At 58.7% G+C, this 47,684-nt stretch carries 39 protein-coding genes, 1 other RNA gene and 1 pseudogene; 19 read left to right on the top strand and 22 right to left on the bottom strand.

Features of this window, described 5'->3' with window-relative positions; translation table 11 throughout:
* From ABJ99_RS27310 to ABJ99_RS16750, 5 genes are all read left to right on the top strand, one after another.
* On the top strand, nucleotides 1-900 hold a 900-nt coding region (locus tag ABJ99_RS27310), incomplete at its 5' end, for a cryptochrome/photolyase family protein (protein WP_459426207.1).
* A complete protein-coding gene (locus ABJ99_RS27305; RefSeq protein ID WP_074800116.1) occupies nucleotides 897-1,040 on the top strand; it encodes a DUF2256 domain-containing protein in 144 nt (47 codons plus the stop codon). The genes ABJ99_RS27310 and ABJ99_RS27305, both read left to right, overlap by 4 nt.
* A 146-nt stretch (nucleotides 1,041-1,186) precedes the next feature.
* Entirely contained in the window at nucleotides 1,187-1,615 is a 429-nt protein-coding gene (locus tag ABJ99_RS16760) for a DUF2231 domain-containing protein (protein WP_054086762.1), read from the top strand.
* Nucleotides 1,612-2,904, top strand: coding sequence for a PQQ-dependent sugar dehydrogenase (locus ABJ99_RS16755; protein ID WP_054086761.1), 1,293 nt, complete (start codon nucleotides 1,612-1,614; stop codon nucleotides 2,902-2,904). The genes ABJ99_RS16760 and ABJ99_RS16755 overlap by 4 nt, the downstream gene beginning before the upstream one ends.
* Before the next feature lie 213 nt (nucleotides 2,905-3,117).
* Nucleotides 3,118-4,317, top strand: coding sequence for an MFS transporter (locus ABJ99_RS16750; protein WP_054086760.1), 1,200 nt, complete (start codon nucleotides 3,118-3,120; stop codon nucleotides 4,315-4,317).
* A 13-nt stretch (nucleotides 4,318-4,330) separates the two neighbouring features.
* Here the strand turns inward: ABJ99_RS16750 and ABJ99_RS16745 are convergent, their stop codons facing one another.
* Both ABJ99_RS16745 and ABJ99_RS16740 read right to left on the bottom strand, forming a co-directional pair.
* Nucleotides 4,331-5,971 carry a methyl-accepting chemotaxis protein gene (locus ABJ99_RS16745; protein ID WP_054086759.1) on the bottom strand — a complete coding sequence of 547 codons (1,641 nt, stop codon included), beginning with the start codon at nucleotides 5,969-5,971 and terminating at the stop codon, nucleotides 4,331-4,333.
* A gap of 240 nt (nucleotides 5,972-6,211) precedes the next feature.
* A complete protein-coding gene (locus ABJ99_RS16740) occupies nucleotides 6,212-6,730 on the bottom strand; it encodes a GNAT family N-acetyltransferase (protein ID WP_054086779.1) in 519 nt (172 codons plus the stop codon).
* Nucleotides 6,731-7,003: 273 nt separating this feature from the next.
* Between ABJ99_RS16740 and ABJ99_RS29925 the strand changes: the two are divergent.
* Nucleotides 7,004-8,026, top strand: a pseudogene (locus ABJ99_RS29925) (methyl-accepting chemotaxis protein); the annotation flags it as partial.
* A 33-nt stretch (nucleotides 8,027-8,059) separates the two neighbouring features.
* Complete coding sequence (locus ABJ99_RS29920; RefSeq protein WP_375232667.1) at nucleotides 8,060-8,932, top strand: methyl-accepting chemotaxis protein; 873 nt, start codon at nucleotides 8,060-8,062, stop codon at nucleotides 8,930-8,932.
* A 118-nt stretch (nucleotides 8,933-9,050) separates the two neighbouring features.
* Here the strand turns inward: ABJ99_RS29920 and ABJ99_RS27300 are convergent, their stop codons facing one another.
* Nucleotides 9,051-9,320, bottom strand: coding sequence for a hypothetical protein (locus ABJ99_RS27300; RefSeq protein WP_080378187.1), 270 nt, complete (start codon nucleotides 9,318-9,320; stop codon nucleotides 9,051-9,053).
* Nucleotides 9,321-10,332: 1,012 nt separating this feature from the next.
* Nucleotides 10,333-11,262, bottom strand: a complete 930-nt coding sequence (locus ABJ99_RS16730; RefSeq protein WP_054086757.1) for a DMT family transporter — start codon at nucleotides 11,260-11,262, stop codon at nucleotides 10,333-10,335.
* Nucleotides 11,263-11,336: 74 nt separating this feature from the next.
* Between ABJ99_RS16730 and ABJ99_RS16725 the strand changes: the two genes are divergently transcribed.
* Complete coding sequence (locus ABJ99_RS16725) at nucleotides 11,337-12,191, top strand: LysR family transcriptional regulator (RefSeq protein WP_054086756.1); 855 nt, start codon at nucleotides 11,337-11,339, stop codon at nucleotides 12,189-12,191.
* Nucleotides 12,192-12,297: 106 nt separating this feature from the next.
* Here the strand turns inward: ABJ99_RS16725 and ABJ99_RS16720 are convergent, their stop codons facing one another.
* From ABJ99_RS16720 to ABJ99_RS16690, 7 genes are all read right to left on the bottom strand, one after another.
* Nucleotides 12,298-13,524 carry an MFS transporter gene (locus ABJ99_RS16720; protein ID WP_054086755.1) on the bottom strand — a complete coding sequence of 409 codons (1,227 nt, stop codon included), beginning with the start codon at nucleotides 13,522-13,524 and terminating at the stop codon, nucleotides 12,298-12,300.
* A gap of 48 nt (nucleotides 13,525-13,572) precedes the next feature.
* Nucleotides 13,573-13,959, bottom strand: a complete 387-nt coding sequence (locus ABJ99_RS27295; RefSeq protein WP_080378186.1) for an ectoine synthase — start codon at nucleotides 13,957-13,959, stop codon at nucleotides 13,573-13,575.
* Nucleotides 13,960-13,992: 33 nt separating this feature from the next.
* Nucleotides 13,993-15,174, bottom strand: coding sequence for an acyl-CoA dehydrogenase family protein (locus tag ABJ99_RS16710; RefSeq protein ID WP_054086754.1), 1,182 nt, complete (start codon nucleotides 15,172-15,174; stop codon nucleotides 13,993-13,995).
* The gene (locus ABJ99_RS16705) at nucleotides 15,167-16,198 is read right to left on the bottom strand and encodes a hypothetical protein (protein WP_054086753.1); all 1,032 of its coding nucleotides are present in this window, start codon (nucleotides 16,196-16,198) and stop codon (nucleotides 15,167-15,169) included. The genes ABJ99_RS16710 and ABJ99_RS16705 overlap by 8 nt, the downstream gene beginning before the upstream one ends.
* 16 nt (nucleotides 16,199-16,214) lie before the next feature.
* A complete protein-coding gene (locus tag ABJ99_RS16700) occupies nucleotides 16,215-17,756 on the bottom strand; it encodes a class I adenylate-forming enzyme family protein (RefSeq protein ID WP_080378185.1) in 1,542 nt (513 codons plus the stop codon).
* A 2-nt stretch (nucleotides 17,757-17,758) separates the two neighbouring features.
* Nucleotides 17,759-18,469, bottom strand: coding sequence for a class I SAM-dependent methyltransferase (locus ABJ99_RS16695; RefSeq protein WP_054086752.1), 711 nt, complete (start codon nucleotides 18,467-18,469; stop codon nucleotides 17,759-17,761).
* Nucleotides 18,470-19,002: 533 nt separating this feature from the next.
* Entirely contained in the window at nucleotides 19,003-20,019 is a 1,017-nt protein-coding gene (locus ABJ99_RS16690; RefSeq protein WP_054086751.1) for a 1-aminocyclopropane-1-carboxylate deaminase, read from the bottom strand.
* A gap of 185 nt (nucleotides 20,020-20,204) precedes the next feature.
* On the opposite strand from ABJ99_RS16690, the gene ABJ99_RS16685 reads away from it, so the two are divergent.
* A complete protein-coding gene (locus ABJ99_RS16685; protein WP_054086750.1) occupies nucleotides 20,205-20,711 on the top strand; it encodes an Lrp/AsnC family transcriptional regulator in 507 nt (168 codons plus the stop codon).
* Nucleotides 20,712-20,858: 147 nt separating this feature from the next.
* Nucleotides 20,859-21,767, top strand: a complete 909-nt coding sequence (locus tag ABJ99_RS16680) for a DUF808 domain-containing protein (RefSeq protein WP_054086749.1) — start codon at nucleotides 20,859-20,861, stop codon at nucleotides 21,765-21,767.
* A 126-nt stretch (nucleotides 21,768-21,893) separates the two neighbouring features.
* Here ABJ99_RS16680 and ABJ99_RS16675 read toward each other — a convergent pair whose 3' ends face one another.
* From ABJ99_RS16675 to puuE, 6 genes are all read right to left on the bottom strand, one after another.
* Nucleotides 21,894-22,679, bottom strand: a complete 786-nt coding sequence (locus ABJ99_RS16675) for an outer membrane protein OmpK (RefSeq protein WP_054086748.1) — start codon at nucleotides 22,677-22,679, stop codon at nucleotides 21,894-21,896.
* A gap of 365 nt (nucleotides 22,680-23,044) precedes the next feature.
* Entirely contained in the window at nucleotides 23,045-24,322 is a 1,278-nt protein-coding gene (locus tag ABJ99_RS16670) for a urate hydroxylase PuuD (protein ID WP_054086747.1), read from the bottom strand.
* A gap of 4 nt (nucleotides 24,323-24,326) precedes the next feature.
* Nucleotides 24,327-24,839 (bottom strand): ureidoglycolate lyase, encoded by a 513-nt coding sequence (locus tag ABJ99_RS16665; RefSeq protein ID WP_054086746.1) that lies wholly within the window; start codon nucleotides 24,837-24,839, stop codon nucleotides 24,327-24,329.
* Between the two features lie 244 nt (nucleotides 24,840-25,083).
* A complete protein-coding gene (gene alc / locus ABJ99_RS16660) occupies nucleotides 25,084-26,079 on the bottom strand; it encodes an allantoicase (protein WP_054086745.1) in 996 nt (331 codons plus the stop codon).
* Complete coding sequence (gene uraD / locus ABJ99_RS16655; RefSeq protein ID WP_054086744.1) at nucleotides 26,076-26,636, bottom strand: 2-oxo-4-hydroxy-4-carboxy-5-ureidoimidazoline decarboxylase; 561 nt, start codon at nucleotides 26,634-26,636, stop codon at nucleotides 26,076-26,078. The genes alc and uraD overlap by 4 nt, the downstream gene beginning before the upstream one ends.
* Nucleotides 26,633-27,562: an allantoinase PuuE gene (gene puuE, locus ABJ99_RS16650; protein WP_054086743.1), complete on the bottom strand. Its 930-nt coding sequence runs from the start codon at nucleotides 27,560-27,562 to the stop codon at nucleotides 26,633-26,635. Before puuE ends, uraD begins: the two co-directional genes overlap by 4 nt.
* A 368-nt stretch (nucleotides 27,563-27,930) precedes the next feature.
* On the opposite strand from puuE, the gene uraH reads away from it, so the two are divergent.
* Nucleotides 27,931-28,284: a hydroxyisourate hydrolase gene (gene uraH / locus ABJ99_RS16645; RefSeq protein ID WP_054086742.1), complete on the top strand. Its 354-nt coding sequence runs from the start codon at nucleotides 27,931-27,933 to the stop codon at nucleotides 28,282-28,284.
* A gap of 124 nt (nucleotides 28,285-28,408) precedes the next feature.
* On the top strand, nucleotides 28,409-29,158 hold the full coding sequence (locus ABJ99_RS16640) for a GntR family transcriptional regulator (protein WP_054086741.1): 750 nt from the start codon (nucleotides 28,409-28,411) through the stop codon (nucleotides 29,156-29,158).
* Nucleotides 29,159-29,460: 302 nt separating this feature from the next.
* On the opposite strand, the gene guaD is transcribed toward ABJ99_RS16640, so the two are convergent.
* From guaD to xdhA, 4 genes are read right to left on the bottom strand one after another with little or no spacing between them, the layout of a single operon-like run.
* On the bottom strand, nucleotides 29,461-30,774 hold the full coding sequence (gene guaD, locus ABJ99_RS16635; RefSeq protein WP_054086777.1) for a guanine deaminase: 1,314 nt from the start codon (nucleotides 30,772-30,774) through the stop codon (nucleotides 29,461-29,463).
* Between the two features lie 26 nt (nucleotides 30,775-30,800).
* Nucleotides 30,801-31,640 (bottom strand): xanthine dehydrogenase accessory protein XdhC, encoded by an 840-nt coding sequence (xdhC, locus tag ABJ99_RS16630; protein WP_054086740.1) that lies wholly within the window; start codon nucleotides 31,638-31,640, stop codon nucleotides 30,801-30,803.
* Entirely contained in the window at nucleotides 31,637-34,177 is a 2,541-nt protein-coding gene (gene xdhB / locus ABJ99_RS16625; protein WP_054086739.1) for a xanthine dehydrogenase molybdopterin binding subunit, read from the bottom strand. Before xdhB ends, xdhC begins: the two co-directional genes overlap by 4 nt.
* Entirely contained in the window at nucleotides 34,170-35,624 is a 1,455-nt protein-coding gene (gene xdhA, locus ABJ99_RS16620; RefSeq protein ID WP_054086738.1) for a xanthine dehydrogenase small subunit, read from the bottom strand. Before xdhA ends, xdhB begins: the two co-directional genes overlap by 8 nt.
* Nucleotides 35,625-35,900: 276 nt before the next feature.
* On the opposite strand from xdhA, the gene ABJ99_RS16615 reads away from it, so the two are divergent.
* The 5 genes from ABJ99_RS16615 (at nucleotide 35,901) to ABJ99_RS16595 (ending at nucleotide 45,283) form a co-directional block, all read left to right on the top strand.
* A complete protein-coding gene (locus ABJ99_RS16615; protein ID WP_054086737.1) occupies nucleotides 35,901-36,560 on the top strand; it encodes a GntR family transcriptional regulator in 660 nt (219 codons plus the stop codon).
* A gap of 4 nt (nucleotides 36,561-36,564) precedes the next feature.
* Nucleotides 36,565-40,053 carry a chromosome segregation protein SMC gene (smc, locus tag ABJ99_RS16610; RefSeq protein ID WP_054086736.1) on the top strand — a complete coding sequence of 1,163 codons (3,489 nt, stop codon included), beginning with the start codon at nucleotides 36,565-36,567 and terminating at the stop codon, nucleotides 40,051-40,053.
* A 251-nt stretch (nucleotides 40,054-40,304) separates the two neighbouring features.
* Nucleotides 40,305-41,171 (top strand): cell division protein ZipA, encoded by an 867-nt coding sequence (zipA, locus tag ABJ99_RS16605; protein WP_007251146.1) that lies wholly within the window; start codon nucleotides 40,305-40,307, stop codon nucleotides 41,169-41,171.
* Nucleotides 41,172-41,302: 131 nt separating this feature from the next.
* Nucleotides 41,303-43,666, top strand: a complete 2,364-nt coding sequence (ligA, locus tag ABJ99_RS16600) for an NAD-dependent DNA ligase LigA (protein ID WP_054086735.1) — start codon at nucleotides 41,303-41,305, stop codon at nucleotides 43,664-43,666.
* Between the two features lie 450 nt (nucleotides 43,667-44,116).
* Nucleotides 44,117-45,283: a zinc-binding metallopeptidase family protein gene (locus tag ABJ99_RS16595; RefSeq protein ID WP_054086776.1), complete on the top strand. Its 1,167-nt coding sequence runs from the start codon at nucleotides 44,117-44,119 to the stop codon at nucleotides 45,281-45,283.
* Here ABJ99_RS16595 and ABJ99_RS16590 read toward each other — a convergent pair.
* The gene (locus ABJ99_RS16590) at nucleotides 45,277-45,822 is read right to left on the bottom strand and encodes a GNAT family N-acetyltransferase (protein WP_054086734.1); all 546 of its coding nucleotides are present in this window, start codon (nucleotides 45,820-45,822) and stop codon (nucleotides 45,277-45,279) included. The genes ABJ99_RS16595 and ABJ99_RS16590 overlap by 7 nt on opposite strands.
* Nucleotides 45,823-46,047: 225 nt before the next feature.
* Between ABJ99_RS16590 and ffs the strand changes: the two genes are divergently transcribed.
* Nucleotides 46,048-46,144: signal recognition particle sRNA small type (ffs, locus tag ABJ99_RS27285), an RNA gene on the top strand.
* A gap of 245 nt (nucleotides 46,145-46,389) precedes the next feature.
* On the top strand, nucleotides 46,390-47,514 hold the full coding sequence (locus tag ABJ99_RS16585; protein ID WP_054086733.1) for a mechanosensitive ion channel family protein: 1,125 nt from the start codon (nucleotides 46,390-46,392) through the stop codon (nucleotides 47,512-47,514).
* Nucleotides 47,515-47,684 lie beyond the last annotated feature (170 nt).

Genomic DNA, 47,684 nt, shown 5'->3' with positions numbered 1-47,684 from the left:
CGCTTCGCCAGCCATTACGGTTCGCTGGAGGCCTTCGACTATCCGGTCACACACGTCGACGCTCAGGCGTTGTGGGAATACTTCCTGGATTTTGGACTGGCAGGCTTCGGCGATTATCAGGACGCCATGGCCACTGATGAGCCCTTTCTGTTTCATGCGCGGATCAGTGCCGCGCTGAACATCGGTCTGTTGGACCTGCGCCAGATTTGCAGCGATGTCGAGTCTGCGTACTGGTCGGGCAGGGTAGCGCTGAATGCCGCCGAAGGTTTTATCCGCCAGTTGATTGGCTGGCGCGAGTATGTGCGCGGCGTTTACTGGCTGAAGATGCCCGATTATGCGAGCGGTAATCTGTTCGGCAACAGTCGACCGCTCCCGGAGTTTTACTGGACCGGCGAAACGAAGATGAACTGTATGAGCCAGGCGATTGGCCAGAGCCTGAAACATGCCTATGCCCACCACATTCAGCGCCTGATGGTGACTGGAAACTTTGCCTTGCTCGCCGGCATCGTGCCGGAGCAGATCTGCGAGTGGTATCTGGCGATCTATATGGACGCCTTCGACTGGGTCGAGTTGCCCAACACGCTGGGCATGGTCATGCACGCCGACGGTGGTTATCTGGGCTCCAAGCCTTATTGTGCCAGCGGCCAGTACATCAAGCGCATGTCTGATTATTGCCGTGGCTGTGCGTACAAAGTGACTGAAAGCACGACCGACGATGCCTGTCCGTTCAACGCGCTGTACTGGCATTTCCTGATGCGCCATGGTGACCTTTTGCGTCGCAATCAGCGCATGGCGATTATCTATAAAAATCTCGACCGTATGGCTGAGCCCAAGCAACAGGCATTGTGGGCGCGGGGCGAGCATTTGCTGGTCAGACTGGATGCCGGAGAGGCGCTTTGAAAAAGAGTGAGCTGCCGGTCAAAACCTGCGTGGTGTGCGGGCTGCCGTTCACCTGGCGCAAGAAGTGGGCGCGTTGCTGGGACGAGGTTCGCTACTGCTCGGAACGGTGCCGTCGGAACAAGTCGTCGGTCAGCCCGTAACGCTTTCAAAATATTTCGAAATGAAAAGCGCTGAACTATCGGTTCAGCAACATGATCCTTCCTTATGCGCAGTCTGCGTGACCCCGACAGGCCAGTGCATCCGCACTGAGCATCGATCCAGGGTCGCCGAACGATAAGGAGCTGTCATGACCGTTACCACCCATCCCGTCTATCGCTGCACGCCGGGTCCGCTACACGCGACTTTGCTGGCAGGCACTGTCCCGTTGTTTCTCGGCGGATTGCTGAGTGATATCGCTTACTACCAGACCTTTCAGATTCAATGGAGCAACTTTGCGGCCTGGTTGATTGCCGGAGGCCTGTTGTTCTGCGGGCTGGCGCTGCTGTTCGCGTTGGCAAATCTGATCCGGGCCACTCACAAGGCTGGGCGTCCCGTGGCGTACTTCCTGCTGTTGCTGGTGACCTTTTTGCTGGGGCTGGTCAACGCGTTCGAACACGCCAAAGATGCCTGGGCGGTTATGCCGTCGGGCCTGATTCTGTCAGTCATCGTTACCGTTCTGGCCTGCGTTGCGACGTGGACCGGGCTGACCAGCCTGCGTTCCGGAGGTGCAGAATGAGACATATCCACGCATTGACTGCATTGAGCATGGCGCTGTTGTTGAGCGCATGTGGTGGCGAAGCAGACAGCACCCAGGCACGCGGCCCGGACCCTAAGCTGCCCGAGCCGCAACGTGGCCTGTTGCCCAGCATGAAAATCGCCGAGCCGGTTGCCTGGGGCGATCAGAAGCCGACTGTGCCTGAGGGTTTCAGCATTACGGCGATTGCCACCGATCTGAGTATTCCGCGTCAGTCCATCGTGCTGCCCAACGGCGACATCATCATTGCTGAAGGGCGCGGCGGCAGTGCTGCCAAGCTCAAACCCAAGGATGTGATCGCCAGTGTCATCAAGGCGCAGGGCAACACCAAAGTCAAAGGCGGCAATCGCCTGACGCTGTTGCGTGACGCGGATGGTGACGGTAAGTATGAATTGAAGACCGTCTTTGCTGAAAACCTCAATGCACCTTATGGCCTGGCGTTTGCGAACGGCAAACTGTATGTCGCCAATCAGGATGCGCTGGTCAGCTTCGATTATCAGGACGGCCAGACCAAGGCGAGCGGTGAGCCTGTCAAGGTGACTGACCTGCCGTCGGCAATCAACCACCACTGGACCAAGGCGCTGACCGTCAGCCCTGATGGGCGCTTCCTGTACGTCGGCATCGGTTCGAACAGTAACGTGACCGAGCGCGGCATGGAGGTCGAGATCGATCGCGCGATGGTCTGGCAGATCGACGCTGCGTCGGGCGCTCACAAACCGTATGCGACCGGCCTGCGTAACCCGACTGCTCTGGCTATCCAGCCGGGCACCGGGCAGTTGTGGACGGTGGTCAACGAACGTGACGAACTGGGGCCTGACCTGGTTCCGGATTACCTGACCTCAGTGAAAGAGGGTGCCTTCTACGGTTGGCCTTACAGCTATTGGGGCCAGAACGTGGACCCCCGTGCCCAGCCGCAAAATCCGGCCAAAGTCGCGGCGGCAATCAAGCCTGATTACAGCCTTGGCTCACACGTCGCCGCGCTGGGCGTGTCGTTCTCCATTCCGGCCATGGGCGACAAGTTCGCAGACGGCGTCTTTGTCGGCGAGCACGGCAGCTGGAACCGCGACAATCCGGTCGGCTACAAGGTGATCTTCGTTCCGTTCGCCAATGGCCGCCCTGCGGGTGAGCCGGTGGACTTCGCGACAGGCTTCCGCGGCGCTGACGGCAAGACTCGCGGTCGGCCAGTGGGCGTTACGGTTGATCCGCGCGGTGCACTGATCATCGCCGACGACCTGGCTAATACGGTCTGGAGAGTGACCCGCAATAAATAACCGGGCTCACGTTGTTCTCGACTATCGTGCGACGCTCTGCGTCGCATGCCGGTCCGTGCGCTCTGCGTCCTCTTTTACGACGCAGAGCGTCGCGAGCTGCATTCCGCACGCTATACAGGGTGGATTCATTACCCGCTTACACGTTAGGGTTGTTCGCATCCATGCACTGGCCAAACCGGCCTGTTACCGAAGAACCTGAATTCTGGAACTGCTGTGAGTCGCTTTGAAACTGCTGCAAATCTCGAAACCCGGCCCGCTTCATGGTGGGCCGTCGGCAGCGTATCGCTCGGATCATTTGCCACCGTCACCACTGAATTTCTTCCCGTAGGGCTGCTGCCCGATATCGCTCGCGATCTTGAAACGACGGTCAGCCACGCTGGCCTGATGATGGCTGTTCCCGGGCTTCTCGCAGCGATTTCTGCGCCTGCCTGTATCGCCCTGTTCAGCCATGTCGACCGCAAACGCCTGCTGCTGGGCCTGTTGTCGATATTGCTGGCCTCCAACCTGATCGTGGTGTTATCGGAACAGTTCTGGCTAACCCTGGCTGGCAGGGTGCTGCTCGGCTTCGCGTTAGGAGGGTTCTGGACGATTGCCGGCTCGCTCGGGCCTCGATTGAGGCCGGGCAGGGAGGGCGTGAAGGCAACGGCTTATGTCCTCGCGGGCGTCTCGATTGGCACGGTTGCCGGCATTCCTGCCGGCACCTTTATCGGCGAGGCTTTTGGCTGGCGCGCCGCGTTCGAAACAGCGGCAGTCGTGACGGTGGTGGTGGGCATGCTGATCACAACGCTGCTGCCTGCGCTGCCGGGCGAGCGCTCTGCCGGTCTAAACCAGATGCTTTCGCTGGCAGGCGAGCAAAAGATCCGCCGCATGTTCGCTGCCGCATTACTGATCTATGTCGGACACTTCGCGGCCTACACCTACCTAGCCCCCTTCGTGCAGGACGCCGCAAACATAAAAGGTCAGGCGTTGGGATTGTTGCTGTTTGCCTTCGGCCTCGCAGCGGTTGCGGGCAATCTGGCAGGCGGTGCGCTGGCGGCCAGAAATGCGCCGTCCTCGGTTTTGATCATGACCTTGCTGATGCTGGGGTCATTGACTGCATTGCTGCTGTTCGTCGCTATTCCCTGGCTGCTCTGGCCCGTCATTCTGGTTTGGGGTTTTGCCTTCGGGATGATTCCGATCACCACGCAAATATGGTGTTTCGACGCCTCGAGCGGACGTGTGGAGGGGGTTCAGGCGCTGCTGGTCTGTGTGGTGAACCTGTCGATTGGCGGCGGTGCCTTCATCGGTGGGCTGGTGTCCGAAGGTGCAGGCTTCAGCGCAGCGATAGTGACCGGCGCGGTGTGTGCCGCGTTGTCTGTGGCGACGGTGGGCATGGCACTGCGCAGGTCAAAGCGGGTCACCTGCGCAGGTTGAGAGAGTCCAGCCATCAGCCCGCTTTGAAGAACGCCACTTTCTGCGTCAGGCGGTCCGCAAGCTGCGCCAGGTCTTCGCTGGCCGTTGCTACTTGCTGAGAGCCACTGGCCGATTTGAGTGTCGAGTCATGAATACTGTTGATATTCATCGCCACCTCTTCGGCCACCGAGCTTTGCTGGATTGAGGCGCTGGCGATCTGCGCATTCATGTGGTTGATCGCGCCGACCTCCTTGCTGATTTTCGACAGAGCGCTCTGCGCATTACGCGTCTGCGCCACGGCCTTGTTGACCAGTTCGCAACTGTCACGCATGTTCTGCGCAGCGGTCTCCGTGCCACCCTGCAGCGTACTGATCATCGCCTGAATTTCCTGCGTCGACTGCTGGGTGCGGGTTGCCAGGGAGCGCACTTCATCAGCCACCACGGCAAAGCCCCGGCCATGCTCTCCCGCGCGCGCAGCTTCGATGGCGGCGTTGAGGGCGAGCAGGTTGGTCTGCGAAGCAATCGAGTTGATCACTTCGATGACCGTCTCGATCTGCTCGCCATGCCTGGACACCTGTTCCACGGTATTGGTCGTCTCGACCAGCGTCGCAGCCAGTTGTTCGATGGCGGCGGTCGTGCCTTCCACCAGACTGTTGCCGGTTTCCACCTCGGTGTCGGCCAGACGCGCCGCATCTGCTGCCTGGGCCGCGTAGCCGGAGACTTCATTGACCGTGGCGGCCATTTGACTGATGGCGGTCGCGACCTGTTCTGCTTCGCGGGTCTGCACCATGACCTGCGCATTGTTGGTCGAGGACGCCGCTGACAGCACGGTCGATGACTGGCTGACTTCCAGCGCTGCCATTCGCACCTGGGTGATCGTCTCGGAAAGACGACCCAGCGCGGTTTTCAGCACTCCCATCACACTGTCAGGGTGCTGCGTTGAGATACTCTGCTGCAGATCACCATCGGCCAGACGCCTGATGGCCTGTGCAACGTCGAACGGTTCTGCCCCCAGCGTTTTTTTGACAAAGCGGATGATGAACACCGACAACACGATACTCAGCAGCACGGCAAATGCAGTGGCCAGCAGCATCAGGCCACGGAACTGGCTGGCGGTTGTCTGCACATCATCGAGCTGCGCCCTGATCGCAGCTTCTTCATGGTCAATGAGCGCGTTGACCCGTTTCAGCCACTCGCTGTAATCACCGGACACCTGACGCAGTAACAACGCCTGAGCGCCGTCAATGTCACCCGCGCGACGCAGAGCAATCACGCTTTTGGTGGACGCCAGCGTCTGTTGCTCGATTTCCTTGATGCTGCGCAACAACTGACGCTCTTCGCCCGTCACGCCGGGCTTGGTGAACAGCTGGTCCATTGGCACGGCCGAGTCGACGTAGTCTTTTTCAAGCCGCGTCATTTCTGCCAAGTGGACAGCCAGATCCTGATCATTGTTGACCAGCACCGCATCACGCAAGGCAATCGCCCGATTGTGCACGCTGCCGCGAAAGTTGATCGCGTAGCGCTGCACCTTCGCGGCATTTTTTCCAACGTCCTCCAGCGTGCTGTCAATAAAACCCACGCGCTGAATACCTACGGCAGTGATCAAAATGAGTAGCGACACCACGGCAGCAAATCCCAAGCCAATACGAGTTGCCAGAGAAACCGGTTTTTTCATGAGATAGGCTCGTGAAGGAATAAGCAAGGGGCGCCAGGAACATGGCGTCAGACTAATAGCGCAAGGCCAGACAGTATGCTTGAGCGGCGAGCCTGCCAAATAGATATTTACACACCGTTGGATAGAGAGGCGTTATTGCAGCATTTTGTAGCCTGCACGACGGTGACTTGTTGCCGCAGAGGTGCGGAGATTGTTGAGACCTTCAGCACAGGCATTATGGACACCGGCCAGGCTGGCCATTCATTCCCGTAGACCTTTCCACATATACACCTTCGACACGAATCGATTACCTAAAGCCACTGCAAAGGGTTCGATGCCAAACGCGACAAATCCCATTCGCTCGTACAACGCCTGTGCCTCGGTATTACCCTCGGTCACAGTGAGCTGGACGATCAGCAGCCGGGGGCGGGATATGGCATGCGCCAGCACGCTGTTCATCAACCCAGATCCGATGCCTTTGTTCCTGTGCGTCCGTGGCACGTACATACCGAACACGGTGGCTTTGTGACTGACCTTTTTGCGGGTTTCAAACGACAATCCGGCCACCCCCCGCAGTTGACCATCTTCGACTGCGGCAAACACGACGTCGCTGGCTGTCGGGCTGCTGTCGAGCCTTTTCTCCCACCATGCGACAGGCAGCGCCTCACGCTCCGTCACTTCTGAAGTGAAGGCGTCAGGATGAATCGCGTAGGCTTCAAGCATCAGCGCGCGATAAGCGGTTGCATCGTTTGGGGTAAGTCGCCGGAACGTGAGGGTCATCGAAGTTGCGCTCGCCTGATTCAGAATCCGGATGTGCAGTCTGCCGACCGGTGTTTCGAGCTTCATCTTAGCGAGCGGCACACCACCGGTCATCTGAAACACAATGTTTCAGATCGGTTAAATAAATCTTAATGATGCCGCCATCGCCCCTGAATACGGGGTTCTGACAGCGCGCCACATTAGTTCCCCGGCCATTCAACTGAATATAACTATCAAGTTAACCCCCTCAGCGCCGATTTACGGGCATTCCGAAAAATCAGAGGCACACACGTCATGAGCGCAAAATGGTTGGATAACTTGAAGGTCAGCAAAAAGCTAGGGCTGGGCTTTGCCGCTATTTTGCTGGGTGTACTGACGGTCGCAGCCATCGGCTATTCCAGCACTAACCTGCTAATCGAGCGCATGGGCAAAAGCAGCAAGGTTGCCGAAATCAAGGCTGATGTGCTGAGTGCCCGTATCGCTGCCCAAGCCTACGCGACAGGCCCAAGCCCGGCTGGCGTGCAGACTTACGCGAACGCACTGGACACGCTGAACCGCAGCGTCGATGAGGGCCTGGGGCTGTTCGTGGTATCGAGCAACCTGGAAAAACTGCGTGCCATCAAGGAGCAGGTAGGGGGCCTGAAGCAGACCTTCGAACAGTTGGTCGCCATCAATCAGAAGGTCGATGACGCGCTGAAGCCAATCATCAAGGTCTCCGATGATGTCAGCGGGACCTTCGAGAACCTGTTGAACAAGACTATTGACGACACCCTGCGCGCGCCGGACGAAACCGGGATCAAGCAAGTCAAGATCGCTGGCGACCTGCGTAACGGCATGACCAATTTTCGCCTGGTGTTTCGACGCTACTTGAGTATCCCGTCTGCCGATAACCGTCAGGCCACGTATAACGCGGCGGACGCACTGATCGCCCAGGTCGCTGCCGCTCGCAGTGAGCTGCCCAGCCAGGCCAATGCCGCAGTGGATGCCGCGCTGAGCGCGCTCAAGCAGTACAAAATATTGATGACCTCGATCTCGGATATGCTGCAGCAAGCCGATCAGGTTCGTAACAGTCTGCAACAGCAATCCATCGCGACCGCAGCCCGTGCCGACGATCTGGCAGCCCAGCAGGTCATCAGTGCCAAAAAAGAACAGAACACCGCTGTCATGCAGCTGCTGAGTGTCGCGGTGGTCGTATTGCTGATCGGCATCTTCGCGGCGTTCCTGATTACCCGTCAGATCACCGTGCCCCTGAACGAAACGGTCATTGCGGCGCGGCGGATCGCCGATGGTGATCTGACCCAGGACACTCACACGACCCGTCAGGACGAACTCGGTCTGTTGCAGAACACCATGCAGCACATGACCGTTTCCCTGCGTGGCCTGATCGGCGGCATCGGCAACGGTGTGACGCAAATCGCCACCGCCGCCGAGGAGTTGTCTGCCGTCAGCGAACAGACCAGCGCCGGTGTCACCCTGCAAAAAAATGAAGTGGATCAAGTCGCGACGGCCATGAACCAGATGTCGTCCACGGTGCAGGAAGTGGCGCGCAACACCGAAGATGCCTCACGGGCCGCCAAGCAGGCCAGCGAACGCGCCGCCCACGGCAGCAGCGTGGTGCAGCACGCCACGCGGGAAATCGGCCAACTGGCCGGTGAAGTGAAACAACTGGGTGAGGCCATGCAACGCCTGACCGAAGACAGCGGCAAGATTGGCAGCGTGATCGACGTGATCAAAGCGGTCGCCGAACAGACTAACCTGCTTGCCCTCAATGCTGCCATCGAGGCCGCGCGTGCGGGTGAGCAGGGTCGCGGGTTTGCCGTAGTGGCCGACGAGGTGCGCTCGCTGGCCCAGCGCACCCAGAACTCCACCACTGAAATCGAAGCACTGATCCTGACCTTACAACAGGGCACGGGTGCCGCTTCGGGCCTGATGGACGCCAGCCTGCAACGCACCGAAGGCACCGTGATACTGGCTCGCCAGGCGGAACAGGCGCTGGTGGAAATCAATCAGTCGATCGGTACGATCGAGCAGATGAGCCAGCAGATCTCTGCCGCCGCCGAGCAGCAGAGTGCGGTGACCGACGAAATCAACCGTAGCGTGCTCAGCGTTCGCGACATTGCTGACCAGTCTGCCTCGGCAACCGAGCAGAGCGCAGCGTCGACGGTAGAACTGGCTCGTCTGGGCAGCAATCTGCAGAGCATGGTGGCGCGTTTCAGGATTTAAGAGGCGTTAGGGGAGGTGCGCTGTTCGTTGTGTGGCGTCACTCCAAAACGCATGGAAAATGGTGTGCCACATCGCAGGCGATGCACACCATTTTGGGGTTGTGTTTCTGTAGCAAAGATTATTCCGTTGCCTTGATCCACTTAGGCACATCTGAATCAGGTGGAAGGTGACGGTCTTCAGTGGCAGCGGCTTCTTTTGCTCTTGAGTACGCTGCTTTAGCTTTCAAACTGGACTGACTAGCTTGGTCATTGTTTCCTTTCTCCGAATGCGCACGCGCTTCGGCTTCGTGTTGAGTTGCCTCACGAGCGTGGTCTTCTGAGGTTTTTTCACATCCGGCTAAAGCAAGTATTGACAAGAGTGCGGCAGTAATGTCTAAGCGGTTTTTCAAAATGTAAGTCTCTTCTATAACTGAATTTATGCCATCCGTGCTGGCGAACGTTGATGAGTGGTACTTTTAAAGTATCGGGTTCCCACTCAATGCAGGGTTAAAGGTTTTAGATGAATTTTTTTTCACTAAGCGCGTCGGACCTTGTGCGATGGCTCACCATTCGTTTTCCCCCTAAAACGTCGCTGCCGTGACTGAAGGCTTATAGGCTTCCGCGGCAGATGACAGGGAGAGGACCGGCGTTCAGCAGGGTCACCATGACAGTGCACCCTGTGCTTCGCGAGGCCTGATTCGTCTCCTACAGCAACGCCGACCGGCATCAACGCATTCAAAATCAACATCGGGTCAGCACTTCGGGACGCGGCCGCAATCTGTCCAGGCTTCAGGAAAAATCTAATCGGTGCGTGGCACTGCATAGACGTTTTTTAGTCTCTCTTTGACGTCAGGAAAAAAGTTTACAACTCACCGTTTTTCACCTGCTTAGTTTAGCCAGGCGCTAAAGAGTGCTAATAAATGATGTCATGATAATTGACTGATCGGTAGCCTCTTGGCAAGCATTAGTGCGAAATTGTGTTTTTATTAACTTGGTATGATCGTACTAATAGTGTGCGGCGTCGGCCGCCGGCTATGATCTGAAGATGCAAAGTAGTAAGGGTTTTCTGACGGTTCGGTCAAATTAAATTCCGACTGGAGATCACAAGTAATAGGGCGCTAATTTCAGATTTTCGGTTGGCACCAGCTGACCGTGGATCAAGACTAGGCTGTGCAGTTACTAACGAATCATACGACGGCTGTTAGAGTAGCTTTCTTGGGAAAGCCGAGCGAAATCAGCTCGCGCTGCTGTGCCTTCTCCAGTCAGGCTTAGTCAGCAGGTTTGTAGCGTGCAGAAACGTAATCTTACGGGCGCAGAAGCGTGTTAACGGCCCGTCATCACGGGTTATCCAGATTGCGAGACGGTTGGCAGGCCATCTTCCGGAGCCTGGACGAATGAGCCTGTTGGCATTTGTCGAACGACTTATACGTGATTCCGAGCCTCTGCCCGCACAACCATCCACACCCCCAGGCCAGACACCGCCATGCCAAACGCGATTTGCCACGACAGCGGTTCGTCGAACATCGCCCAGGCCCAGAGCATGGTCACGGGAGGGCTGAGGTACAGAACGCTGGCGACCCGGGTGGCCGTCGCACGCCGCAGGCATGTCCAGTACAGCCCGTAACCCCCCAGCGTCGCCAACCCCACCGTCCACAACACGCTCAGGGCAAAGCCACTACTGGGAATGGGCGCCAGACTGCCCTGTGTCCCCTGAATAATGGCGAATGCGAAGCTTGAGACACAGCATTGCAGCCACAGATTGGGGAGCAGGGCCATCGGTGGCGATGCGCTGGAGCGTTTTTGCCACAACGTCGCAATTGCCAGTGAGAACATCCCCAGCAAGGGCAGGCCATAGGCCCATAAAGGCGCATCACCCCAGGCCAGTGCGCTGTGAGTGACCAGCACCACGCCGACCAGACCTACCAGCAGCCCCGCCCAGATTTTCCAGCTCAGTCGCTGCCCGAGAAATAACGCAGCCAGCAGCGCCATGCCCAGCGGCAGCAGATCGGCCAACAGTGCCGCGAGCCCTGCCGGTACGCCCAGCGCGATGCCTTGCGTGACGCCTGCCACGTAGCCGGTCATTGCCAGCAGACCAATGCCGGCGTTTTTGAGCAGCAGGACAGGTGCGATTGTTATCAGTTGTCGTGCCACGAAGGGCAGCAGAATCAAGGTGACCACCACACAGCGCCAGAACACCACTAGCAACGGCGGCGCATAGTCCAGAGAGAAACGTGCGCCGACGAAGCCGGAACTCCAGGTCAGCAGCAATGCCGCTTCGAGTAAGGGCAGAGGAATGGCCTGGTGCCAGGCAGGCCGCGATGAGTTCGGGGGTATCGACAGGTAATGATTCATCGACACACGCTAAGTGGTCGGCGTAATCTAATAAATCAAAATTATCTGCATCAGTTATTCAGGAATGCTGAAGTATGACGGCGATACTCGACATCGAACTGGTGCGCACCTTCCATGCAGTGGCGCGAATCGGCAAGTTTTCCGCAGCGGCCGAGCAGTTGCACAAAAGCGCGGCGGCGGTGAGCGTGCATATCCAGCGGCTTGAGGCCGTGGCAGGCGGGCGTCTGCTCAATCGCGATAATCAGGCCGTCTCCTTGACGGTGCTGGGCAAGCGACTGCTTTTGTCCACGTCCGAGTTGCTGTCCACCCATGACCGGGTGCTGGCCGACCTGCATGGCACCCACCTGGCGGGGCGCATCACGCTAGGCGTTCCGGACGAATACGCGGTGCATGTCATCCGCGACATCCTGCCGGTGTTCGCGGCGGCCTGGCCCAATGTCGTGCTGGAATTGAAAACCGCGCCCAGTTTCTCCCTGCGCGAGCAGGTACTGCGCGGCGAGCTGCAGGCAGCGGTCATCGCGCAGCCCAAAGGGCAACTGACGGCTGAAACAGTGTTTCTGGTCTCCACCAAGCCCGTCTGGGTAGGACCCGCCAACACCCTGCTGGCGTCGACAGACCCACTGCCGCTTGCCATGCATGCCGCGCAATGTCCCTATCGTAAAGCGATGGTGGAGACATTCAGACAGGATGGCCGCAAAACCCGCGTTGTACTGGAGAGCCCGTCCAGTCAGGCCGTCAAAGCCTGCGTGGAAGCGGGGCTGGCGATCAGTCTCATTGATCGAAGCGGAGTGACAGACGCCATGCAGGTCCTCAATGACCTGCCTGAAATAGCCGAGCACGAGATCGTCTTTTTGCGAGCGCCTGCGTCACAGACCGATGAGGCGGTGAGTCTGCTGGCGCAGGCGATGCAGAGGCATTTTCGGGTTTAGTAACAGAGCCGGTGCACGGTTTATAGCGTCGCGCTCTTGTGAGCGCGAGGCGCTACGTTCGCCCTGCTTTCAGTCCAAATCCAAAGAAGTTAATTCAGGCATCTTTTTATTTTCCGGCTTTTTGATCAGCCTCGAAAGTTGCGCTCGGGAACGGACTGCGAGCCTTTGCGAACCACCACATAGCAAATGCCCCAAGAATGGCAGTCAGCACGGCCAACATCAGGATTACATTCTGGGTGCCCAAGGGGGCAGCCAACAAAGCCACCAGTAAGCCTGCCAGAGGCTGGGACATGTTGTTCAGCAGCGTGATCACGCCTACGGTTTTGCCGAAGTCCTTGGGCGGTATCACCTGCTGCCGGATAGTGCGCATGTAGACATTGAACATTTTGTCAAAACCGACGATAAGCAGAAAACCCAGCACATAGCCGAGCAGATTCGGACTCAGAGCGCTGATGAATGCGCCGACTCCGATCATTGAATATCCGACACCCCCCAAGACCCGCAGAGGCAAAACAATCCGAGCGAGAAGAAACAGGATAGTGATTGTTGTTGCCGCTCCCGCCGCTTGCAGCGCTGCATAGTTATCCTTGCCGGCGCCGAACTGGCCGATGACCATGGCCGCAGAGGTAGCCAGAGTGACACCGACGATCAGGTTGACTCCTACCGCCAGCGTGATGATCTTTTTCAATTCCGCCAGGCTGCGGATATGCCTGAAAGCAATCCTTAACGGCTGCAGCCAGATGTCTTGATGCTGCTCGAACACTTCTAGCGTGATATGGCTAAGACGTTGCCACGCCAGCATGCTCAGGTCTGCCAGCAGGAACAACCCGGCGATCCAGAGCACAACCCAATGCCAGGCCCATACTTCGAGCATCACTGCCGCTACCAGAGGCCCGAGTACCAGTCCTGTCTGGTCGGCGATCTGAGAGTAGGACAAGGTTTTGGTGTAGCTGTAGTGCTGGAAGATATGCGGCATCAGCACCTCACGCGCCATGATGCCTTGCGTGGTCAGCACCCCGCACAGTGCCGACAGGATCACGAGCCAGCCAATGCCACCGAAGATTCCGTAGAATGTCATCGCCAGCACACAGAGCAATGCCCGATAGACCTGACTGATATGCAGAATCTTGATAGGCGAGTACTTGTCGCACAGGGCACCGCACAACGGGAACACAAGAAATCGCGGCAGCGATTCCACAAAAAAAGCGAGCCCTGCCCATGAAACGCTGTTGGTGGTCTGGAATACCACTAGCGGCACAATAAATAACAGGATCTGATCCGCCAGTCTCGATAGAAACAGCGAGATAAAAAAGGCGAGGTAATCCTTACGCATAGGGAACTCCTTTGAGTCAGCGACGTGTCATAGTGGTCAGAAAAAACATCAGTAAGCCGATCCCGAACTGTCATTGAGATTATGTCGCTCATCACCACGCAATGGCGGGTTGAAGACGCTGACCAGAATCAGGTCCTGCTCCTTGCCTCCGCGCAAGAAATGCCGATCGTGTTGATCGAGTACATAGACATCTCCAGGCCGGATCGGAAATACGTTGCCATGCATGTCTTCGACTTCACCTTCTCCCGCGATGCAATAGCAAGCCTCCAGATGGTTTCGGTAATGCAAGAGTGACTCTGTGCCCGCGCGAACAATGGTGTGGCACAGCGTAAAGCCCATAGCATCGTGTTCGGTGAGTAGACGGTGGCTGGTCCCGGCGCCCCATTCAACGAAGTAGGGGGTTTTCTCAACATCGGATTTGTTGCGAACGAACATGTGAAATCTCTCTGAAATGGCCGACTGGAAAAATCAGTTCTTTGGGGCATTGCCAGTGACGGGCCGCAGAATGGCGTCGCCGCTGGCCTGCATCGCTTCGCTCCAGGCCACGTCCCGGTGCGCGGCCATAGCCTGAATATCACGCCAGTGGCGCTGAAGCGGGTTGCTTGCCGCCAAGGACGACGCGCCGAGCCTTTCCACTAGACGGCGCACAGCCTGCACGCACTGTTCCGCCAGATAGGTGCGATCACGTTTGAGCCGCAATAGTTGCTGCGTGTCTAGAGCTTGACCGTTGACACCTGCCTCATGCAGCCTCGTGATTAACGAGTCGTACAAGAGCTCTGCGCTGTATAGCTGCGCGGCCGAGTGGGCGGCCTGTTCGGCGACTCGAGGATCATTTACCTGTAATGAACCGTCGAGAGCAGATACAAACGCCGCAAGGGCACCCTCAGCGCAACCCAGTATCGGGCCAATGATTGAGGTGGTGAGATAGGGCACCAGGGGCACTCTGTCGATGTAGTCGCCCGCCAGCGCAAGCGGGTTCTGCGCAAATACCTCATGCAGCGTGAAGACGCGATCATGGGGCACCAACAACCCGCGGGTCAGCACATCGTGAGAACCCGTTGCCGCCATGCCGCAGCTATCCCAACTCTCAAGCTTTTCAACTTCACTGGCGGCAATCAGCACCAGAAAACGTGGTGTGTGAGCAACTTCCGGGTGCGTAGGGCAAGGGGCGTTGAGCATCAACCAAGTAGCATCCTCGATGCCTGAACTGAAGCGCCATCGCCCGTCGACCCGTATACCTTCAGGTTCAAAGGACAGCAAGCTGTCGACACTGGTGGAGGCTGAAGCGAAGAGCTGCCGTGGGCCGTCGTTGTACAGTTGGTCTATGCAGGCAGGGGGGAGCCGTCGTGCAATTGAGCCGTGACCGCCCACGAGAGCCAGCATCCAGCCTGTTGACGCACACGCCCGAGCGGCAGTACGCGCGCTTTCTACCAATGTCGGCCAGTTACCGGTACGTGTGACCGGCGCAAGTGGCGACAGTAGATCCAGCCAGCCTTCGGCAAACAATTCGTTGAATGTGTCGCGGCTCAGCCGGCGATTTTTTTCAGCTGCTGCGGCCCGATCGTGCCACAGAGGCAGATGGTGAGCTGCCCGCTGACAGGGCGAAGACAGTTCGTTGAGCTGTATCGCTTGCTCAGCAGGATCAAGCATCTGCTAGCTCCTTGCCACCGCTTGGCGACGGTGCCATGGCGCCAAGACGTGCAGCTTCAAAGCAAAACTCCGCTGGCTGAACGACCCGGCCCATTAGATCCAGAAACTGCTCGACCTGCTCTGGGTCGTCCGAGGCAACGAATTCACAGAAGTTGCTGCTGCTCCAGAGAAGGTGCACGCTTTTAAAGCGCGCGGACAGGGCGCTCACCAGCTCTTCCAGTGTGACTTGACCGTCTTGCATTTGCTCGAGCATCTGTTGGCGTTTCCAGCGGATATCTTCTTCGCTGAAGTATCGGGTCTTGAACTCCTCATCTTTGATCTGTTCCCGCCGCAGATACTCATCTGGATCGGGGTGATTGAGCTTTTCCAGGAAAAACACCAGTCCGCCAGGCTTCAGAAACTGCTTGATATGGGAAATCTGCCCGGCTCGGTCACGGCTATAGAACTGGAATGCGGCCATCTCATAAATGAAGTCGAACCCCTCGCTGAATCGATCAAATTCAGGGGTATGCAACAGAGCGGGTGTCACCTTGAACACCGACTGCGGGAAGAACAGCGACAGCGCCGGGTCGGCATGCCGCTCAAAGGCTATTTGATTGGCCAGGTTCGGAGAGGAAGTAAAACTGCGGATCAGTCCGTGCGAATGGCCGGTAAGAGCACGGCCGTTGCTACCGTCAAAGGCGTCCACTTCGAACAGGCTAAAGGTTTGGCCGGTGTTACTGCTATTGGCCTGAGCCAGGCGGGTCAGAGCAACGCCAACTCTGGCGAGCTCCTCGAGGATGTAGGGCACGCTGGCCAGGAAATGGGAGAATAATGGTCCAGCACCTGCGATCAGGCGATCGTGGTAGTCGAGGACCTGCGGGTCTTGGATCTCGGACCGCAGGTGGCTGTCCAGAGACTGTAGAGGTACTTGACTCGCACCTGTGGCCAGACTGTGAAAGTGCCCTGCGAGTTTGAGCATCGCACTTTGTTGCAGGTCGCGGTCGAGGGTGGTGTCATCTATTGGCTGGAGTGACGTCTTCATGGCATAGCTCCTGCTATCAGATCAGTCCTTTGGCGGTAAACTTGCCAGAATCGGTTTTCGGGAGCGCCTCGAGAAATACGTACTGGGTCGGGACCATGTGCCAGTCCAGATGCTCCTTGCAGTGGTCGATCAGCATCTGTGCGCTCGTTTGCCGATGATCGATGTCAAGCACGATACAAGCCTTTGGCACATGCCCTGCAGATTCGTCAGCGACTGGCACCACCAGCACCTCGGCAACGGCTGGGTGCGAGGCCAGGCACTGCTCAATCTCCCGCGGGTTCACGTTCCAGATACTGCGCGCGAACACATCGTCCTTGCGGGCGACGTAGTAGAGATAGCCCTCGGCGTCCTGCTTGAACAGGTCGCCAGTGCGGTACAGCCGAGAATGACCAAAGGTATCTTGGACAAAGGCTTTGGCATTCGCTTCAGGCATGTTCCAGTACTCGAGCATCAGGCAGTCGCTGGTCACCAGCAGCTCTCCAACCTGCCCGGGCTGATCGATAACCCGATCCTGCTCATCCACCAAGTACAGGCTGACACCGGGTAGAGGTTTGCCTACCGACGTTGGGCGGCGTTCAATTTCCTCAGGAGGCAGATAACTCACGCGTTTACATTCAGTGAGCCCGTAGTTGGAAAAAATTTGCACCTGAGGCAGAGCTTGGCGAATCCGCTGGATGTGGCGGCTATGAAGGGCCTGCCCGCTGCTAGAGATGTAACGCAAGCTGGGTACCCGCGCCTGCCACTCCGGTCCTGTTTTGGCGAGCAGGAAGAACACCGGAGGAAATACGTGCATTGCGGTGACTGCCTCGCGTTCGACTACCGAGAGCACATCCTCTGCGCTTGCAGCAGGCCGGCTTTCAACAACACTGGTGGCCCCAGCGTACAGCGGCATCAGCACATTGTAGACTCCGTAGTCCGATGCCAGTGTCGAGTAACTGAGGATGCGGTCGCCAGGGCTGTTGCGCAGGTATGCGGTGACCCTGCTGCAGGCTGCCAACATGATGCGGTGATTGACGAGCACACCTTTCGGGTTAAAGGTTGAGCCCGAGGTATAGAATATCGACGTGGGGCGTTCAGGGTCATCGGTCTGCGGTGAGACAACCGCATTCGATTCATCGCAGTGCCCCGCGACGGCATCGGCCAGTTGAATCACGCGAGGTATCGTCATCCGAAGCGGAGCGATGAGCAAAACAAGCTCAAGACCCGCTTCATCTATCAAGCCAGGCAGATCATCAGTGCAGTCAGTGATGAGTACCCGGGCGCCAGAATGCTTGAGTTGATGAATCAGCTTGGTACGACTGAGGGTGTGATGAGTCGCAGCGGTGGTCGCTCCGGCTTGCAGCAGCCCCAGATAGCTGGCGATCAGGTCAATGGAGATCGGCGCGTACAGGCCTACACGGGCGCCTGGGACGATGCCAAGCGTTGGCAGGACCGACGCTATTTCATCTACCCGTTTTTGCAGCTCCTGATATGAAGTTGCTTGTCCGTCCAGGATAATCGCCGGCTTGGTTGGATGTTTGTAGGCGTTACTTGCGATAACCTGATGAAACAGCTGCATGCTTATATCCTTTTAAGCGAAACATCCTGAGGCGATGTTCGTTTTCGCGCACAGACCGAGACATAAGTACCTTGCCATGTGTAGGGATCTATTGGCAGGCTGTCGGAGTTGCTCAGCGGCCAACGTTGCTTGTCAAAAAAATGATTGGACGCAACCAGGTCGAAATCGCCAAGCCAAACATCGAAAAAGCCTTCGCTTTCTTGAATGGATAGCCCAGCCTCCTTATCCCAGATGAACGGTTCTCCGGTCGCCTGAAAAAAACGAGTTAGATCTGACAAAAGATCCAGAAAGATATACCCGCCTGGCTTTACCGCATTGACTATTTTTGGCATCACCTGTTGAAGCTCATCTTTCGTGAAAAAGTGGAGAACTTCGGAGCATACAAGCACGTCGTAATTTTCGCGCTCAGGCGTGTAGGTCAACATATCAGCTTGCTGAAAGTTCAGGTCCTTTAGCCATGGGTTGAGTTGACGGCTATGCACCGTGCTGTCGACCATGTCTACGCCGCTCAGGCTGTAACCTTTACGCGCGAGAGCAGTGAGATTGCGCCCATCCCCGCAGCCAAGCTCAAGCGCGGCGCCCGGACCGTCAGGTAGCTTCGATAAAAACTGTTTGAATTCCCCTCGTAGCTCACCAAACAAAGTGCCGTTATCGCTAGCGCTATATTCGCCCATGTACCATTCTTTCAGGACGGAACTATCCACTACTTTCATAGTTGTTCTCTGTCAATGATTAATATCAGTGCGCAACACGGTGGTTCGCGAGCAGGGCGCGATTCGTGGAGATTAGATAGGGGGTCGTGGATTCGGAGGCGATGAGATATATAGCTGATAACGCTTGCGGCAGCAAAGCATGGTTGAACTCCATTTCATTATTAGTATGGGATCCGCCTCAAGCAGTAGCTAGAACTGACTGGCGACAGAGATTCTCCATCCAGTCCGTTTGCCTGTCAAGTTGAATCCGGCTATGGGATCCAAATATTTTGTGACGCTGGAGTGACACTATTCTTACCTATGGCTTTCAGAGTTCTGTGGTACGAACTGTTGGTCACGAAAAACGATCAGCTCTCAAGGTGGGCAATTGTGGTCACAGTTTTTTGCTCAGAAGATTGCAGTATGATTGTTCCCGATCCAGAGCGTATAGAGGCGCGCTGATCATCAGGATTGCAAAATGGCCCGGTCGATTACGGCCTGTCCGAATATATATCGCGGGCCATCGGAAGTTTTCATTCAGCTCATGGATCGCCTCAACCATCCTTGAACAAAAAGCTGTACGCATTCAGCGCCGGAACGCCGCCCAAGTGGGCGTAGAGCACTTTCGAGCCTTCCGGAAATTCGCCGTTGCGCACCATGTCGATCATGCCGTGCATGGATTTTCCTTCGTAGACCGGGTCGGTCAGTACGCCTTCGAGTCGCGCGCAGAGGCGGATGGCTTCCAGTGTGCCGTCGTTGGGCAGGCCGTACTCGGGGTAGGCGTAACGGGTGTCGAGCACCACGTCTTCGGCAGTGATTTCGCGCCCGAGGTCGACCAGTCTGGCGGTGTTCTGGGCGATGCGCAGCACTTGCTCGCGGGTCTTGTCCGGTTTGGCTGAGGCATCGATGCCGATCACCCGTTGCGCACGGCCATCGGCGGCAAAGCCCACCAGCATGCCAGCATGGGTACTGCCGGTTACCGAGCAGACCACGATGTAGTCGAACTTGAAGCCCAGCTCTTCTTCCTGCTGACGCACCTCGTCGGCAAAGCGCACAAAACCCAGTCCGCCGTAGGGATGTTCCGAACAACCGGCTGGAATCGGGAACGGTTTGCCGCCGCTTTCAACGACATCGGCCATGGCTTTTTCCCAGCTTGGGCGAATGCCGATATCGAAGCCGGCCGAATCCAGGCGCACATCGGCACCCATGATGCGCGACATTTCGATGTTGCCGACCCGGTCATAGAGCGCATCGGAGTAGTTGACCCAGTTTTCCTGCACCAGCACGCACTTCATGCCCAGGTGCGCCGCCACGGCCGCGACCTGACGGGTCTGGTTGGACTGGATGCCGCCGATCGACACCAGTGTGTCGTAACCGCCCTCGATGGCTTCAGGCACCAGGTATTCCAGTTTGCGGGTCTTGTTGCCGCCGAAGGCCAGGCCGCTGTTGCAGTCTTCACGCTTGGCATACAACTCGACCTTGCCACCCAGGTGCTCGCTGAGGCGTTTCAGCGGGGTAATGGGCGAGGGGCCGAACGTCAGAGGGTAGCGTTTGAACTGGCTCAGGTTCATGTCGGGTCTCCGTTGAGAAGGGGCTCGTGCGTTAAAGGTCAGGTGTCAGGCGCAACTCGACGTGCCTGAGATGGCCCCTATCATAGAAAATCGCTCGATAATCGTGGTTGCAAAGAATTGTCTATTTGCAAAATCAGCGTTAGTGTCCGGGTATCAAAGCGAACTTTTATTTTGTGAAACTAACAATGAAAGCAATAAATGAACGCGCTAAAAAGCCCGGTGCTGATGCGGCACTGCCGCTGGACAGAATCGACCGCGCCATCCTCAAAACCCTGCAGCGCGATGCTTCCATTTCCAATGTTGCACTCGCGGAAAAGGTCAAGCTGAGCCCGCCGGCCTGTCTGAGACGTGTCGAACGGCTGAAAGAAACGGGCGTTATCAAGGGCGTTGTCGCACTGCTGAGCGGCGAGGTGCTGGAGGCGGGGATGGTGGTGCTGATCGGCGTCGTGCTGGACCGCTCGACGCCGGACTCGTTTGCACAGTTCGAAGCGGCGGCGCAGAACGTCTCCGGTTGCATGGAGTTTCATGTGGTCACCGGCGAGTTCGACTATTTCATGCTGTTGCGCACCAAAGACAGCCAGAGTTTCAACCGCCTACATGCCGAACAGTTGCTGTATTTACCCGGCGTCAGGCAGATCCGCTCGTTCATGGGCTTGCGTCAGGTGTTGTCGACCACGCATTTGCCGATCTGATCAATGCTCAACGTGCCTGCGATAGGTCGTGCGGCGTCAAACGTTCGTGATTGCTGAAGGTCGGAGTTGTCTGGTGCAACACGATTGAACCCTTGGCGTGTGCTTCAATCAACGCAGTTGTTTTTTATTTGCTCAAGGATTTTCATTTTGGCTGCTGGAAGCTTGCTTACTCTGCTTGACGATATTGCGACCCTGCTGGATGACGTGGCGCTGGCCACCAAGAAAACCGCCGGCGTGCTGGGCGATGACCTGGCGCTCAATGCCCAGCAGGTCACCGGCGTCACCGCTGATCGTGAGCTGCCGGTGGTTTGGGCGGTGGCCAAGGGATCGCTGCTCAACAAGGCGATTCTTGTGCCGGCGGCGTTGCTGATCAGTGCGTTTGCGCCTTGGGCGATTCTGCCGCTGTTGATGATTGGCGGCGCGTTTCTGTGTTTCGAGGGCTTCGAGAAAATCGCTCACAAATGGCTGCACCCTGAAACCGGCGAAGAGCACGACCAGCGCAAGCAGGCTGCTACGGATGCGTCAGTGGACATGGTTGCGTTCGAAAAAGAGCGCATCAAGGGCGCGATTCGCACCGACTTCATTCTTTCGGCGGAAATCATCGTGCTGGCATTGGGCGTGGTCTCGGCCCGGCCCTTCATGGATCAGGTCGGCGTGCTGGTCATCGTCGCGGTACTGATTACCGTCGGCGTCTACGGACTGGTGGCGGGGATCGTCAAGCTCGACGATCTGGGCCTGTACCTGAAAAGGACCGCAAGTTCAGCGGCACAAAAGATCGGCGGCGCTCTGCTGTGGCTGGCGCCGGTATTGATGAAAATCCTGTCGATCGTCGGGACCGCGGCCATGTTCATGGTCGGTGGCGGGATTCTGGTCCACGGCCTGCCGTTCGCCCATCACTGGGTCGAAGGCGTGACCGAGGCGGCATCTGCCGCTGTAGGTGGCCTGTCGATGATCGTCCCGACCCTGATCGATGCCTTCGCGGGGATTATCGCGGGCGCGGTGCTGGTGCTGATCGTGACGCTGGTAACCAAGATATGGAAAGCGGCGAGGGAGTGATTGCGGCTGCTTTTTGATTGCGATGGCATGAGCGTCACTATCGTGCGACGCTCTGCGTCGGCACGATAGTTATCTCAAGACCTGTGTATAACGCGGAGTGCGGGAACGATCGTCATCATCAGGTGATCAGAAAAACACCTTAACCAGTAAACTCGCGGTGTTCTGGTCGGTATCAAATGAGCTGGTGTCCTTGATGCCGTACTTGTTGGTCCAGTAGTCATATTCGATACCCACATACAGCTGACGCTCAGGGTAATTAAGTGCTTTGCCCAGGTCGTACTTGATCTGTGGGTTGAAGTGCAGGTTGGAATGGTAAGTACCACGTGAATTTTTGTCGTTGTCCACCACCCAGTCCATGAAGCCGTCGATCAGTACGTCCGATTTGCCGACGGGAATGGTGTAGGACCAGACCGGAGTGATCTGCCATACGCCATCACCCGGACGATTGCCTTCAGTCTGACGCTGATAGAAGTTCAGCTGGAAGTAGTCGAAACCCGGAATCTTCAAATCGAACGCCGGACCGATCAGGTACGACTCGTTATCGCCTTCGCCGAACTCGTAAGTTGCCGCAATCAGCACGTCAGTAATCGGGCCGAATTCAAACTTCTGACCGAAGATCTTGCCCAGCGACAACCGTGGCGAGAACTCGCCGTAGTACGTGTTATCACCCGCCGTGGCGTCTTTCTTGCCGTTATAGAAAATCTTGTCGACGAAGAAGAAGTTGTCGCCGTACTTCCAGCTGTCCGCATGCTCGAACGTGAACGTCTGCTGATTCTCTGGATTGACAGTGAAGTCTCGTCCATTGAGATAGGTCAGGCTATTGCTCTGCCACTGGAAGATATCCCCTGCCATGGCGGGGGCGGTGGACAGCAGACTGCTGGCCAGTAAGACACTGGAAAACGTACGGTTCATGCGGTGAGCCCCTTGGTATGGATCGTGATTTTGCAGACCGGCGTTCTATGGGTGACGCCTTGTCTGTAGTTGCAATTATTTGTCTGTCTGGTCAGCTTTGTGTTGCTAGCAAGAGCTGCGCCAATCGGTGAAAAAAGTTTAAGTAATCGTAAAACCGGCACTGGCAGGTCGGTTTCAAGTCACTTTTCGAGCGGATAGGATCCCGAATGCTCAGTCAGCCCGTTGGCTGCCCGGTCAGATTCGATGATGAGGAAAATCAGAAGGCAGGTTGGCAGCGGCGGCGGAGGATACTGACTCGCGTCGCCGTGCTCAAGTGCTCCAGAGCAGGGCGTCTGGAGCGAAAACAGGGCAAGTGCCCCGTGGTGTCAGTTGATGTGTGCGCCTTGATCGATCCAGGCGCCCACGAGGTCACGTTCCTGTTGAGTCATCTGGGTAATGTTGCCCAGCGGCATGATCGGGGCCGTGATCGCCTGGGCCTTGATGCGCGGCGCCTGTTGCTGAATCTGTTCGGGCGTATCGAACATCACGCCTGCCGGAGCGACGCTGAACAGTTGGCTGGTCGGCGTGGCCGAGTGACAGACCGAGCAACGCTGCTGGATTACGTCGTGCACTTTGCTGAAATCCGCGCCCGCTACTTTGGCAGGCTCCGTCTGGGCAGGCGGGGCCACTGGCTCGGGCGGTTTCTCATCGGCCCGGTGCCCGCCGACAGCGGTACCCGGCAGCGGTTGATAGACGATCTTCGCAGGAGGTTGCGCCGGGCCGGTGACGTAAGCCAGGCACAGCATGCCCAGTGCGGCGACCGGCAGGGTCCAGGCAAATCGATGGCTGTCATGTCGGGTATTGAAGTAGTGCCGCACCAGCACCGCCAGCAGCGCGATACCCGCCAGAATCAGCCAGTTGTATTCGCTGCCGTAGGTGCTCGGAAAGTGGTTGCTGATCATGATGAACAGCACCGGCAGCGTGAAGTAGTTGTTGTGCCGCGAGCGCAGCAGGCCTTTGGCGGGCAGGCTCGGGTCCGGGGTGCGATTTTCAGCGATGGCGGCGACCAGTGCGCGCTGGGCCGGCATGATGATGCGAAACACGTTGCCGACCATGATGGTGCCCATGATCGCGCCGACATGCAGGTACGCACCGCGCCCGCTGAATATTTTGCTGAAGCCGTAGGCAGCCGCCACAAGTAGCACGAACAGCACAACACCGAGCAGGGCAGGGCGCTTGCCTAATGGCGAGTCGCACAGAAAGCTGTAGATGAACCAGCCGACGAACAGCGAACCGAGGCCGATATGCACGCCTTCAGCACCGCTCAGGCTGCTGCCCGGTGCCAGCAGGTACAGCGTCGGGTTGGCGTAAAACACTACGCACAGCAGCGCGACCCCGGACAGCCAGGTCGAATAGGCTTCCCATTTGAACCAGTGCAGGTTTTCCGGCATGGTCGGCGGCGCGAGCTTGTATTTTTCCAGGTGATAAATGCCACCTCCATGGATCGCCCACAGATCACCCGACAGCCCTTCGCGCGGATTGCTGCGGTTGAGGTTGTTTTCCAGCCAGACAAAGTAGAACGATGCGCCGATCCAGGCGACACCCACAATCATGTGAATCCAGCGCACGCCGAGATTCAGCCATTCCATCAGATGTGCCAGCACGGTGTTACCCTTCCAGTGGGTTGGGATCGAGAACCAGCCGCTGGTTCTCCTCGAAGTAATGCTCGTCGCAGTTGTTGCCGGAGCCGCTGCGATCAACCACCAGGAAGTCATCCTGTTTTTCGATGGTCAGCACCGGATGATGCCAGACGCCGCGATGGTAATTGACACCCTGCCTGCCGTTGGACACGAAGGCGCGGGTCAACGCCGATTCAGGTGCTTCGCCCACAGGGGCGACCACGATCAGAAACGGATGGCCAAGCAACGGAATGAACGCCTGGCTGCCCAGCGGATGACGCTCCAGCATGCCGATAGTCAGGGGCATCGGCAGTGCTTGGGCGCGGAAAATGCTGATGATCGCCTTGTCATCCGGTTGCGCGGTGTCGACTTCGGCCAGGCGATGAAAACGCATGGTCGAGCCGTTGTTGATCATGAAGTGATCGCTGCCGTCGGTTTCGATGACGTCACCGAAAGGGGCAAAAGCTTCCTTGGTCAGTGGCTCGATAGTCAGTGTGCGCATGCGGATTCTTCTTTAAATGGTTTCAGGGTTTATCGCACTCGTCACTGCATGGAATGCGGTGCTCGCCTGCTTCTGCCCGCAGGGCGTGGTAGCGAACTTGTTCGCGAAAGGGCCGGTACACCCCCTGAAGATGTACCGCTTGGAACAAAGCCTTCGCGAACAAGTTCGCTCCCATGGCCCCCGGCCAGAATCCAAATCAGGCCTGTACATGATGCGGAGCGTGGTAACGAGAGTTCAGGTGTCGTTACCTGAACACCTTGCCCAGCACCCGCAAGCGACTCACACCACCGTCCGGAAACACGTTCAGGCGGATGTGGGTGATCGGGCCGATGGCTTTTACCTGCTCGGCGAACTCGTGTTCGGCGTGCATGGTGAGTTTCTGGCTTGGCAGCAGTTCGCGCCAGAACAGGCTCTGGGTCTCGATCTGGCTGTCGGTGCCGCCTTTGACGAATGCGCCCTGTATCGAGCAACTGTCCGGGTAGTTGCCTTTGAAGTGCAGCGTGTCGACGATGACTTTCTCGACTTCGCCCTGATGCCCCAGCGCCACGATCACCCAGTCATTGCCGGGTGTGCGACGGCGCGCGGTTTCCCAGCCGTCGCCCATGTTCACGCCGCGGCCAGGGTTGAGGATGTTGCTCATGCTGCCGTAATGCTCGTCCGAACAGGCGATCGAACGGCCGCCATTGAGCGCGGCGGCCAGATCGATCTGCTCGCTTTCGCTGACTTTCGACCAGTCGCGGTGTGGCACGCCATACACCCGCAGGCGTGCGACGCCGCCGTCCGGATAAATATTGAAGCGCAGATGGCTGAACGGCTGGTCGTGGCTGATCTCATGGTAGTGATGGCTGTTGCCTTTCAGCTCCACCGACGACAGCACTTCGGTCCACGCCGTGTTTTCGTCCGGCTCGTCCGATGCCAGAAAGCACGCTTCCAGCGATGCGGAAGGCGGGAAGTTGCCGGTGAAGAACGAAGTGTCGATGTCCACGCCCTTTAGGGTGCCGGCCACGCCGAGTTTAATCACTGCGCTGTCGTAACCTTCGAAACGCTTGCGCCGCGACTCCCAGCCGTCCATCCACTTGCCGTTGTCATCGAACACGCCCTCTTTCCAGACCGCAGGCGTTGGCTGGAACAAGCGGTTGGCATCGGCGAACCAGTCATCGGTGACCGACAGGATCTTGGTCCCCAGACGCGCGTCGGCCAGGTTGACGAACTTCTCGAACGGTGCGGCGTAAACTTTCATGCTTTTTGTCTGCCTTCTGAATTCGGTGATGACTGCGACGCGTGCAGCGCCTGTAGACGAAACAGTGCGATCTTGTTGATCTCGGCCAAGGCGCAAGCGAACTCGGCCTCGGGCGAGTGGTGGATGCGTTGTTCGAACGCGGCCAGAATCCTGTGTCTGTCGCTGCCCTTGACCGCCATGATGAACGGAAAGCCGAAGCGGGCCTTGTAAGCCTCGTTCAGCTCGGTGAAGCGCTGAAATTCTTCAGGCGTGCAGAGGTGGATACCGGCACCCGCCTGTTCATCGGTACTGGCCTGAGTCAGTTCGCCCTGAACAGCAGCTTTGCCTGCCAGGTCCGGGTGAGCATTGATCAGTGCCAGTTGTTGCTCGTGAGTGGCCTTGAGCAGGATGTCGCTCATGCGCGCATGCAGGGTTTCGAGCTGATCCAGTTCGGGGCCTGCGCCTTGGTCAAATGCCTGTTCTGCGATCCACGGTGAGTGCTCGTAGATATCGGCGAAGGTCACGATAAATACATCGCGACTCAGGCTCGAGGGCTTTGGATTCTGCAACTCGTTCATTGCGCCGCCTCGCCGGTGAAGGGGTGTTCAGTGTGCCAGTGGCGGGCGATATCGACACGGCGGGTGAACCACACCTGCTCATGGCTTTTGGCGTACTCAATGAAACGTTTGAGCGCGGCAAGGCGGGCAGGGCGGCCGACCAAGCGGCAATGCAGGCCAATCGAAAGCATCTTCGGCGCGTCCTCGCCTTCGGCATACAGCACGTCGAAAGCGTCTTTCAGGTACTGGAAAAACTGCTCGCCGTTGTTGAAGCCCTGCACCTGGGTAAAGCGCATGTCGTTGGTGTCCAGCGTGTACGGGATCACCAGATGCGGCTTGCCGGTCGGGTTGTTCGGTTCCCAGTACGGCAGGTCATCGTCGTAAGTGTCGCAATCATAGAGAAAGCCGCCTTCCTCCATGACCAGCCGGCGCGTGTTCGGCCCGGTGCGCCCGGTGTACCAGCCCAGCGGGCGTTCACCACTGATCTCGGTGAGGATCTGAATCGCACGGCGCATGTCCTCGCGCTCTTCGGCTTCGTCCATGTTCTGGTAATCGATCCAGCGATAACCGTGGCTGCAGATTTCGTGACCGTCGGCGACCATCGCGCGAATCACGTCCGGATGACGTTGCGCAGCCATGGCGACGGCGAAGATGGTCAGCGGAATGTCGAACTGTTTGAACAGCTTGAGAATGCGCCACACACCGGCACGGCTGCCGTACTCGTACAGCGACTCCATGCTCATGTTGCGCTGGCCCTGCCGTGGCTGCGCGGCGACCATCTCGGAGAGAAAGGCTTCGGATTCCTTGTCGCCGTGCAGGATATTGCGCTCGCCGCCTTCCTCGTAATTCAGCACGAACGACAAGGCAATGCGCGCATTGCCCGGCCAGCGTGGATGAGGCGGGTGGCTGCCGTAACCAATCAGGTCGCGTGGGTATTCAGCACTCACTGCAAGCTTCCTTATGTGCGTGATATCAGGTGCAATGCCAGAAGCAGGCGAGGCAGTGCAAAGTAAAGATTGTATACAATTTGATTTGCGGGTTGTAACCCTGAACTTTTCTTCATCGAATGCGATTGTTGCTCATGGATGAAGCAAGAAACCTGCCTGACTGGTCAGTTAAAGCAAAAAAACCTGATGATTTTCCTTGGCTTCAATGAAATTGCCGGTTTGGTGCCGTGCCGCGCAAAACGGAATAGCCCGCGATGATTTTATTGTGTACAGGTTTTTGCAAAGGTGTCTTAATCAGTCGCAATGGCGCACTGCCGGGCACCTGATTGGTGCGCTGATGTGATCACTCGGATGCAAGGGGCGAAGTTTTGGGAAAATTGACCACACACGTGCTGGACGCTGCCCATGGCTGTCCGGGCAGCTCGATTCGTGTCGACTTGTACCGGGTGCAGGATCAGCAATTGCTGCACATCCTCAGCGTAGTAACCAACAGCGATGGGCGCTGCGATGCGCCGCTGCTGCAAGGCGACGACTATCAGTCTGGCGTGTATCAGCTGCACTTTCAGGCAGGCGATTACTACCGCGCACGAGGTGTGACACTGAACCAGCCGGCGTTTCTCGATGAGGTGGTGTTGCGCTTCGGTATTGATGCAGGTCAGGAACACTTTCATGTGCCGCTGTTAATCTCGCCGTACAGCTACTCGACGTACAGAGGCAGCTGACTCTCTTGCCCGCCCCACACTGCGGGCTTTTTTTCGCGTGCGTTTTGTCCAGACCTGCTTCCTGTTGCGCCCCGTGTACAATGCGCCAGCCCCAAGGCCGCCCTCTATCCGTGCACGAGTATTCATGAACGATCAGTCCCTGCCTCTCAAAAAACAGCCGCGCAGCCTTGACAGCGTCCGCAGCGTGACCCAGGACGATGTCGTTTACGAGCATATTTTCGATGCGATTCTGGAGCAGCGCCTAGCGCCCGGCACCAAATTGAGTGAAGAGGCGCTGGGTGATATTTTCGGAGTCAGCCGCACCATCATCCGCCGCGCGCTGTCGCGGCTGGGCCACGAAGGGGTCGTGCTGTTACGCCCCAATCGCGGTGCAGTGGTCGCCAGCCGCAGTGTCGAAGAGGCGCGCCAGGTGTTCTTCGCCCGGCGCATGGTCGAGCGGGCCATTACCGAACTGGCCGTCGAACATGCCAGCGCCGAACAACTGGCCGAACTGCGGCAGATGGTCAGCGACGAGCGAGAAAGCTTCGCCCGAGGCGACCGGGGTGCGGGCATTCGCCTGTCCGGGGAGTTTCATCTGCAACTGGCGGTGGCTGCGAAAAATGCACCGCTGATCAGCTTCCAGCGTAGCCTGGTGTCGCAGACTTCACTGATTATTGCCCAGTACGAAACCGGCAATCGCACGCACTGTTCCTACGATGAGCACAGCCAGCTGATCGACGCCATCGAAGCCCGCGATGCGCCGCTGGCCGTCGAGCTGATGATGCACCATATGGATCACATCGACAGCAAACTCAACCTCGACGAAGACAGCGCCTCGGCTGATTTGCATGCCGTGTTCTCGCACGTGCTGGGCAAGAAAAAGCCGGCGCGTTGAGGCTGCTCATCCATCCAGCTATCGTGCGACGCCCTGCGCTATGAATAGGTCCGCTTTTGATTCTGGCCTAAGGCCGTGGGAGTGGACCGGGCGACGCTTCGCTTGTCCACGAAAGGGCCGGTACGTTCCCCGAGCATGTATCATTTGAACTACTGTCTTCGCGGACAAGTCCGCTCCCACACTTCCACACTTCCACACTTCCACACTTCCACACCTGCGGGCATAAGCCTGAAAGCCCCATGTTCCGGGCGCGTCATGGCTCGTGTATAACGATGAACGCTGTGAGCCTGAACAGCGAGACTCTAGCCCCGCTCATGCACTAACCGCCCACCCGACCAGGTCTGTTTCACCGTCCGGTCGTCGCCAATCGTCATCAGCACAAACAGCGTCTCTTCAATGTCCTTCGCCTGTTTCAGTCGATACGACAGCAACGGCGTGGCGTCGTAATCGAGCACAAGGAAGTCGGCCTCGTTGCCCGGTTTGAGGCTGCCGACCTTGTCTTCCAGGCGCAGCGCCCGCGCGCCGCCCAAGGTGGCCAGATACAGCGATTTGAACGGGTTCAGGCGTGCGCCCTGCATCTGCATGACTTTGTAGGCTTCGTTCAGCGTCTGCAAAATCGAAAAGCTGGTGCCGCCGCCCACATCGGTGCCCAGGCCGACGTTGACTTTGTGCTTCTCGGCCATCGGCAGGTTGAACAGGCCGCTGCCCAGAAACAGGTTGGAGGTCGGGCAGAAGGCGATGGCCGAGCCGGTTTGCGCCAGCCGCGCGCATTGTTCGTCGCACAGGTGCACGCCATGGGCAAACACCGAGCGTTCGCTCAACAGGTTGAAGTGGTCGTAGACGTCCAGATAGTGCTTGCGCTCGGGGAACAGCGCCTTGACCCACTCGATTTCCTGAAGGTTTTCGCTGATGTGGGTCTGCATGTACAGGCCAGAATACTCAGTCAGCAACTGGCCCGCCAGGCTCAGCTGTTCCGGGCTGCTGGTCGGCGCGAAGCGCGGGGTCACGGCGTAGCTCAGGCGACCCTGACCATGCCAGCGCTCAATCAGCGCCTTGCTGTCGGCATAGCCGGATTCGGGGGTATCAACCAGATAGTCCGGCGCGTTGCGGTCCATCATCACCTTGCCGGCGATCATGCGCAGATCAAGCGCCTGCGCTGCGCTGAAAAACGCTTCGACCGACTCCTTGTGCACGCTGCCGAACACCAGTGCAGTGGTCGTGCCGTTGCGCAGCAATTCCTTGATGAAGATGTCGGCGACCTGCGCCGAATGTTCGGGATCGGCAAACTGGCTTTCGCAAGGGAAGGTGTAGGTGTTGAGCCAATCCAACAACTGCGCACCATACGCGCCGATCATGCCGGTTTGCGGCAGGTGGATGTGCGTGTCGATAAAGCCCGGCGTGATCAGCGCGTTCTGATATTCGATCAGCTCTACGTCATTGCCGAGGCTGTCGAGCAGGTCGGCGGCATGACCCACCGATACGATTTTGCCGTCCTCGACCAGCAGCAGGCCGTCGGCAAAGTACTGATAAGACGCTTCAACCGCCACTTCGGCCGGGTCGGCAATACTGTGGACGATGGCGGCGCGGTAGGCTTTACGGCTGGACACTGAACTCATGGCACTCTCGTTGTGACTGGCTGCGATCATTGCGACTGGCTGCGGCGTGAGGCAGGCAGCAGTCTGGCGATAGGTTTCGCATTGGCGCTCTGTTGGCCAAAGCTGACGTTGTAAGTGGCGATGACTTCGGCGGCGATGGACACTGCGATCTCGACAGGCAATTTGCCTTTGACCTCGGCCAGGCCCATCGGGCAACGCATACGTTGCAGCAGGCTGGCGTCGAACCCGCGTTCACGCAAGCGGTGTTCGAACTTGACCCGCTTGGTTTTCGAGCCGATCAGCCCGAAATAGCCGAAGTCTCCGCGCTCGAGGATCGCGGCAGTCAGTTCCAGGTCGAGTTGATGGTTGTGAGTCATGACGATGCAGTAAGTGCCGACAGGCAATTGCGCAACCTCATCGACCGGCTCGTCATTAAGGATCTTCAACACGCCTTCCGGCATTGTTTCGGGGAATTCGTGTTCACGGCTGTCGATCCAGCGCACCCGGCAGGGCAGGCTGGCCAACAGTGGCACCAGCGCGCGGCCGACATGGCCAGCGCCGAATACCGCGATATGTGCAACAGGCTCGCCCATCGGTTCGAACAGCAGCACGTTCACGCCGCCACAACACTGACCAAGGCTTGCGCCCAGACTGAAGCGTTCCAGCCGCGTCTGCCGGGTGCCGCTGGCGAGCATCTCGCGGGCGATTTCCATCGCCTTGTATTCCAGATGGCCACCGCCGATGGTGTCGTAGATGCGTTCGGCGCAGACGACCATTTTCGAGCCGGCGTTGCGCGGTGTAGAGCCCAGCTCTTCGATGATCGTCACCAGAATGCCGGGTTCACTGCGGGCCTGAAGCTCGGCCAGAGCGCTGATCCAGTTAGTCATTTTTGCTCCCTATCGGGGTCATGAACTGACGCTTTCGCGAGCAAGCTCGCTCCCACAGGGGGAGATGGAGATGCAGATGAAACGTGTGGGAGCGAGCCGGGCGACGCTTCGCTTGCTCGCGAAGAGGCCGGCACAGCACCTGAACCAATCGGCGCGGCCCGCTCATTTGATAAACGACGCGTGCCACCCTTCTGACGCATCTGCTCGCAGCCCCACAACACCTTTTCCGGCGTCGCCGGGGCGTCGATGTTCGGCTGATGACGATAGTCATCCAGGCTCGCCACGGCGTCCTTGATCGCGCACCACGCCGCGATGCCGAGCATGAACGGCGGCTCGCCCACAGCTTTGGAATGGAATACCGTGTCTTCCGGGTTCTTGCGGTTTTCCACCAGCTTGACGCGCAAGTCCAGCGGCATGTCAGCCACCGCCGGGATCTTGTACGACGCCGGACCGCTGGTCATCAGCTTGCCGTTGTCGTTCCACACCAGCTCTTCGGTGGTCAGCCAGCCCGCGCCCTGAATGTAGCCGCCTTCGACCTGGCCAATGTCTATGGCCGGGTTCAACGAGGCGCCGACGTCGTGCAGGATGTCGGTGCGCAAGGTCTTGTATTCACCGGTCAGGGTATCGACGATCACCTCGACGCAGGCTGCACCGAATGCGTAGTAGTAGAATGGCCGACCGCGCGCCTGGCTGCGGTCATAGAAAATCTTCGGCGTCTTGTAATAGCCGGTGCTGGACAGCGACACCTGCCCCATCCATGCCAGTTGCGCCAGTTCGGCGAAGGGCAGCACGATGGCTCCAACGCGCACATGGCCGTTGCGAAATTCAACCTCGGTTTCTGCCACCGCGTAATGCCGCGCAGCAAACTCAACCAGGCGTTGCTTGAGAATTTCCGCGGCATTTTGCGCCGCTTTGCCATTCAGGTCGGTGCCACTGGACGCCGCCGTCGGCGAGGTGTTGGGCACCTTGTCGGTGTTGGTGGCGGTGATCTGAATGCGCTCGATATCAACTTGAAACACTTCTGCCACGACCTGCGCGACCTTGGTGTTCAAGCCCTGGCCCATCTCGGTGCCGCCGTGGTTCAGATGGATGCTGCCGTCGGTGTAGATGTGGATCAGCGCACCGGCCTGATTCAGAAAGCTGGCGGTGAACGAGATGCCGAACTTGACCGGCGTCAACGCCAGGCCTTTTTTCAGGATAGGGCTGCTCGCGTTGAAGGCCTGAATGGCTTCGCGGCGCTCGGCGTACTGGCTGCTCTGCTCCAGGTCCGCCGTCATTTCTTCCAGCAGATTGTGCTCGACGGTCTGGTAGTAATGCGTGACGTTGCGTTCGGTCTTGCCGTAGTAGTTGGCCTTGCGCACTGCCAACGGGTCCTTGCCCAGAAAACGTGCGATACAGTCCATGACTTCTTCGATGGCCACCATGCCTTGCGGGCCGCCAAAACCGCGATAGGCGGTGTTGGACGCCGTGTGAGTCTTGCAGCGATGGCCATTGATCGTTGCTTCGCCCAGGTAATAGGCGTTATCGGCATGGAACATCGCGCGATCGACAATAGAGGCTGACAGGTCTGGCGAATAGCCACAGTTAGCGGCCAGATCCAGTTCGATGCCTTGCAACCGGCCATCGTCATCAAAGCCCACGTCGTATTCGATATAGAACGGGTGGCGTTTGCCGGTCATCTGCATGTCTTCGAAGCGTTGCAGACGCATCTTGGTCGGCTGACCGGTCAAGCGCGCAATCACTGCGCACAGGCAGGCCGGGCTGGCCGCCTGGGTTTCCTTGCCGCCGAAACCACCGCCCATGCGCCGCATATCGACCACGATGCGGTTCATCGGCACGTCAAGCACCTCGGCCACCAGCTTCTGGATTTCCGTGGGGTTCTGGGTCGAACAGTAAACGATCATGCCGCCATCTTCAGTCGGCATGACCGAGGAAATCTGGGTCTCCAGATAGAAGTGTTCCTGGCCACCAATGTGCAGGTTGCCCTGCAGGCGATGAGTCGCACTTTCCAGAGCAGTCGCCGAGTCGCCGCGCTTGTGGGTGTGGCTGTCGAGCACGAAATGTTTCTGACGCAGGGCCTGAACCACGTCCAGCACGGGCTCCAGGTCTTCGTATTCGATGATTGCCGCCATTGCCGCCTGGCGCGCAACGTCCAGATCCCGCGCGGCCACGGCAAGCACCGGCTGGCCGACGAATTCCACTTTGTCGATGGCCAGCAGCGGGTCGCCCGGCAACAGCGGTCCGATGTCTTTCAGGCCGGGAATATCCTCGTGCGTAATCGCGATGCTTACGCCGGCGAAGGCGTAGCAGGGCGAGGTGTCGATGCTGATGATCCGCGCATGGGCGCGGTCCGACAGTCGTGCGTACACATGCAGCTGATTGGGAAATTCCAGGCGGTCGTCGATATACACCGCTTCGCCAGAGACGTGCTTGTCGGCGCTGTCGTGCTTGACGCTGCGCCCGACGCCAGTGCTCAAACCCTGTTGAAACACAGCCAGCATGTCGGCCTGGGTCAGTGGGGTATCGTGCTCAGACATAGTCAGTCACCCGCGTCGCAACGGCTGGCTGCTGCACTTCGATGAAATACTTGCGCAGCAGGTTTTGTGCGCTCAGCAAACGGTATTCCTTGCTGGCGCGGAAATCCGACAGAGGGGTGAAATCTTCGCTAAGGGCCGCGCAGGCCTGCTCGACGGTTTCGTTGCTCCACGGTTCGCCGAGCAAGGCCCGCTCGCAGGCCGCCGCACGTTTCGGAATCGCCGCCATGCCGCCAAACGCGACACGCGCCTCGCGGATCACGCCGTCCTCGATCGTCAGGCAAAATGCCGCACAGACTGCAGAAATATCGTCGTCCAGACGCTTGGAAACTTTGTAGGCGCGAAAAGTCTGCTGAGGGTTGGCGGTCGGCACGATGATTTTTTCGATGAACTCGCTTTCCTGCCGGGCGGTGACTTTGTAATCGATGAAGTAATCTTCCAGCGCCAGGGTGCGCCGGGTAGCGCCTTTGCGCAGCACGATCTGTGCGCCGAGGGCGATCAGCAGGGGCGGGGAGTCGCCAATCGGCGAGGCGTTGCCAATGTTGCCGCCCAGCGTACCCTGATTGCGAATCTGCAACGAAGCGAAGCGCTGCAACAATTCGCCGAAGTCCGGGTGTTCAACCTTCAGCGCGGCGTAGCAATCGGTCAGCGGCGTGGCGGCACCGATCTCCAGACGGTCCTCGAAGCGCTCGACGCGCTTCATCTCGGCGATCTGCCCGACGTAAATCATGGCGGGCAGCGGCTTGTGGAATTGCGTGACTTCCAGCGCCAGATCGGTGCCGCCGGCCAGCAGCCGGGCTTGAGGGTTGGCCTGATACAGGTCGGCAAGATCGGCCACGGTCAGCGGAATCAGACAGTGTTTTTCGCCGTCGTTGAGTTCGCCGGTCTGCTCTGGCGTGATCGCACGCAGGCGCTCGATGGTTTGCGCCTGGCGCTGATCGAACTGGTCCGGCACGCGCTGACTGCAGGACTGCTCGGCAGCAGCCAGAATCGGTCGATAACCGGTGCAGCGGCACAGATTGCCCGCCAGCGCTTCATGGGCTTGATGCGCGTCGGCGTCGCGGCTGTTCTTTTGCAGGGCGAACAGCGACATGACGAAACCCGGGGTGCAGAAGCCGCATTGCGAGCCATGACACTCGACCATGGCTTTCTGCACGCTGTGCAACTGGCCTTGATGTTTGAGGTCTTCAACGCTGATCAATTGCTTGCCGTGCAGCGACGCCACAAAGGTCAGGCAGGAATTTAGGCTGCGGTAACGCAACTGTTGCTGGCCGTGCGCGTCGCTGTGCAGCTCGCCGACGACCACCGTGCAGGCGCCACAGTCACCGCTGGCGCAACCTTCCTTGGTACCGGGCTTGTGTGCCTGCTCACGCAGGTAAGTCAGCACGGTCATGTTCGGATTCAGGCTGCGCTCGGTTTTTAGCTCTTGGTTCAAAAGGAACTGAATCACGGCGCAAAGCCCTCACATTTATTGTCATCAGACATGTCGATGAATCTATCAGCTCTGCTTATGCGGTCAATTTGTTTCTGACCTGAAAGTCAGGAAAGCGGATTTTTCGTCGATCTGCCGATCAAAGGCAGCGTAGTTCTTGCATCGTCCGTCGGGCGATGTTCAAGGTTTTGCTCATTTCATGCCAGTTTCCGCGTTTATGGCCCTGCGCCACTCATGCTGGTTGCGATACACTTCGCGGCTAGCAGCAGAACTGGTTTTTTTTGAAGGATAGTCATGACGTTCAAGGCACCGGACAGCCTCGCTGAGCAAATTGCTCATCACCTTGCCGAGCGGATCATTCGCGGTGAGCTCAAGCCTGGAGAGCGAATCCAGGAGCAGAAAGTCACGCAGGCGTTGAACGTCAGCCGTGGCTCCGTGCGCGAAGCATTATTGATTCTGGAACGCCGCCATCTGGTAGTGATTCTGGCGCGTCGTGGCGCGCAGGTGACAGTGCTCAACGCGCACAATGTCACCAGCCTGTGCACTTTGATGAGCGAGTTGTACATTCTGCTGGCCAAGGCCGTGGGCGAACGCTGGCAGAGCGAAGAGGATCTCGCCCCGTTTCGGTACATCCAGCAGCGCCTGCAGGCCAGCTTCGAGCAGCAGGACGTCAGGCTGTTCGTTGAAGAGAGCTTCAATGTGATGCGCGCGGCCTATCTGTTCGCCAACAACCCGTATCTGGAGGAAACCGTCGAGAACCTGCAGCCTTCGATGAGTCGCAGCTACTTTCTCGCGCTTGAACAGCGCAAGGCCGAAATGAGCGAATACCTGGTGCTGTTCGGCGACCTGCTGGCGGCTGTCATAGCGCGCGATCTGGCGCAGATCCGCGTGGTAGTGGCTAATTATTGCCAGCGCAGCTGTCAGCTCGTGCTGTCCGCTTTGGCAGCGAGCTGACGCCATGCGCCTGAAGTGCATCAAGCTGGCGGGGTTCAAATCTTTCGTCGACCCCACCACGGTGAACTTCCCCAGCAACATGGCGGCTGTCGTCGGCCCTAACGGGTGCGGCAAATCCAACATCATCGACGCCGTGCGCTGGGTCATGGGCGAGAGCTCGGCCAAGAACCTGCGTGGCGAGTCGATGACCGACGTCATCTTCAATGGCTCGACCAGCCGCAAGCCGGTCAGCCAGGCGAGCATCGAGCTGGTGTTCGACAATTCCGACGGCACGCTGGTGGGCGAGTACGCGGCCTACGCGGAAATTTCGATTCGCCGCAAAGTGACGCGCGATAGCCAGAACAGCTATTACCTAAACGGCACCAAATGCCGTCGCCGCGACATTACCGACATCTTCCTCGGCACCGGCCTGGGCCCGCGCAGCTACTCGATCATCGAGCAGGGCATGATCTCCAAGCTGATCGAAGCCAAGCCTGAGGATCTGCGTAACTTCATCGAAGAGGCCGCCGGAATCTCCAAGTACAAGGAGCGACGCCGGGAGACTGAAAACCGCATCCGCCGCACCCACGAAAACCTGGCGCGCCTGACCGACCTTCGCGAAGAGCTGGAGCGCCAGCTGGAGCGCCTGCACCGCCAGGCTCAGGCGGCCGAGAAGTATCAGGAATACAAGGCCGAGGAGCGTCAGCTCAAGGCGCAACTGTCGGCCTTGCGCTGGCAGGCGCTGAACGAGCAAGTCGGTCAGCGAGAGGCGGTGATCGGCAATCAGGAAGTCGGCTTCGAAGCGTTGGTGGCCGATCAGCGCAGCGCCGATGCCAGTATCGAGCGGCTGCGCGACGGGCATCATGATTTGTCCGAACGTTTCAATCTGGTGCAGGGGCGCTTCTATTCGGTCGGCGGCGACATTGCCCGCGTCGAGCAGAGCATCCAGCACGGCCAGCAACGCCTGCGTCAGTTGCAGGACGATCTGCGCGAAGCCGAGCGCGCCCGCCTGGAAACCGAATCGCACCTGGGCCACGACACCACCTTGCTCGCGACCCTCGGCGAGGAGCTGGAAATGCTCGAGCCCGAGCAGGAAATGACCAGTGCCGCCGCCGAAGAATCAGCCATCGCGCTGGAAGACGCCGAAGCCGCCATGCAGGGCTGGCAGGAACAGTGGGACTCCTTCAATCAGCAATCCGCCGAGCCGCAGCGCCAGGCGCAAGTTCAGCAATCGCGCATTCAGCAACTCGAACAGAGCATCGAGCGACTGGCCGAGCGTCAGCGCCGCCTGGCCGAGGAGCGGCAGTTGCTGGCGGCCGACCCGGAAGACGCGGCCATTCTTGAACTGAGTGAAGACCTTGCCACCCGCGACCTGACCCTTGAAGAGCTGCACATGGGCGAGGAGCAGGCGGTCGAGCGTCTGGAACAATTGCGCGAGGCGCTGCAAAACGCCAGTCAGGCGCAACAGCAGGCGCAAGGCGAGTTGCAGCGGCTCAATGGCCGACTGGCTTCGCTGGAGGCCCTGCAACAGGCGGCACTCGATCCGGATACCGGCACCGCCGAATGGCTGCGCGATCAGCACCTGACCGAGCGCCCGCGTCTGGCCGAAGGGCTGAGTGTCGAGGCTGGCTGGGAACTGGCGGTGGAAACGGTTTTGGGGGCCGATTTGCAGGCGGTGCTGGTCGATGACCTTGACGGGCTGGACCTGGCCGGCTTCCAGCAGGGCGATCTGCGTTTGCTGAGCGCCGGTGCTGACACGGTACGCGTGCCGGGCAGCTTGCTGGAAAAGGTCGAAAGCACGGTCGATCTGTCGGCCTGGCTGGGTCAGGTGTTTCCGGTCGAGAACCTCGACGAAGCGTTGGCGCGGCGCACGCAACTGAGCGCCGGGCAAAGTCTGATCAGCCGTGATGGCTATTGGGTCGGTCGGCATTTTTTACGGGTCAGGCGCGCCAGCGAAGCACAGAGCGGCGTGTTGGCGCGTGGCCAGGAATTGCAGCGGCTGGGGCTGGAGCGCGACGAGCGCGAAGCGACCCTGGCAACGCTGGAAGAACAGTTGCTGAGCCTGCGCGAGCAACAGTCGCAGCAGGAAGAAGCCCGCGAGCAACTGCGCCGTCGGGTGCAGGACGAAACCCGTCAGCAAAGCGAGCTCAAGGCGCAATTGTCGGCGGCGAAGGTGAAGGTCGAGCAGTTGACCCTGCGCCGCACGCGTCTGGATGAAGAGCTGGCCGAACTGGCCGAACAGCGTGCCGCCGAGCACGAACAGCTCGGCGAGTCGCGCCTGCAGTTGCAGGACGCGCTTGACGCCATGGCGCAAGACACCGAGCAGCGCGAAGTGCTGCAGGCGCAGCGCGACTCGTTGCGCGAGCGTCTGGACCGGATACGCCAGGATGCCCGTCAGCACAAGGACCACAGCCATCAACTGGCGGTGCGCCTGGGCTCGATCAAGGCGCAATACGATTCGACACGTCAGGCGCTGGAGCGCCTGCGCATGCAGTCCGAAAGGCTGACGGAAAAACGCGAACAGCTCAGCCTGAATCTGGAGGAGGGCGAGGCACCGCTCGAAGAGCTGCGCCTCAAGCTGGAAGAGCTGCTGGAGCGGCGCATGGTGGTTGACGACGAAATGCGCATCGCCAAGAACGCGCTGGAAGACGCCGACCGCGAGCTGCGCGAGGCAGAGAAGCGCCGCACCCAGGCTGAGCAGCAAGCGCAACTGCTGCGCGGCCAACTGGAACAGCAACGACTGGAATGGCAGTCGCTGACCGTACGCCGCACCGCCTTGCAGGATCAGTTGCAGGAAGACGGCTACGACTTGCACGGCGTGCTCGCCACGCTGACCCCGGAGGCCAGCGAGCAGGCTGCTGAGCAGCAACTGGAAAGCATCGCCGGGCGTATTCAGCGTCTGGGCGCGATCAACCTTGCGGCCATCGACGAATACCAGCAGCAGTCCGAGCGCAAACGTTATCTGGACGCGCAGGATGCCGACCTTGTGGAAGCGCTCGATACCCTGGAGAACGTGATCCGCAAGATCGACAAGGAAACCCGAAACCGCTTCAAAGATACCTTCGATCAGATAAATAGCGGAATTCAGGCACTTTTTCCGAAAGTTTTCGGTGGAGGCTCTGCTTATTTGGAACTGACGGGCGAAGATCTACTCGATACAGGGGTGACAATCATGGCGCGCCCCCCCGGCAAGAAGAACAGCACCATCCACTTGCTGTCCGGTGGGGAGAAAGCTCTGACTGCACTGGCGCTGGTTTTTGCCATTTTCAAGCTCAATCCTGCGCCGTTCTGCATGCTCGATGAGGTGGATGCGCCGCTGGATGATGCCAACGTTGGCCGTTATGCGCGTTTGGTGAAAGAAATGTCACAAACGGTGCAGTTCATCTACATCACTCACAACAAGATCGCCATGGAAATGGCTGATCAACTGATGGGGGTGACGATGCACGAGCCCGGTTGTTCGCGGCTCGTGGCCGTGGATGTGGAAGAGGCCATGGCGCTGGTGGATGCCTGAGCGAATGTCGACAAGCGCGGCGAAAACTGCTTGAAAAAGCCGGAAAATGTCACGGTTGTGCGCCAGATGGCACTTCGGGTAGCAAAGAGACGTAACAGACGGTGTAAAGTTGCCTTTGGTCGTGCTAGTTTAGTGGCCACTTTTTTATTTTAGCGTGGGCAAAATGCCAGTCAGAACATAGACTTGGCACCACGTTTTAAAGGGGTTTAGGCCCTTATTTTCAGATTTCTTCATTAGAGGCACTGGATTACATGGAAATCGGTCTGCGCGAGTGGCTGATCGTCATCGGCATAATAGTCATCGCCGGTATTCTCTTTGATGGCTGGCGCCGTATGCGCGGCAGCAAAGGTAAATTGAAATTCAGGCTGGATCGAAGCTTTTCCAACCTTCCCGAGGAAGAAGAGCCAACCTCGGCCGAGGTGCTGGGGCCGCCCCGTGTGCTGGATACTCACAAAGAGCCGCAACTGGACGAGCACGACCTGCCGTCGATGAGCGCCAGCCCGCGTGACAACAAGCGCGGCAGCGAAAAACGTGGTGGCAGCGACAAGAAGCGCAAGGATGAACCGCAGCAGGGCGACCTGAATCTGGACATCGACGGTCCGAGCCTGTTTACGGGGCGTGACGATGATTTTCCGGACGACAAACCGGCCCAGCGCATTACCGAAGACAAGGATCTGCCTCCGGTCGAAGAAGTGCTGGTTATCAGCGTGATCTCGCGCAGCGAAGGCGGCTTCAAGGGTCCGGCGCTGTTGCAGAACATTCTGGAAAGCGGCCTGCGTTTCGGCGAAATGGACATCTTCCATCGTCACGAGAGCATGGCAGGCAATGGCGAAGTGCTGTTCTCGATGGCTAACGCCGTCAAGCCTGGCGTGTTCGATCTCGACGATATCGATCATTTCAGCACCCGTGCCGTGAGCTTCTTCCTCGGCTTGCCAGGTCCGCGTCATCCGAAGCAGGCATTTGATGTGATGGTTGCCGCAGCACGCAAGCTGGCTCACGAGCTGGATGGCGAACTGAAAGATGACCAGCGCAGTGTCATGACCGCGCAGACCATTGAGCACTATCGCCAGCGCATCGTTGAATTCGAGCGCCGTGCGCTGACCCAGCGTCGCGGATAAGCGCTTTCTTGCGCCGCTCCCTGACTGAAATCGCGCTCTGGCGCGCTTTCAAGGGGAGCCGGAACGCAGCAGAACAGAACCAACAGATGAGCAGCCTCGGCTGCTTTTTTGCTTTTTGAGAGAACACCCGTATGAAGGCCGTCGAAACCCGAATCCTCGAACTGCGTGCAGAGCTGGATCAGCATAACTACCGCTATCACGTTCTGGATGAGCCAAGCATCCCGGATGTCGAGTACGACCGCCTGTTTCATGAGCTCAAGGCGCTTGAGGCAGACAACCCGCATCTGGTTACGCCGGATTCGCCCACGCAGCGGGTCGGCAGTGCCGCCTTATCGGCGTTCACCCAAGTACGTCACGAAATGCCAATGCTCAGCCTGGGCAACGCCTTCGAAGAGAACGACTTGCGCGAGTTCGACCGTCGGGTGACCGAGGGGCTGGATTTGCCTGCTGGCGATCTGTTCGGCGCGGGCAGCGCGGTCGAGTACAGCTGCGAACCCAAGCTGGACGGTCTGGCGGTCAGCCTGCTGTATCGCGACGGGGCGCTGGTGCGCGGCGCGACGCGGGGTGATGGCACGACCGGCGAAGACATCAGCGTCAATGTGCGCACGGTGCGCAACATCCCGCTCAAGCTGCAAGGCAAGGGCTGGCCGGAGGTGCTGGAAGTGCGCGGTGAAGTGTTCATGTCAAAGGCCGGTTTCGAGCGGCTGAATGCCAGCCAGCTGGAAATCGGCGGCAAGACCTTTGCCAACCCGCGTAACGCAGCGGCTGGCAGCCTGCGCCAACTGGACTCGAAGATCACCGCCAACCGCCCGCTGGAATTCTGCTGCTATGGTCTGGGGCAGACGTCGGCGGAAATCGCCGACACCCACATCGGCGTATTGAACGCGCTGAAAAAATGGGGCATGCCCGTCAGTCGCGAGCTGAAGCTGGCGAATGGCGTCGAGGAATGCCTGGCCTATTACAAAGACATAGGCGAACGACGCCTGTCGCTCAGCTACGAGATCGATGGCGTGGTGTTCAAGGTCAATAGCCTGGCCGCTCAGCGCGAGCTGGGCTTTCGTGCCCGTGAGCCACGCTGGGCGATTGCCCACAAATTCCCGGCCATGGAAGAACTGACCGAACTGCTGGACGTTGAGTTTCAGGTAGGCCGCACCGGTGCCGTGACGCCGGTTGCGCGTCTCAAGCCGGTCAAGGTGGCCGGCGTCATGGTCGCCAATGCCACGCTGCACAATATGGACGAAGTGGCGCGGCTGGGGCTGATGATCGGCGATACCGTGATCATTCGTCGCGCTGGCGATGTGATCCCGCAGGTGGTGCAGGTGGTGGTCGAGCGTCGTCCACAGACCGCGAAGCCGGTCGAAGTGCCGCAGACCTGCCCGGTGTGCGGCTCGCAGGTCGAGCGCACGCAGTTGGTCAAGCGCAGCAAGGGCAAGGAAACCATCAGCGAAGGCGCGGTGTACCGCTGCGTCGGGCGCCTGGCCTGCGGTGCGCAGCTCAAGCAGGCGATCATCCACTATGTGTCGCGTCGTGCCATGGACATCGAAGGCCTGGGCGACAAAACCATCGAGCAACTGGTCGATGAAAAACTCATCGGCTCGCCTGCCGACCTGTACAAGCTGAAATACGAACAGATCATCGATCTGGAAGGCTTTGCCGAAATCTCCAGCAACAAGCTGCTCAAGGCCATCGCCGACAGCAAACAGCCGACGCTGGCGCGTTTCATCTATGCGCTGGGCATCCCCGACGTCGGCGAAGAAACGGCCAAGGTGCTGGCGCGCTCGCTGGCGTCGCTGGATCGCGTAAAACAGGCATTGCCGGAAGTGCTGACTTACCTGCCGGACATCGGTCTGGAAGTTGCCTACGAGATTCACAGCTTTTTCGAGGACGAGCACAACCGTAACGTTATCGACGCGCTGCTGGGCGAGTGCGGTCTGCAACTTCAGGATCAGGGCGAGCTGGGTGCCGAGTTTGCCGCCAGCACCACGCTGGAGGGGCTGATCGACAAGCTGCACATTCCATCGGTAGGGCCGGGCGCTGCGCTGAAGCTGGCCGAGAAATTCGGCATGCTGGAAGCCATCATCAGCGCCGACTGGCTGGACATGCGCCAGGCGCTGCCCGAGAAACAGGCCAAATCGGTCCGCGACTTCTTCGACGACAACGCCAACGCCGAGCGCGCCCGGGCTATCGAAGCCCAATTGAAAGACTTCGGCATGCACTGGCGCAGCGAGAAAAAGACCATCGAAGGCTTGCCATTGGCAGGCCAGACCTGGGTGCTGACCGGATCGCTGGAACGCATGAGCCGAGACGTCGCCAAGGAAAAGCTCGAAAACCTGGGCGCCAAGGTGTCCGGCTCGGTATCGGCCAAGACTCACACCGTCGTCGCAGGGCCCGGTGCCGGCTCGAAACTGACCAAAGCCAACGAACTGGGCCTGACCGTGCTGGATGAAGAGGCACTGCTCAAGCGTCTGACCGAGCTGGGCGTGGCGGTTGATTGAGCAAGGCCGGTGGTGTATCACCGCTGAGCGCATGGTATAGGCACGAAAATTTCACCCAAGGCATTCGTAAGCTGGAGCGCTCTTCGTTATACACAAATCCTGAAGAGCCCTTGAGCGCGGCTTTCTGGCTTTTGCCCGCACGCGTGGGAGCGGACTTGTCCGCGAAAGGGCCGGTAAAGTCACCGAACATGTATCGTCTGAACTACCGCATTCGCGAACAAGCGAAGCGTCGGCCGATTCGCTCCCACGGCCTTCGGCCAGAATCTACAGCAGACTTTTGTATAACGCTGAGCGCTGGAGCGTTGGAACGATGATCTCAACTGTCGTGCAACGCACCGTTTTAGCCCATGAAATCGCCGTCAACCCAGTCCGCGCATGCCGCCCGATAATATTTTGAACCCCTTAACCTTCGGTATGATCTAGTCCATGCAAGGTCAACGGGAGATCACCATGTATCGCTTTTTCGAGCAATTGAGTTCACGCATTACCGCCCCATTTGGCGGCGAAACCAAACGTAACAGCAAGGTCTGGCAGTGCACCTGCGGCCAGTCGGTGTTTTTCCCCAATTCCCAATGCCTTGCCTGTGCGGCAGCGCTGGGCTACCTGCCAGAGCAGGGGCGGGTCGCGACACTCGAAGCGGGTCCGGAGCTTACCACCTGGCGCCTTAGTGACGAGCCGGGCGCAGGGCTGTATCGACGTTGCGCCAACCTCGACACACCTGCGGCCTGCAACTGGCTGTTCCCGGAGCACAACGCGGGTGAGTTCTGCGTCGCGTGCAGCCTGAATCGCACCATTCCCGACCTGTCGATTGCCGAAAACGGCGAGCGCTGGCGCAAGGTCGAAACGGCCAAGCGTCGTCTGGTTGCACAACTGATCTCCCTCGGGCTGCAGGTCATTCCCAAGACCGTTGACGAAGAGACTGGCCTGGCTTTCGATTTTGTCGGCGTCGATCTGGAAGGCAAGCTGCCGACCACCGGCCACGCCAACGGCCTCATCACTCTGAACATCGAAGAAGCCGACGATGCGCACCGCGAAGCAATGCGTGTGCAGATGCACGAACCCTATCGCACCTTGCTCGGCCACTTCCGCCATGAAGTCGGCCACTACTATTGGGATCGGTTGATTGCCGATACCCGCTGGCAGGACGGCTATCGCAACCTGTTCGGCGACGAGCGTGCCAGCTACGCCGATGCGCTCGATCACCACTACAAGAACGGCGCTCCCGACAACTGGCAGGAAAGCTTCGTCAGCGCGTATGCCACCATGCACCCGTGGGAAGACTGGGCCGAGACCTGGGCTCACTACCTGCACATGATGGATGCGGTCGATACCGCGCTGGGTTTTGGCATGAGCGCCCGCGACATGGAGCTCGACTATCAGCCATTCCCGCTGGATGTTCTTTACGATCCACAGCATCCCGGCGGGCCGGCTTTCCTGTCCTTCGTCAACGCCTGGATCGAGCTGGCCAGCATGCTCAACGAACTGTCACGCAGCATGGGCCAGCCGGATTTCTATCCGTTCGTGCTGCCACCTGCAGTGATTGCCAAGCTGCACTTCATCCATCTGGTGATTCAGGATGCAGGCGGCAAGGCTGACGAGGTCTTGCAGGCTCAGTAATGGACGTAGCGCCTGATCGACGGCGGTCGGGCGCTTGTTTGCACGCGGTGCCAGAGCTTCAGCGTCAGCCTGCGTTCAAAACCGATCCGGCCGCGATACGCCTCACCGGTATCTACCCAACCCTGACCCACATAAAGCCCGATGGCTGCGCTGTTGTCGGCGTCCACTGACAGCATCAATTGCTGGATGTCCGGCCATTTACGCTTGAGCGCAGCGGGTAGTGCTTGAAGGGTCGCTTTGCCCAGCCCTTTGCCCTGCTCGCGTTGGTCGATTTGCAACGCATGCAGCGTGGCAGTCAGGTCTTCCTGAACCCAGTGTGGCAGGCAGTCACCCCGTTTGAGCAGGAAAAACCCCACCGGTTTCTCATCCGTCAGAAACACAAAGCCCCGCACGTTCGGACTGGGGTTGACCAGAAGGGTATTGAGCGCCGTATAGATGTCGCCGGAGAACTGCGTCTGTTCCCGCGTGACCTCCAGTTGGTCCAGTTGCTGGCGCTGGGTGTGGGTAAGGTCTTCGTAGCCGACCAATCGAGTCTGCATGAGCAACCTGCTGGCTGATGATTGTTGAGGCGGGCAGGGTACCTGATCAGCGCCGGGTGTTTCGAGGAATTGCCGCGCCACCGGCGAACGTCGACTCCCGTTTCAGGCCCTGCACACAAGTGCTTGAGCCCTATCGAAATTTTTATCCGGGGCAACGGTTGTAAACTCGCGCAAGACCGGTACAATGGCGCGGCTCGCCACTGGCGAGCGTCGTTATGGTGACCCCATCGGTCCCCCCGCAACGATTACCCGTGAACCTGGTCAGATCCGGAAGGAAGCAGCCACAGCGGGAACATTGTGTGCCGGGGTGTGGCTGGTGGGGGCACCACCTTAACGAACCTTCAGTCGGTCCTCGACGTAGCATCATCATATATCCCCCACTTTCAAGCGCTCAGTCCAGTGCCGTGTTTCCTGCTGCCCAAATCAAACTGAACCCTCACCCCCACACACCACCTAATCCCCTTACGCGTCGCTTGAAACCGTTTTACGGCAAGGGGCAATTCAGGTCGCTGCGGGTGTCACAGGCTTTTCGGTCAGGCGTCTCGCAGCATTGGAGCCGGGGGCCGGATGGAACAGGACATCATCAGATTTTTCACAGACTCGCAATTTCTGGGCATTTCGCTCGCTAACTGGCTACTCGCTGTCTTTGCTTCGACCATCAGCTTTGTGCTGGTGCGGGGTGTCATTGGCTTTGTGCTGAGAAAGATGCGTGCACGACCCGCTGCGCCGAGTACGCACATGAGCTATATCGTGGTGCAGGTGTTGTCGGGCACCAGTAACGCCTTGTTGCTGCTGGCATCGATTTTGATCGGGGTCGGCATGCTCGATCTGCCCGAGCGTTGGCTTGGGCGGGTCAGCAGCCTGTGGTTCGTGGTCGCAGCCTTGCAGGTCGGGTTGTGGGCGAACCGGGCGATTGCGCTGGCGCTGCAACGCTACTTCGTTCGTCACAACACCAGCGGGACGTTTCAGGGCAGTGCCCTCGCGACGTTGAGTCTGTGGGGGGCAAAGGTGTTGCTGTGGGCCACCGTGGTCATGGCCATGCTGTCGAACGTCGGGGTCAACATCACGGCGTTCGTCGCCAGCCTCGGCGTGGGCGGCATCGCGGTGGCGCTGGCCGTGCAGAACATTCTTGGCGATGTGTTCGCGTCGTTGTCGATTGCGGTGGACAAGCCGTTCGAGATCGGCGATTTCATTGTCGTCGGCGAGCTGGCGGGCACTGTGGAGCATATCGGTCTGAAGACTACTCGCATTCGCAGCTTGGGCGGCGAGCAGATTGTGATGGCCAACGCGGACATGATCAGCAACACCATTCAGAACTACAAACGCCTGCAAGAGCGGCGCATTGTTTTCGACTTCAGGCTGACATACGACTGCTCGGTCGATCAGGTACGGGAAGTGCCGAAGAAAGTCGAGCAGATCATCAATGCGCAGAAACTGGCGCGCTTCGACCGTTCGCATTTCCGTGGCTTTGGCGAGACGTCGCTGGAGTTCGAGACCGTCTTCATCGTTCTCGACCCCAGCTACAACGTTTATATGGATGTGCAGCAGGCAATCAACCTGGCAATCATGGAAGCCTTTGCCGAGATGGATGTGCGTTTCGCATTCCCGTCGCGCACGGTGTACGTGGCGTCCTTGCCCCCCGTGAAAACCTCACGGCACACCGCGCTGGAAGCTGCCGACGCCAACGCGTAAGCAGTGTTATCAGGCTGGGAAGTGCAGCGCGTTGGTCAGGTCGCCCATCGGTGCCTGGCCGCGCGCGATCATGGCGTCGTCGCGGCGCTTCAGGCCGTCGAGTTTCTCCAGGCCATGGACGCGGGTGATCAGGCGCAGGATCGAGGCCGTGTCATAAACCGTGTGGTCCA

Source organism: Pseudomonas syringae pv. cilantro (assembly GCF_001293775.1).
GTDB classification, from domain to species: Bacteria; Pseudomonadota; Gammaproteobacteria; order Pseudomonadales; family Pseudomonadaceae; genus Aquipseudomonas; species Aquipseudomonas syringae_P.
The sequence above is the reverse complement of the archived record's forward strand: the minus strand, read 5'-3'. Positions and strand labels throughout refer to the sequence as shown.

What these genes read in the sequence shown, in the direction of transcription:
- ABJ99_RS16760 (WP_054086762.1), top strand. Translation starts at nt 1,187, where the DNA reads ATGACCGTTACCACCCATCCCGTCTATCGCTGCACGCCGGGTCCGCTA.
- ABJ99_RS16755 (WP_054086761.1), top strand. Translation starts at nt 1,612, where the DNA reads ATGAGACATATCCACGCATTGACTGCATTGAGCATGGCGCTGTTGTTG.
- ABJ99_RS16745 (WP_054086759.1), bottom strand. Translation starts at nt 5,971, where the DNA reads ATGAAAAAACCGGTTTCTCTGGCAACTCGTATTGGCTTGGGATTTGCT.
- ABJ99_RS16740 (WP_054086779.1), bottom strand. Translation starts at nt 6,730, where the DNA reads ATGACCCTCACGTTCCGGCGACTTACCCCAAACGATGCAACCGCTTAT.
- ABJ99_RS29920 (WP_375232667.1), top strand. Translation starts at nt 8,060, where the DNA reads ATGCAGCACATGACCGTTTCCCTGCGTGGCCTGATCGGCGGCATCGGC.
- ABJ99_RS16730 (WP_054086757.1), bottom strand. Translation starts at nt 11,262, where the DNA reads ATGAATCATTACCTGTCGATACCCCCGAACTCATCGCGGCCTGCCTGG.
- ABJ99_RS16725 (WP_054086756.1), top strand. Translation starts at nt 11,337, where the DNA reads ATGACGGCGATACTCGACATCGAACTGGTGCGCACCTTCCATGCAGTG.
- ABJ99_RS16720 (WP_054086755.1), bottom strand. Translation starts at nt 13,524, where the DNA reads ATGCGTAAGGATTACCTCGCCTTTTTTATCTCGCTGTTTCTATCGAGA.
- ABJ99_RS27295 (WP_080378186.1), bottom strand. Translation starts at nt 13,959, where the DNA reads ATGTTCGTTCGCAACAAATCCGATGTTGAGAAAACCCCCTACTTCGTT.
- ABJ99_RS16710 (WP_054086754.1), bottom strand. Translation starts at nt 15,174, where the DNA reads ATGCTTGATCCTGCTGAGCAAGCGATACAGCTCAACGAACTGTCTTCG.
- ABJ99_RS16705 (WP_054086753.1), bottom strand. Translation starts at nt 16,198, where the DNA reads ATGAAGACGTCACTCCAGCCAATAGATGACACCACCCTCGACCGCGAC.
- ABJ99_RS16700 (WP_080378185.1), bottom strand. Translation starts at nt 17,756, where the DNA reads ATGCAGCTGTTTCATCAGGTTATCGCAAGTAACGCCTACAAACATCCA.
- ABJ99_RS16695 (WP_054086752.1), bottom strand. Translation starts at nt 18,469, where the DNA reads ATGAAAGTAGTGGATAGTTCCGTCCTGAAAGAATGGTACATGGGCGAA.
- ABJ99_RS16690 (WP_054086751.1), bottom strand. Translation starts at nt 20,019, where the DNA reads ATGAACCTGAGCCAGTTCAAACGCTACCCTCTGACGTTCGGCCCCTCG.
- ABJ99_RS16685 (WP_054086750.1), top strand. Translation starts at nt 20,205, where the DNA reads ATGAAAGCAATAAATGAACGCGCTAAAAAGCCCGGTGCTGATGCGGCA.
- ABJ99_RS16675 (WP_054086748.1), bottom strand. Translation starts at nt 22,679, where the DNA reads ATGAACCGTACGTTTTCCAGTGTCTTACTGGCCAGCAGTCTGCTGTCC.
- ABJ99_RS16665 (WP_054086746.1), bottom strand. Translation starts at nt 24,839, where the DNA reads ATGCGCACACTGACTATCGAGCCACTGACCAAGGAAGCTTTTGCCCCT.
- alc (WP_054086745.1), bottom strand. Translation starts at nt 26,079, where the DNA reads ATGAAAGTTTACGCCGCACCGTTCGAGAAGTTCGTCAACCTGGCCGAC.
- uraD (WP_054086744.1), bottom strand. Translation starts at nt 26,636, where the DNA reads ATGAACGAGTTGCAGAATCCAAAGCCCTCGAGCCTGAGTCGCGATGTA.
- ABJ99_RS16640 (WP_054086741.1), top strand. Translation starts at nt 28,409, where the DNA reads ATGAACGATCAGTCCCTGCCTCTCAAAAAACAGCCGCGCAGCCTTGAC.
- guaD (WP_054086777.1), bottom strand. Translation starts at nt 30,774, where the DNA reads ATGAGTTCAGTGTCCAGCCGTAAAGCCTACCGCGCCGCCATCGTCCAC.
- xdhC (WP_054086740.1), bottom strand. Translation starts at nt 31,640, where the DNA reads ATGACTAACTGGATCAGCGCTCTGGCCGAGCTTCAGGCCCGCAGTGAA.
- xdhB (WP_054086739.1), bottom strand. Translation starts at nt 34,177, where the DNA reads ATGTCTGAGCACGATACCCCACTGACCCAGGCCGACATGCTGGCTGTG.
- ABJ99_RS16615 (WP_054086737.1), top strand. Translation starts at nt 35,901, where the DNA reads ATGACGTTCAAGGCACCGGACAGCCTCGCTGAGCAAATTGCTCATCAC.
- smc (WP_054086736.1), top strand. Translation starts at nt 36,565, where the DNA reads ATGCGCCTGAAGTGCATCAAGCTGGCGGGGTTCAAATCTTTCGTCGAC.
- zipA (WP_007251146.1), top strand. Translation starts at nt 40,305, where the DNA reads ATGGAAATCGGTCTGCGCGAGTGGCTGATCGTCATCGGCATAATAGTC.
- ligA (WP_054086735.1), top strand. Translation starts at nt 41,303, where the DNA reads ATGAAGGCCGTCGAAACCCGAATCCTCGAACTGCGTGCAGAGCTGGAT.
- ABJ99_RS16595 (WP_054086776.1), top strand. Translation starts at nt 44,117, where the DNA reads ATGTATCGCTTTTTCGAGCAATTGAGTTCACGCATTACCGCCCCATTT.
- ABJ99_RS16590 (WP_054086734.1), bottom strand. Translation starts at nt 45,822, where the DNA reads ATGCAGACTCGATTGGTCGGCTACGAAGACCTTACCCACACCCAGCGC.
- ABJ99_RS16585 (WP_054086733.1), top strand. Translation starts at nt 46,390, where the DNA reads ATGGAACAGGACATCATCAGATTTTTCACAGACTCGCAATTTCTGGGC.